This is a genomic window from Escherichia sp. WS1152 (genome assembly GCF_046487665.1).
GTDB classification, from domain to species: domain Bacteria; phylum Pseudomonadota; class Gammaproteobacteria; order Enterobacterales; family Enterobacteriaceae; genus Escherichia; species Escherichia coli.
In genome coordinates this window covers 1-57222 of sequence record NZ_JBJQJA010000017.1, presented here as the reverse complement: position 1 = coordinate 57222, position 57222 = coordinate 1, and the positions used below count along the sequence as shown (strand labels likewise).

At 50.8% G+C, this 57222-nt stretch carries 59 protein-coding genes and 1 pseudogene (1 of these 60 only partly in view); 42 read left to right on the top strand and 18 right to left on the bottom strand.

Annotated features, from left to right (window positions below):
- Positions 1–647, top strand: the end of a protein-coding gene (gene otsA / locus ACJHW7_RS20470; protein ID WP_001295646.1) for an alpha,alpha-trehalose-phosphate synthase. Its footprint begins 778 nt before the window's first position; only the last 647 of its 1425 coding nucleotides appear in the window; the start codon falls outside the window, past its left edge; its stop codon occupies positions 645–647.
- A gap of 6 nt (positions 648–653) precedes the next feature.
- Here otsA and uspC read toward each other — a convergent pair whose 3' ends face one another.
- On the bottom strand, positions 654–1082 hold the full coding sequence (gene uspC, locus ACJHW7_RS20465; protein WP_000122426.1) for a universal stress protein UspC: 429 nt from the start codon (positions 1080–1082) through the stop codon (positions 654–656).
- Between the two features lie 779 nt (positions 1083–1861).
- Here uspC and flhD point away from each other — a divergent pair.
- From flhD to flhe, 15 genes are all read left to right on the top strand, one after another.
- Positions 1862–2212, top strand: coding sequence for a flagellar transcriptional regulator FlhD (flhD, locus tag ACJHW7_RS20460; RefSeq protein WP_001295647.1), 351 nt, complete (start codon positions 1862–1864; stop codon positions 2210–2212).
- A gap of 2 nt (positions 2213–2214) precedes the next feature.
- Positions 2215–2793, top strand: a complete 579-nt coding sequence (gene flhC, locus ACJHW7_RS20455; RefSeq protein WP_001291603.1) for a flagellar transcriptional regulator FlhC — start codon at positions 2215–2217, stop codon at positions 2791–2793.
- A gap of 126 nt (positions 2794–2919) precedes the next feature.
- Entirely contained in the window at positions 2920–3807 is an 888-nt protein-coding gene (gene motA, locus ACJHW7_RS20450) for a flagellar motor stator protein MotA (protein WP_000906336.1), read from the top strand.
- Positions 3804–4730: a flagellar motor protein MotB gene (motB, locus tag ACJHW7_RS20445; RefSeq protein WP_000795630.1), complete on the top strand. Its 927-nt coding sequence runs from the start codon at positions 3804–3806 to the stop codon at positions 4728–4730. The genes motA and motB overlap by 4 nt, the downstream gene beginning before the upstream one ends.
- A gap of 4 nt (positions 4731–4734) precedes the next feature.
- Entirely contained in the window at positions 4735–6699 is a 1965-nt protein-coding gene (gene cheA / locus ACJHW7_RS20440) for a chemotaxis protein CheA (protein WP_001300654.1), read from the top strand.
- A 20-nt stretch (positions 6700–6719) separates the two neighbouring features.
- Entirely contained in the window at positions 6720–7223 is a 504-nt protein-coding gene (cheW, locus tag ACJHW7_RS20435; protein WP_000147302.1) for a chemotaxis protein CheW, read from the top strand.
- A 144-nt stretch (positions 7224–7367) separates the two neighbouring features.
- The gene (tar, locus tag ACJHW7_RS20430) at positions 7368–9029 is read left to right on the top strand and encodes a methyl-accepting chemotaxis protein II (RefSeq protein WP_001297437.1); all 1662 of its coding nucleotides are present in this window, start codon (positions 7368–7370) and stop codon (positions 9027–9029) included.
- Between the two features lie 45 nt (positions 9030–9074).
- Positions 9075–10676 (top strand): methyl-accepting chemotaxis protein IV, encoded by a 1602-nt coding sequence (gene tap / locus ACJHW7_RS20425; RefSeq protein ID WP_000483220.1) that lies wholly within the window; start codon positions 9075–9077, stop codon positions 10674–10676.
- Positions 10677–10694: 18 nt separating this feature from the next.
- On the top strand, positions 10695–11555 hold the full coding sequence (cheR, locus tag ACJHW7_RS20420) for a protein-glutamate O-methyltransferase CheR (RefSeq protein ID WP_000204335.1): 861 nt from the start codon (positions 10695–10697) through the stop codon (positions 11553–11555).
- Between the two features lie 2 nt (positions 11556–11557).
- Positions 11558–12607: a protein-glutamate methylesterase/protein glutamine deamidase gene (gene cheB / locus ACJHW7_RS20415; protein WP_000036378.1), complete on the top strand. Its 1050-nt coding sequence runs from the start codon at positions 11558–11560 to the stop codon at positions 12605–12607.
- A gap of 14 nt (positions 12608–12621) precedes the next feature.
- The gene (gene cheY, locus ACJHW7_RS20410; protein WP_000763867.1) at positions 12622–13011 is read left to right on the top strand and encodes a chemotaxis response regulator CheY; all 390 of its coding nucleotides are present in this window, start codon (positions 12622–12624) and stop codon (positions 13009–13011) included.
- Between the two features lie 10 nt (positions 13012–13021).
- The gene (gene cheZ / locus ACJHW7_RS20405; RefSeq protein ID WP_000983609.1) at positions 13022–13666 is read left to right on the top strand and encodes a protein phosphatase CheZ; all 645 of its coding nucleotides are present in this window, start codon (positions 13022–13024) and stop codon (positions 13664–13666) included.
- A 201-nt stretch (positions 13667–13867) separates the two neighbouring features.
- On the top strand, positions 13868–15016 hold the full coding sequence (gene flhB / locus ACJHW7_RS20400; RefSeq protein ID WP_029402381.1) for a flagellar biosynthesis protein FlhB: 1149 nt from the start codon (positions 13868–13870) through the stop codon (positions 15014–15016).
- Complete coding sequence (flhA, locus tag ACJHW7_RS20395) at positions 15009–17087, top strand: flagellar biosynthesis protein FlhA (RefSeq protein WP_000066983.1); 2079 nt, start codon at positions 15009–15011, stop codon at positions 17085–17087. Before flhB ends, flhA begins: the two co-directional genes overlap by 8 nt.
- The gene (gene flhe / locus ACJHW7_RS20390) at positions 17087–17479 is read left to right on the top strand and encodes a flagellar protein FlhE (RefSeq protein ID WP_001259583.1); all 393 of its coding nucleotides are present in this window, start codon (positions 17087–17089) and stop codon (positions 17477–17479) included. The genes flhA and flhe overlap by 1 nt, the downstream gene beginning before the upstream one ends.
- A gap of 119 nt (positions 17480–17598) precedes the next feature.
- Here the strand turns inward: flhe and ACJHW7_RS20385 are convergent, their stop codons facing one another.
- Entirely contained in the window at positions 17599–18087 is a 489-nt protein-coding gene (locus tag ACJHW7_RS20385) for a lysozyme inhibitor LprI family protein (RefSeq protein ID WP_001315683.1), read from the bottom strand.
- 90 nt (positions 18088–18177) lie between these two features.
- Here ACJHW7_RS20385 and yecV point away from each other — a divergent pair, with 90 nt between their 5' ends.
- A complete protein-coding gene (yecV, locus tag ACJHW7_RS20380; protein ID WP_211180499.1) occupies positions 18178–18222 on the top strand; it encodes a protein YecV in 45 nt (14 codons plus the stop codon).
- A gap of 41 nt (positions 18223–18263) precedes the next feature.
- Here the strand turns inward: yecV and argS are convergent, their stop codons facing one another.
- On the bottom strand, positions 18264–19997 hold the full coding sequence (argS, locus tag ACJHW7_RS20375; RefSeq protein WP_001025326.1) for an arginine--tRNA ligase: 1734 nt from the start codon (positions 19995–19997) through the stop codon (positions 18264–18266).
- A gap of 215 nt (positions 19998–20212) precedes the next feature.
- Here argS and ACJHW7_RS20370 point away from each other — a divergent pair, with 215 nt between their 5' ends.
- From ACJHW7_RS20370 to torZ, 4 genes are all read left to right on the top strand, one after another.
- Complete coding sequence (locus ACJHW7_RS20370) at positions 20213–20779, top strand: VOC family protein (protein ID WP_001326063.1); 567 nt, start codon at positions 20213–20215, stop codon at positions 20777–20779.
- A gap of 13 nt (positions 20780–20792) precedes the next feature.
- Positions 20793–21539, top strand: a complete 747-nt coding sequence (gene cutC / locus ACJHW7_RS20365) for a copper homeostasis protein CutC (protein WP_001185742.1) — start codon at positions 20793–20795, stop codon at positions 21537–21539.
- Positions 21540–21926: 387 nt separating this feature from the next.
- Positions 21927–23027, top strand: a complete 1101-nt coding sequence (locus ACJHW7_RS20360) for a NapC/NirT family cytochrome c (RefSeq protein ID WP_001214298.1) — start codon at positions 21927–21929, stop codon at positions 23025–23027.
- Positions 23028–23051: 24 nt separating this feature from the next.
- Positions 23052–25481: a trimethylamine N-oxide reductase TorZ gene (gene torZ / locus ACJHW7_RS20355; RefSeq protein ID WP_000176849.1), complete on the top strand. Its 2430-nt coding sequence runs from the start codon at positions 23052–23054 to the stop codon at positions 25479–25481.
- Between the two features lie 164 nt (positions 25482–25645).
- Here the strand turns inward: torZ and cmoB are convergent, their stop codons facing one another.
- Genes cmoB through ACJHW7_RS20330 form a run of 5 tightly spaced genes read right to left on the bottom strand, consistent with a single transcriptional unit; the run spans position 25646 to position 29227 of the window.
- The gene (gene cmoB, locus ACJHW7_RS20350; protein ID WP_000564745.1) at positions 25646–26617 is read right to left on the bottom strand and encodes a tRNA 5-methoxyuridine(34)/uridine 5-oxyacetic acid(34) synthase CmoB; all 972 of its coding nucleotides are present in this window, start codon (positions 26615–26617) and stop codon (positions 25646–25648) included.
- Complete coding sequence (cmoA, locus tag ACJHW7_RS20345) at positions 26614–27357, bottom strand: carboxy-S-adenosyl-L-methionine synthase CmoA (RefSeq protein WP_000019588.1); 744 nt, start codon at positions 27355–27357, stop codon at positions 26614–26616. The genes cmoB and cmoA overlap by 4 nt, the downstream gene beginning before the upstream one ends.
- Before the next feature lie 40 nt (positions 27358–27397).
- A complete protein-coding gene (locus ACJHW7_RS20340; protein ID WP_000252979.1) occupies positions 27398–27793 on the bottom strand; it encodes an MAPEG family protein in 396 nt (131 codons plus the stop codon).
- 52 nt (positions 27794–27845) lie between these two features.
- Positions 27846–28664, bottom strand: a complete 819-nt coding sequence (locus ACJHW7_RS20335; RefSeq protein WP_000639275.1) for a DUF72 domain-containing protein — start codon at positions 28662–28664, stop codon at positions 27846–27848.
- Positions 28661–29227 carry a hydrolase gene (locus ACJHW7_RS20330; protein ID WP_000891610.1) on the bottom strand — a complete coding sequence of 189 codons (567 nt, stop codon included), beginning with the start codon at positions 29225–29227 and terminating at the stop codon, positions 28661–28663. Before ACJHW7_RS20330 ends, ACJHW7_RS20335 begins: the two co-directional genes overlap by 4 nt.
- Positions 29228–29536: 309 nt before the next feature.
- Here ACJHW7_RS20330 and aspS point away from each other — a divergent pair, with 309 nt between their 5' ends.
- The 4 genes from aspS to ruvC are packed head-to-tail and all read left to right on the top strand — an operon-like array spanning position 29537 to position 33079.
- Positions 29537–31309, top strand: a complete 1773-nt coding sequence (aspS, locus tag ACJHW7_RS20325) for an aspartate--tRNA ligase (RefSeq protein ID WP_001258662.1) — start codon at positions 29537–29539, stop codon at positions 31307–31309.
- Positions 31302–31754: a dihydroneopterin triphosphate diphosphatase gene (gene nudB, locus ACJHW7_RS20320; RefSeq protein WP_077221229.1), complete on the top strand. Its 453-nt coding sequence runs from the start codon at positions 31302–31304 to the stop codon at positions 31752–31754. The genes aspS and nudB overlap by 8 nt, the downstream gene beginning before the upstream one ends.
- A 28-nt stretch (positions 31755–31782) precedes the next feature.
- A complete protein-coding gene (locus tag ACJHW7_RS20315) occupies positions 31783–32523 on the top strand; it encodes a YebC/PmpR family DNA-binding transcriptional regulator (RefSeq protein WP_000907234.1) in 741 nt (246 codons plus the stop codon).
- Between the two features lie 34 nt (positions 32524–32557).
- Positions 32558–33079, top strand: a complete 522-nt coding sequence (gene ruvC / locus ACJHW7_RS20310; RefSeq protein ID WP_001295503.1) for a crossover junction endodeoxyribonuclease RuvC — start codon at positions 32558–32560, stop codon at positions 33077–33079.
- A gap of 1 nt (position 33080) precedes the next feature.
- Here ruvC and ACJHW7_RS20305 read toward each other — a convergent pair whose 3' ends face one another.
- Positions 33081–33683: a YebB family permuted papain-like enzyme gene (locus ACJHW7_RS20305; RefSeq protein ID WP_001024930.1), complete on the bottom strand. Its 603-nt coding sequence runs from the start codon at positions 33681–33683 to the stop codon at positions 33081–33083.
- Positions 33684–33753: 70 nt separating this feature from the next.
- Between ACJHW7_RS20305 and yobI the strand changes: the two genes are divergently transcribed.
- The 3 genes from yobI to ruvB all read left to right on the top strand — a co-directional run bounded on the left by yobI (position 33754) and on the right by ruvB (position 35588).
- A complete protein-coding gene (gene yobI / locus ACJHW7_RS20300) occupies positions 33754–33819 on the top strand; it encodes a stress response small protein YobI (protein ID WP_001386853.1) in 66 nt (21 codons plus the stop codon).
- Between the two features lie 138 nt (positions 33820–33957).
- Positions 33958–34569 (top strand): Holliday junction branch migration protein RuvA, encoded by a 612-nt coding sequence (gene ruvA, locus ACJHW7_RS20295; protein WP_000580323.1) that lies wholly within the window; start codon positions 33958–33960, stop codon positions 34567–34569.
- A gap of 8 nt (positions 34570–34577) precedes the next feature.
- Positions 34578–35588, top strand: a complete 1011-nt coding sequence (gene ruvB, locus ACJHW7_RS20290) for a Holliday junction branch migration DNA helicase RuvB (protein WP_000568519.1) — start codon at positions 34578–34580, stop codon at positions 35586–35588.
- A 146-nt stretch (positions 35589–35734) separates the two neighbouring features.
- Here the strand turns inward: ruvB and znuB are convergent, their stop codons facing one another.
- Together znuB and znuC are read right to left on the bottom strand one after the other, a co-directional pair.
- Positions 35735–36520, bottom strand: coding sequence for a zinc ABC transporter permease subunit ZnuB (znuB, locus tag ACJHW7_RS20285; RefSeq protein ID WP_000571465.1), 786 nt, complete (start codon positions 36518–36520; stop codon positions 35735–35737).
- A complete protein-coding gene (gene znuC / locus ACJHW7_RS20280; protein WP_000202996.1) occupies positions 36517–37272 on the bottom strand; it encodes a zinc ABC transporter ATP-binding protein ZnuC in 756 nt (251 codons plus the stop codon). Before znuC ends, znuB begins: the two co-directional genes overlap by 4 nt.
- Before the next feature lie 78 nt (positions 37273–37350).
- Between znuC and znuA the strand changes: the two genes are divergently transcribed.
- From znuA to lpxM, 3 genes are all read left to right on the top strand, one after another.
- On the top strand, positions 37351–38283 hold the full coding sequence (gene znuA / locus ACJHW7_RS20275; protein WP_040235277.1) for a zinc ABC transporter substrate-binding protein ZnuA: 933 nt from the start codon (positions 37351–37353) through the stop codon (positions 38281–38283).
- Positions 38284–38298: 15 nt separating this feature from the next.
- Positions 38299–39621 (top strand): murein DD-endopeptidase MepM, encoded by a 1323-nt coding sequence (mepM, locus tag ACJHW7_RS20270; protein WP_001184045.1) that lies wholly within the window; start codon positions 38299–38301, stop codon positions 39619–39621.
- A gap of 119 nt (positions 39622–39740) precedes the next feature.
- Positions 39741–40712 carry a lauroyl-Kdo(2)-lipid IV(A) myristoyltransferase gene (gene lpxM, locus ACJHW7_RS20265; protein ID WP_000448381.1) on the top strand — a complete coding sequence of 324 codons (972 nt, stop codon included), beginning with the start codon at positions 39741–39743 and terminating at the stop codon, positions 40710–40712.
- Between the two features lie 130 nt (positions 40713–40842).
- Here the strand turns inward: lpxM and pyk are convergent, their stop codons facing one another.
- Positions 40843–42285, bottom strand: a complete 1443-nt coding sequence (gene pyk, locus ACJHW7_RS20260) for a pyruvate kinase (protein ID WP_000091148.1) — start codon at positions 42283–42285, stop codon at positions 40843–40845.
- Positions 42286–42412: 127 nt separating this feature from the next.
- Positions 42413–43282: a DNA-binding transcriptional regulator HexR gene (gene hexR, locus ACJHW7_RS20255; RefSeq protein WP_001056706.1), complete on the bottom strand. Its 870-nt coding sequence runs from the start codon at positions 43280–43282 to the stop codon at positions 42413–42415.
- A gap of 337 nt (positions 43283–43619) precedes the next feature.
- On the opposite strand from hexR, the gene zwf reads away from it, so the two are divergent.
- From zwf to kdgA, 3 genes are all read left to right on the top strand, one after another.
- Positions 43620–45095 (top strand): glucose-6-phosphate dehydrogenase, encoded by a 1476-nt coding sequence (zwf, locus tag ACJHW7_RS20250; RefSeq protein ID WP_000301720.1) that lies wholly within the window; start codon positions 43620–43622, stop codon positions 45093–45095.
- 234 nt (positions 45096–45329) lie between these two features.
- Complete coding sequence (gene edd / locus ACJHW7_RS20245) at positions 45330–47141, top strand: phosphogluconate dehydratase (RefSeq protein ID WP_001069467.1); 1812 nt, start codon at positions 45330–45332, stop codon at positions 47139–47141.
- A 36-nt stretch (positions 47142–47177) separates the two neighbouring features.
- Positions 47178–47819, top strand: coding sequence for a bifunctional 4-hydroxy-2-oxoglutarate aldolase/2-dehydro-3-deoxy-phosphogluconate aldolase (kdgA, locus tag ACJHW7_RS20240; protein WP_000800512.1), 642 nt, complete (start codon positions 47178–47180; stop codon positions 47817–47819).
- A gap of 55 nt (positions 47820–47874) precedes the next feature.
- Here kdgA and purT read toward each other — a convergent pair whose 3' ends face one another.
- Positions 47875–49053 carry a formate-dependent phosphoribosylglycinamide formyltransferase gene (gene purT / locus ACJHW7_RS20235; RefSeq protein ID WP_000173480.1) on the bottom strand — a complete coding sequence of 393 codons (1179 nt, stop codon included), beginning with the start codon at positions 49051–49053 and terminating at the stop codon, positions 47875–47877.
- 133 nt (positions 49054–49186) lie between these two features.
- On the opposite strand from purT, the gene yebG reads away from it, so the two are divergent.
- The 4 genes from yebG to ptrB all read left to right on the top strand — a co-directional run bounded on the left by yebG (position 49187) and on the right by ptrB (position 53154).
- On the top strand, positions 49187–49477 hold the full coding sequence (gene yebG / locus ACJHW7_RS20230; protein ID WP_000257738.1) for a DNA damage-inducible protein YebG: 291 nt from the start codon (positions 49187–49189) through the stop codon (positions 49475–49477).
- 66 nt (positions 49478–49543) lie between these two features.
- The gene (gene yebF / locus ACJHW7_RS20225) at positions 49544–49900 is read left to right on the top strand and encodes a protein YebF (RefSeq protein WP_021556897.1); all 357 of its coding nucleotides are present in this window, start codon (positions 49544–49546) and stop codon (positions 49898–49900) included.
- A gap of 325 nt (positions 49901–50225) precedes the next feature.
- Positions 50226–50885, top strand: coding sequence for a tellurite resistance TerB family protein (locus tag ACJHW7_RS20220; protein ID WP_000024746.1), 660 nt, complete (start codon positions 50226–50228; stop codon positions 50883–50885).
- A gap of 208 nt (positions 50886–51093) precedes the next feature.
- Positions 51094–53154, top strand: a complete 2061-nt coding sequence (gene ptrB / locus ACJHW7_RS20215; protein ID WP_001548640.1) for an oligopeptidase B — start codon at positions 51094–51096, stop codon at positions 53152–53154.
- On the opposite strand, the gene exoX is transcribed toward ptrB, so the two are convergent.
- The 3 genes from exoX to holE all read right to left on the bottom strand — a co-directional run bounded on the left by exoX (position 53151) and on the right by holE (position 54825).
- A complete protein-coding gene (gene exoX / locus ACJHW7_RS20210; protein WP_000944256.1) occupies positions 53151–53813 on the bottom strand; it encodes an exodeoxyribonuclease X in 663 nt (220 codons plus the stop codon). The genes ptrB and exoX overlap by 4 nt on opposite strands.
- Before the next feature lie 23 nt (positions 53814–53836).
- Positions 53837–54493 (bottom strand): carbon-nitrogen hydrolase family protein YobB, encoded by a 657-nt coding sequence (gene yobB / locus ACJHW7_RS20205; RefSeq protein WP_000011660.1) that lies wholly within the window; start codon positions 54491–54493, stop codon positions 53837–53839.
- A 101-nt stretch (positions 54494–54594) separates the two neighbouring features.
- Positions 54595–54825, bottom strand: coding sequence for a DNA polymerase III subunit theta (gene holE / locus ACJHW7_RS20200; RefSeq protein ID WP_000916763.1), 231 nt, complete (start codon positions 54823–54825; stop codon positions 54595–54597).
- A gap of 138 nt (positions 54826–54963) precedes the next feature.
- Here holE and yobA point away from each other — a divergent pair, with 138 nt between their 5' ends.
- The 4 genes and pseudogenes from yobA to ACJHW7_RS20180 all read left to right on the top strand — a co-directional run.
- Entirely contained in the window at positions 54964–55338 is a 375-nt protein-coding gene (yobA, locus tag ACJHW7_RS20195) for a CopC domain-containing protein YobA (RefSeq protein WP_021556896.1), read from the top strand.
- A 3-nt stretch (positions 55339–55341) separates the two neighbouring features.
- On the top strand, positions 55342–56214 hold the full coding sequence (gene copD, locus ACJHW7_RS20190) for a copper homeostasis membrane protein CopD (RefSeq protein ID WP_000879298.1): 873 nt from the start codon (positions 55342–55344) through the stop codon (positions 56212–56214).
- Between the two features lie 12 nt (positions 56215–56226).
- The gene (locus ACJHW7_RS20185) at positions 56227–56568 is read left to right on the top strand and encodes a YebY family protein (protein ID WP_000976472.1); all 342 of its coding nucleotides are present in this window, start codon (positions 56227–56229) and stop codon (positions 56566–56568) included.
- A gap of 395 nt (positions 56569–56963) precedes the next feature.
- Positions 56964–57116 (top strand): annotated as a pseudogene (locus ACJHW7_RS20180) (serine/threonine-protein phosphatase); the annotation flags it as partial.
- Positions 57117–57127: 11 nt separating this feature from the next.
- Here the strand turns inward: ACJHW7_RS20180 and ACJHW7_RS20175 are convergent.
- On the bottom strand, positions 57128–57222 hold a 95-nt coding region (locus tag ACJHW7_RS20175; RefSeq protein WP_000306640.1), incomplete at its 5' end, for an IS1 family transposase.

The window sequence follows — 57222 nt, the reverse complement described above, 5'->3', positions numbered from 1 at the left end:
CTGTCGAACGGCTGGATTATTCCAAAGGTTTGCCAGAGCGTTTTCTCGCCTATGAAGCGTTGCTGGAAAAATATCCGCAGCATCATGGTAAAATTCGTTATACCCAGATTGCACCAACGTCGCGTGGTGATGTGCAAGCCTATCAGGATATTCGTCATCAGCTCGAAAATGAAGCTGGACGAATTAATGGTAAATACGGGCAATTAGGCTGGACGCCGCTTTATTATTTGAATCAGCATTTTGACCGTAAATTACTGATGAAAATATTCCGCTACTCTGACGTGGGCTTAGTGACGCCACTGCGTGACGGGATGAACCTGGTAGCAAAAGAGTATGTTGCTGCTCAGGACCCAGCCAATCCGGGCGTTCTTGTTCTTTCGCAATTTGCGGGAGCGGCAAACGAGTTAACGTCGGCGTTAATTGTTAACCCCTACGATCGTGACGAAGTTGCAGCTGCGCTGGATCGTGCATTGACTATGTCGCTGGCGGAACGTATTTCCCGTCATGCAGAAATGCTGGACGTTATCGTGAAAAACGATATTAACCACTGGCAGGAGTGCTTCATTAGCGACCTAAAGCAGATAGTTCCGCGAAGCGCGGAAAGCCAGCAGCGCGATAAAGTTGCTACCTTTCCAAAGCTTGCGTAGGAGCGGTTAATCTCCCGTAAGTGGAACTAACAGCACATCGACCTCACTTGAGGCAATAACTCTTTTCGCCGAGCAGGATGCTCGCGAAAAGAAACTGTGATTGTGATTACCGCAAATCACCAAATCGAAATGATGCTTGTGACATACTTCCAGAATATGTTCGCTTAACTCACCGTAGGCAATAAACGTCTTGTCAACGGGATACCCCGCATCCTGAATTAACTTATCAAGAAAGCTTTGCGTTTCTTCCTGCATCACGCTGCGTAAATCTTCAAGCATCGGCGCAGCTAATTGATTGTACATTTCCGGGTCGGAAGCGAGAGTAATTAAACTGATGTGTCCCTTTACTGGCCTGGCGATAGATACCGCTTTTGCCAGCAGTTGCTGACTTTCCGGTGTAACCGCAACAGCGACAAGAATATTGCTATAGCTCATAACCTGTTCCTTATTCTGTGAACTTCAGGTGACATTAAAGCTTTACTCCTAATGGAGAAACGACGCAATCCCAACTCGGTCAAACTGGTAAATATTAGTCTGATTATTAGTAAAGACAATTAATCAATCACTCCCGGTGATCATATAATTTCAAATGTAATTATAAGAAAATAGTGTACTGATTCTCCGCATTAAACAAGTGGTTAATATATGTAAAACATTTCATTAACATTAAGTTGATTGTTGCCTTTCTTTGTATTTAATTAGTTTGTTGTGCGGTAAGTGTCTGTTTAAAAATAGCTTATCTGGTATTGCATGAAAGTGATTATTTATAGCAGATGATTATTTACGGTGAGTTATTTTGACTGTGCGCAACATCCCATTTCGATTATTCCTGTTTCATTTTTGCTTGCTAGCGTAGCGAAAAACTTTTTAACAGATTGAAATACACCCAAAACAAAAGTATGACTTATACATTTATGTTAAGTAATTGAGTGTTTTGTGTGATCTGCATCACACATTATTGAAAATCGCAGCCCCCCTCCGTTGTATGTGCGTGTAGTGACGAGTACAGTTGCGTCGATTTAGGAAAAATCTTAGATAAGTGTAAAGACTCATTTCTATTTGTAAGGACATATTAAACCAAAAAGGTGGTTCTGCTTATTGCAGCTTATCGCAACTATTCTAATGCTAATTATTTTTTACCGGGGCTTCCCGGCGACATCACGGGGTGCGGTGAAACCGCATAAAAATAAAGTTGGTTATTCTGGGTGGGAATAATGCATACCTCCGAGTTGCTGAAACACATTTATGACATCAACTTGTCATATTTACTACTTGCACAGCGTTTGATTGTTCAGGACAAAGCGTCCGCTATGTTTCGTCTCGGCATAAATGAAGAAATGGCGACAACGTTAGCGGCACTGACTCTTCCGCAAATGGTTAAGCTGGCAGAAACCAATCAACTGGTTTGTCACTTCCGTTTTGACAGCCACCAGACGATTACTCAGTTGACGCAAGATTCCCGCGTTGACGATCTCCAGCAAATTCATACCGGCATCATGCTCTCAACACGCTTGCTGAATGATGTTAATCAGCCTGAAGAAGCGCTGCGCAAGAAAAGGGCCTGATCATGAGTGAAAAAAGCATTGTTCAGGAAGCGCGGGATATTCAGCTGGCAATGGAATTGATCACCCTGGGCGCTCGTTTGCAGATGCTGGAAAGCGAAACACAGTTAAGTCGCGGACGCCTGATAAAACTTTATAAAGAACTGCGCGGAAGCCCACCGCCGAAAGGCATGCTGCCATTCTCAACCGACTGGTTTATGACCTGGGAACAAAACGTTCATGCTTCGATGTTCTGTAATGCATGGCAGTTTTTACTGAAAACCGGTTTGTGTAATGGCGTCGATGCGGTGATCAAAGCCTACCGTTTATACCTTGAACAGTGCCCACAAGCAGAAGAAGGACCACTGCTGGCATTAACCCGTGCCTGGACATTGGTGCGGTTTGTTGAAAGTGGATTACTGCAACTTTCCAGCTGCAACTGCTGCGGCGGCAATTTTATTACCCACGCTCACCAGCCTGTTGGCAGCTTTGCCTGCAGCTTATGTCAACCGCCATCCCGGGCAGTAAAAAGACGTAAACTTTCCCAGAATCCTGCCGATATTATCCCACAACTGCTGGATGAACAGAGAGTACAGGCTGTTTAACTGATACGGTGAGGCGCAACATTCCAGCAGCGGTAACGACGTACCGCTGCTTTTTTTTGCCCCAATCGCGCGTTAACGCCTGACGACTGAACATCCTGTCATGGTCAACAGTGGAAGGATGATGTCGTGCTTATCTTATTAGGTTACCTGGTTGTTCTCGGTACAGTTTTCGGCGGTTATTTGATGACCGGTGGAAGCCTTGGAGCACTCTATCAACCCGCTGAACTGGTGATTATTGCCGGTGCAGGGATTGGGTCGTTTATCGTCGGCAATAATGGCAAAGCGATTAAAGGCACGCTGAAGGCGCTGCCGTTGCTGTTTCGTCGCTCCAAATACACCAAAGCAATGTATATGGATCTGCTGGCTCTGCTTTATCGGTTGATGGCGAAATCGCGGCAGATGGGGATGTTTTCGCTGGAACGTGATATTGAAAATCCCCGTGAGAGCGAGATCTTCGCCAGCTACCCACGCATCCTCGCGGATAGCGTCATGCTTGATTTTATCGTCGATTATCTGCGTCTGATTATCAGCGGTCATATGAACACCTTCGAAATCGAAGCCCTGATGGATGAAGAGATTGAGACGCACGAAAGCGAGGCAGAAGTCCCGGCGAACAGTCTGGCGCTGGTCGGGGACTCACTTCCGGCGTTTGGTATTGTCGCGGCTGTAATGGGGGTCGTTCACGCGTTAGGTTCAGCCGATCGTCCTGCCGCCGAGCTGGGTGCGCTTATCGCACATGCGATGGTGGGGACTTTCCTCGGCATTTTATTGGCTTACGGATTTATTTCCCCATTAGCGAGTGTTTTACGTCAGAAAAGCGCCGAAACCAGCAAAATGATGCAGTGCGTCAAAGTCACTCTGCTTTCTAATCTGAACGGTTACGCACCGCCTATCGCCGTTGAGTTTGGTCGCAAAACGCTCTATTCCAGCGAACGTCCGTCGTTTATTGAACTGGAAGAGCATGTGCGTGCGGTGAAAAATCCGCAACAACAGACGACAACCGAGGAAGCATGAAGAATCAAGCGCATCCGATTATTGTCGTCAAACGACGCAAAGCCAAAAGCCACGGGGCAGCACATGGATCGTGGAAGATTGCTTATGCCGACTTTATGACTGCGATGATGGCCTTTTTTCTGGTGATGTGGCTGATCTCCATCTCCAGCCCAAAAGAGCTGATTCAGATTGCGGAGTACTTCCGGACTCCACTGGCGACTGCGGTTACGGGCGGCGATCGCATTTCTAATAGTGAAAGCCCAATTCCCGGCGGTGGTGATGATTACACCCAAAGCCAGGGGGAAGTGAATAAGCAGCCGAACATCGAAGAGTTGAAAAAACGCATGGAGCAAAGTCGATTGCGGAAATTGCGGGGTGATCTCGACCAGTTGATAGAGTCCGATCCGAAACTGCGGGCGTTGCGTCCACATCTCAAAATCGATCTGGTCCAGGAAGGTCTACGTATTCAGATCATCGATAGCCAGAATCGCCCGATGTTTAGAACCGGCAGTGCCGATGTCGAACCCTATATGCGCGACATTCTGCGCGCCATCGCGCCTGTACTGAACGGTATTCCCAACCGTATTAGCCTTTCAGGTCATACCGATGATTTTCCCTACGCCAGCGGTGAGAAAGGTTACAGCAACTGGGAGCTTTCTGCCGATCGGGCCAATGCATCCCGCCGCGAACTGATGGTCGGCGGGTTGGATAGCGGCAAAGTGTTACGTGTTGTCGGCATGGCGGCAACGATGCGCTTAAGCGATCGCGGACCTGATGATGCCGTCAACCGTCGCATCAGCCTGCTGGTACTGAACAAACAAGCCGAACAGGCCATTTTGCATGAAAACGCCGAAAGCCAGAATGAGCCAGTAAGCGCCCTGGAAAAACCTGAGGTTGCACCACAGGTCAGTGTTCCCACAATGCCATCAGCCGAACCGAGGTGACAGCGTGAGCATGGATATAAGCGATTTTTATCAGACATTTTTTGATGAAGCGGACGAACTGTTGGCTGACATGGAGCAGCATCTGCTGGTTTTGCAGCCGGAAGCGCCAGATGCCGAACAATTGAATGCCATCTTTCGGGCTGCCCACTCGATCAAAGGAGGGGCAGGAACTTTTGGCTTCAGCGTTTTGCAGGAAACCACGCATCTGATGGAAAACCTGCTCGATGAAGCCAGACGAGGTGAGATGCAACTCAACACCGACATTATCAATCTGTTTTTGGAAACGAAGGACATCATGCAAGAACAGCTCGACGCTTATAAACAGTCGCAAGAGCCGGATGCCGCCAGCTTCGATTATATCTGCCAGGCCTTGCGTCAACTGGCATTAGAAGCGAAAGGCGAAACGCCATCCGCAGTGACCCGATTAAGTGTGGTTGCCAAAAGTGAACCGCAAGATGAGCAGAGTCGCAGTCAGTCGCCGCGACGAATTATCCTTTCGCGCCTGAAGGCCGGGGAAGTCGACCTGCTGGAAGAAGAACTGGGACATCTGACAACGTTAACTGACGTGGTGAAAGGGGCGGATTCGCTCTCGGCAATATTACCGGGCGACATTGCCGAAGATGACATCACAGCGGTACTCTGTTTTGTGATTGAAGCCGATCAGATTACTTTTGAAACAGTAGAAGTCTCGCCAAAAATATCCACCCCACCAGTGCTTAAACTGGCAGCCGAACAAGCGCCAACCGGCCGCGTGGAGCGGGAAAAAACGACGCGCAGCAATGAATCCACCAGCATCCGTGTAGCGGTAGAAAAGGTTGATCAATTAATTAACCTCGTCGGCGAGCTGGTTATCACCCAGTCCATGCTTGCCCAGCGTTCCAGCGAACTGGACCCGGTTAATCATGGTGATTTGATAACCAGCATGGGGCAGTTACAACGTAACGCCCGTGATTTGCAGGAATCAGTGATGTCGATTCGCATGATGCCGATGGAATATGTTTTTAGTCGCTATCCCCGGCTGGTGCGTGATCTGGCGGGAAAACTCGGCAAGCAGGTAGAACTGACGCTGGTGGGCAGTTCTACTGAACTCGACAAAAGCCTGATAGAACGCATTATCGACCCGCTGACCCACCTGGTACGCAATAGCCTCGATCACGGTATTGAACTGCCAGAAAAACGGCTCGCCGCAGGTAAAAACAGCGTCGGAAATTTAATTCTGTCTGCCGAACATCAGGGCGGCAACATTTGCATTGAAGTGACCGACGATGGGGCGGGGCTAAACCGTGAGCGAATTCTGGCAAAAGCGGCCTCGCAAGGTTTGACTGTCAGCGAAAACATGAGCGACGACGAAGTTGCAATGCTGATATTTGCACCTGGCTTCTCCACGGCGGAGCAGGTCACCGACGTCTCCGGGCGCGGCGTCGGCATGGACGTCGTTAAACGTAATATCCAGGAGATGGGCGGTCATGTCGAAATCCAGTCGAAGCAGGGTACTGGCACTACGATCCGCATTTTACTGCCGCTGACGTTGGCCATCCTCGACGGCATGTCCGTACGCGTTGCGGATGAAGTTTTCATTCTGCCGCTGAATGCTGTCATGGAATCACTGCAACCCCGTGAAGCCGATCTGCATCCACTGGCCGGCGGCGAGCGGGTGCTGGAAGTGCGGGGTGAATATCTGCCCATCGTCGAACTGTGGAAAGTGTTCAACGTCGCGGGCGCGAAAACCGAAGCCACCCAGGGAATTGTTGTGATCTTACAAAGTGGCGGTCGCCGCTACGCCTTGCTGGTGGATCAATTAATTGGTCAACACCAGGTTGTGGTTAAAAACCTTGAAAGTAACTATCGCAAAGTCCCCGGCATTTCTGCTGCGACCATTCTTGGCGACGGCAGCGTGGCACTGATTGTTGATGTCTCCGCCTTGCAGGCGATAAACCGCGAACAACGTATGGCGAACACCGCCGCCTGAATGAGTAAAAAGGTAACAATATGACCGGTATGACGAATGTAACAAAGCTGGCCAGCGAGCCGTCAGGCCAGGAATTTCTGGTATTTACCCTTGGTGATGAAGAGTACGGTATTGATATCCTGAAAGTGCAGGAGATCCGTGGCTACGATCAGGTAACACGGATTGCGAACACGCCAGCGTTTATCAAAGGCGTCACGAATCTGCGCGGCGTTATTGTGCCGATTGTTGACTTACGAATTAAGTTCAGCCAGGTGGATGTGGACTATAACGACAACACGGTAGTTATCGTCCTGAATCTCGGACAGCGGGTGGTCGGCATCGTGGTTGACGGCGTTTCAGACGTGCTTTCATTGACGGCGGAGCAAATTCGTCCGGCACCAGAGTTTGCCGTGACGCTTTCAACAGAATATCTCACTGGACTGGGCGCACTGGGCGACCGTATGTTGATTCTGGTGAACATCGAAAAACTGCTGAACAGCGAAGAGATGGCGCTGTTAGATAGCGCGGCGTCAGAAGTGGCGTAATTCTCCCGATTTCCTCAATTGAAATGAACCCGATGATCTGCGCATCGGGTTTTTTATTTCAATTTCGCGGCGGGTGGCATCAGCAATAAAGTTTCCCCCCTTCTTGCCGATAACGAGATCAACTTGTTTTCAGGAAGGTGCCTTATGATTAACCGTATCCGCGTAGTCACGCTGTTGGTAATGGTGCTGGGGGTATTCGCACTGTTACAGCTTATTTCCGGCAGTCTGTTTTTTTCTTCCCTTCACCATAGCCAGAAGAGCTTTGTGGTTTCCAATCAATTGCGGGAACAGCAGGGCGAGCTGACGTCAACCTGGGATTTAATGCTGCAAACGCGCATTAACCTGAGTCGTTCAGCGGTGCGGATGATGATGGATTCCTCTAATCAACAAAGTAACGCCAAAGTTGAATTGCTCGATAGCGCCAGGAAAACATTGGCGCAGGCAGCGACGCATTATAAAAAATTCAAAAGCATGGCACCGTTACCTGAAATGGTCGCTACCAGTCGTAATATTGATGAAAAATATAAAAACTATTACACAGCGTTAACTGAACTGATTGATTATCTAGATTATGGCAATACTGGAGCTTATTTCGCTCAGCCAACCCAGGGAATGCAAAATGCAATGGGCGAAGCGTTTGCTCAGTACGCCCTCAGCAGTGAAAAACTGTATCGCGATATCGTCACTGACAACGCAGATGATTACCGATTTGCCCAGTGGCAACTGGCGGTTATCGCGCTGGTGGTGGTATTGATTCTGCTGGTGGCGTGGTACGGCATTCGCCGTATGTTGCTTACTCCGCTGGCAAAAATTATTGCTCACATTCGCGAAATCGCCGGTGGTAACCTGGCGAATACCCTGACCATTGACGGGCGCAGTGAAATGGGCGACCTGGCGCAGAGCGTTTCACATATGCAACGCTCTTTGACTGACACCGTCACTCATGTCCGCGAAGGTTCAGATGCCATCTATGCCGGTACCCGTGAAATTGCGGCGGGCAACACCGATCTTTCCTCCCGTACTGAACAGCAGGCATCCGCGCTGGAAGAAACTGCCGCCAGCATGGAGCAGCTCACCGCGACAGTGAAGCAAAACGCCGATAACGCCCGCCAGGCCTCGCAACTGGCGCAAAGTGCCTCCGACACCGCCCAGCACGGCGGCAAAGTGGTGGATGGCGTAGTGAAAACGATGCATGAGATCGCCGATAGTTCGAAGAAAATTGCCGACATTATCAGCGTTATCGACGGTATTGCCTTCCAGACTAATATCCTCGCGCTGAATGCCGCGGTTGAAGCCGCGCGTGCGGGTGAACAGGGCCGTGGTTTTGCCGTGGTGGCGGGTGAAGTGCGTAATCTTGCCAGTCGCAGCGCCCAGGCGGCAAAAGAGATCAAAGCCCTCATTGAAGACTCCGTCTCACGCGTTGATACCGGTTCGGTGCTGGTCGAAAGCGCCGGGGAAACAATGAACAATATCGTCAATGCTGTCACTCGCGTGACTGACATTATGGGCGAGATTGCATCGGCATCGGATGAACAGAGTCGTGGCATCGATCAAGTCGCATTGGCGGTTTCGGAAATGGATCGCGTCACGCAACAGAACGCATCGCTGGTGCAGGAATCAGCTGCCGCCGCCGCTGCGCTGGAAGAACAGGCGAGTCGTTTAACGCAAGCGGTTTCCGCGTTCCGTCTGGCAGCCAGCCCACTCACCAATAAACCGCAAACACCATCCCGTCCTGCCAGTGAGCAACCACCGGCTCAGCCACGACTGCGAATTGCTGAACAAGATCCAAACTGGGAAACATTTTGACGAGTATTTACTAACGCGGTCATTGCCGCCTGATGGGGAGCGTTGATGTTTAATCGTATTCGAATTTCGACCACGCTGTTTTTAATTTTGATTCTCTGCGGGATCTTGCAGATTGGCAGTAACGGCATGTCTTTTTGGGCATTTCGCGACGATTTGCAACGACTGAATCAGGTCGAGCAGAGCAATCAGCAACGTGCGGCATTAGCGCAAACTCGGGCGGTAATGTTACAGGCCAGTACCGCGCTGAACAAAGCGGGCACTCTGACGGCACTTAGCTATCCGGCGGATGACATTAAAACGTTGATGACGACGGCGCGCGCCAGTCTGACGCAATCCACCACGCTGTTTAAAAGTTTTATGGCGATGACTGCGGGCAACGAGCACGTCAGGGCATTGCAAAAAGAGACGGAGAAAAGTTTTGCCCGCTGGCACAACGATCTCGAACATCAGGCGACCTGGCTTGAAAGTAATCAACTTTCGGATTTCCTCACTGCGCCGGTGCAGGGATCACAGAATGCGTTTGACGTTAACTTTGAGGCCTGGCAGCTGGAGATCAACCATGTGCTGGAAGCCGCCAGTGCGCAAAGCCAGCGTAACTATCAGATTTCGGCACTGGTGTTTATCAGCATGATTATTGTTGCGGCAATCTACATCAGCAGTGCGCTGTGGTGGACGCGCAAGATGATTGTTCAACCACTGGCCATTATCGGTAGCCATTTTGACAGCATTGCTGCGGGTAATCTGGCGCGTCCGATTGCGGTATATGGTCGTAATGAGATCACCGCCATTTTTGCCAGTCTGAAGACCATGCAGCAGGCTTTGCGTGGGACGGTAAGTGATGTGCGTAAGGGAAGCCAGGAGATGCACATTGGTATCGCGGAGATTGTCGCAGGCAATAACGATCTCTCAAGTCGTACCGAACAGCAGGCGGCATCGCTGGCACAAACGGCCGCCAGTATGGAGCAATTAACCGCCACGGTAGGGCAAAACGCCGATAACGCACGACAGGCGTCGGAACTGGCAAAAAATGCCGCGACAACGGCGCAGGCGGGCGGTGTTCAGGTCAGTACCATGACTCACACCATGCAGGAGATCGCCACCAGCTCGCAAAAAATTGGCGACATTATCAGCGTTATCGACGGAATTGCTTTCCAGACCAATATTCTGGCCCTGAATGCGGCAGTGGAAGCGGCTCGCGCCGGAGAGCAGGGGCGTGGTTTTGCGGTAGTGGCAGGTGAAGTGCGCAATCTTGCCAGCCGTAGCGCGCAGGCAGCAAAAGAGATCAAAGGGCTGATCGAAGAGTCAGTCAATCGTGTCCAGCAGGGTTCGAAACTGGTGAATAACGCCGCCGCGACCATGATCGATATTGTCAGTTCGGTGACCCGCGTGAACGACATTATGGGAGAAATTGCCTCTGCGTCGGAAGAACAACAGCGGGGGATTGAGCAGGTTGCACAGGCTGTCAGCCAGATGGATCAGGTGACTCAGCAGAACGCCTCGCTGGTAGAAGAAGCGGCGGTGGCAACGGAACAACTGGCGAATCAGGCCGACCATCTTTCGTCGCGTGTGGCGGTATTTACCCTTGAAGAACATGAAGTAGCACGACATGAGTCGGCGCAGTTACAAATTGCGCCAGTGGTATCCTGAAGTGATTGAGAAGGCGCTATGACTTCATCTCTGCCCTGTGGGCAAACGTCTTTATTGTTACAGATGACCGAGCGCCTGGCGCTTTCCGACGCGCATTTTCGGCGGATAAGTCAATTGATCTATCAACGAGCCGGGATCGTTCTGGCTGACCATAAACGCGACATGGTTTACAACCGACTGGTTCGTCGTTTGCGTTCGCTGGGACTGACGGATTTCGGTCATTATCTGAACTTGCTGGAATCTAATCAGCACAGCGGTGAGTGGCAGGCGTTTATCAATTCGCTGACCACGAATCTGACGGCATTTTTCCGTGAGGCACACCATTTCCCTCTGCTCGCGGATCACGCACGTCGCCGTTCTGGCGAGTATCGCGTATGGAGCGCGGCGGCTTCGACCGGCGAAGAGCCGTACAGCATTGCGATGACGCTGGCTGACACATTGGGCACCGCGCCCGGACGCTGGAAAGTGTTTGCCAGTGATATCGACACCGAAGTGCTGGAAAAAGCCAGAAGCGGTATTTATCGCCATGAAGAGTTGAAAAACCTGACGCCGCAGCAACTGCAACGGTATTTCATGCGAGGGACGGGACCGCATGAAGGGCTGGTACGCGTGCGTCAGGAGCTGGCGAACTATGTTGATTTTGCCCCGCTGAATCTACTGGCGAAACAGTACACCGTGCCGGGGCCGTTTGATGCGATCTTCTGTCGTAACGTCATGATCTACTTCGATCAAAATACCCAGCAGGAGATTTTGCGCCGCTTTGTTCCGCTCCTTAAACCCGACGGATTGCTGTTTGCGGGTCACTCTGAAAACTTTAGCCACCTTGAGCGCCGCTTCACGCTGCGTGGTCAGACGGTGTATGCGCTAAGTAAGGATTAAAGATGAGCAAAATCAGGGTGTTATCTGTCGATGATTCGGCACTGATGCGCCAGATCATGACAGAAATCATCAACAGCCATAGCGACATGGAAATGGTGGCGACCGCGCCTGATCCGCTGGTCGCGCGTGACTTGATTAAGAAATTCAATCCCGATGTGCTGACGCTGGATGTTGAAATGCCGCGGATGGACGGACTGGATTTCCTCGAAAAATTAATGCGTTTGCGTCCAATGCCCGTAGTGATGGTTTCTTCCCTGACTGGCAAAGGGTCAGAAGTCACGCTGCGCGCGCTGGAGCTGGGGGCGATAGATTTTGTCACCAAACCGCAACTGGGTATTCGCGAAGGAATGCTGGCGTATAGCGAAATGATTGCTGAAAAGGTGCGTACAGCAGCAAAGGCGAGCCTTGCAGCACATAAGCCATTGTCAGCACCGACAACGCTGAAGGCGGGTCCGTTGTTGAGTTCTGAAAAACTGATTGCGATTGGTGCTTCAACGGGTGGAACTGAGGCAATTCGTCACGTACTGCAACCGTTGCCGCTTTCCAGCCCGGCATTGTTAATTACCCAACATATGCCGCCCGGTTTCACCCGCTCTTTTGCCGACAGACTTAATAAGCTTTGCCAGATCGGGGTTAAAGAAGCCGAAGACGGAGAACGTGTCTTGCCGGGGCATGCCTATATTGCGCCGGGCGATCGGCATATGGAGCTGTCGCGTAGTGGCGCAAATTACCAAATCAAAATTCACGATGGCCCGGCGGTTAACCGTCATCGGCCTTCGGTAGATGTGTTGTTCCATTCTGTCGCCAAACAGGCGGGGCGTAATGCGGTTGGGGTGATCCTGACCGGTATGGGCAACGACGGCGCGGCGGGAATGTTGGCGATGCGTCAGGCGGGGGCATGGACCCTTGCGCAAAACGAAGCAAGTTGCGTGGTGTTCGGCATGCCGCGCGAGGCCATCAATATGGGTGGTGTCTGCGAAGTGGTCGATCTTAGCCAGGTAAGCCAGCAAATGTTGGCAAAAATTAGTGCCGGACAGGCGATACGTATTTAAATCAGGAGTGTGAAATGGCGGATAAAGAACTTAAATTTTTGGTTGTGGATGACTTTTCCACCATGCGACGCATAGTGCGTAACCTGCTGAAAGAGCTGGGATTCAATAATGTTGAGGAAGCGGAAGATGGCGTCGACGCTCTCAATAAGTTGCAGGCAGGCGGTTATGGATTTGTTATCTCCGACTGGAACATGCCCAATATGGATGGCCTGGAATTGCTGAAAACAATTCGTGCGGATGGCGCGATGTCGGCATTGCCAGTGTTAATGGTGACTGCAGAAGCGAAGAAAGAGAACATCATTGCTGCGGCGCAAGCGGGGGCCAGTGGCTATGTGGTGAAGCCATTTACCGCCGCGACGCTGGAGGAAAAACTCAACAAAATCTTTGAGAAACTGGGCATGTGAGGATGCGACTATGATGCAACCATCAATCAAACCTGCTGACGAGCATTCAGCTGGCGATATCATTGCGCGCATCGGCAGCCTGACGCGTATGCTGCGCGACAGTTTGCGGGAACTGGGGCTGGATCAGGCCATTGCCGAAGCGGCGGAAGCCATCCCCGATGCGCGCGATCGTTTGTACTATGTTGTGCAGATGACCGCCCAGGCTGCGGAGCGGGCGCTGAACAGTGTTGAGGCGTCACAACCGCATCAGGATCAAATGGAGAAATCAGCAAAAGCGTTAACCCAACGTTGGGATGACTGGTTTGCCGATCCGATTGACCTTGCCGACGCCCGTGAACTGGTAACAGATACACGACAATTTCTGGCAGATGTACCCGCGCATACCAGCTTTACTAACGCGCAACTGCTGGAAATCATGATGGCGCAGGATTTTCAGGATCTCACCGGGCAGGTCATTAAGCGGATGATGGATGTCATTCAGGAGATCGAACGCCAGTTGCTGATGGTGCTGTTGGAAAACATCCCGGAACAGGAGTCGCGTCCAAAACGTGAAAACCAGAGTTTGCTTAATGGACCTCAGGTCGATACCAGCAAAGCCGGTGTGGTAGCCAGTCAGGATCAGGTGGACGATTTGTTGGATAGTCTTGGATTTTGATTTGTATTGCCTGATGTGGCGTGACCACGTCATATCAGGCGGTCTGATAAGGCGATGACGCCGCATCCGACAAACGCACACTATGCTTGATGTGTGGCAGCAAAAGCCCTAAATCCCGCCTGTTTTGCCCCTTACTCAAACCATTGAACGCTTTGCGCTCTGGCATCATTCACGCTTAATACTCTTTCCAGGATTGGCGACGTGTCTGACGAGAGCGACGACAAAACAGAAGCCCCCACACCTCACCGACTAGAAAAAGCGCGGGAAGAGGGGCAAATCCCGCGTTCCCGTGAACTGACCTCACTGCTGATTTTGCTGGTGGGCGTTAGTGTTATCTGGTTTGGCGGTGTGTCGCTGGCCCGTCGATTGTCGGGCATGCTCTCCGCTGGGCTGCATTTTGATCACAGTATTATCAATGACCCGAATCTGATCCTCGGGCAGATTATTCTGCTGATCAGAGAAGCCATGCTGGCGCTGCTGCCGCTGATTAGCGGCGTGGTGCTGGTGGCGCTCATTTCTCCGGTCATGCTGGGAGGGCTGGTATTTAGCGGCAAATCCTTGCAGCCGAAGTTTTCCAAACTCAACCCGCTACCGGGCATTAAACGGATGTTCTCGGCTCAGACTGGCGCGGAGTTGCTTAAAGCAATTTTGAAAACCATCCTGGTTGGCAGCGTGACGGGGTTTTTTCTCTGGCATCACTGGCCGCAGATGATGCGCTTGATGGCCGAGTCTCCGATTACCGCCATGGGTAATGCGATGGATTTGGTAGGGCTATGCGCACTGCTGGTGGTGCTTGGTGTCAATCCAATGGTGGGATTTGACGTCTTTTTCCAAATATTCAGCCACCTGAAAAAGCTGCGTATGTCACGGCAGGATATTCGTGATGAGTTCAAACAAAGCGAAGGTGACCCTCATGTTAAAGGGCGGATCCGTCAGATGCAGCGAGCTGCTGCACGGCGTCGGATGATGGCCGATGTGCCGAAAGCGGATGTCATTGTCAATAACCCGACCCACTATTCGGTAGCGTTGCAGTATGACGAAAACAAAATGAGCGCACCGAAAGTGGTCGCTAAAGGTGCAGGGCTGGTCGCGCTGCGCATTCGTGAAATTGGCGCTGAAAATAACGTCCCGACGCTTGAAGCGCCGCCGCTGGCGCGAGCGCTGTATCGACATGCGGAGATTGGTCAACAAATCCCGGGTCAACTGTACGCCGCGGTGGCGGAAGTGCTGGCCTGGGTCTGGCAACTGAAACGCTGGCGTCTGGCTGGTGGACAGCGCCCTGTACAACCTACTCATCTTCCGGTGCCGGAAGCCCTGGATTTTATTAACGAGAAACCGACCCATGAGTAATCTGGCCGCGATGCTGCGCCTGCCCGCAAACCTGAAATCGACACAATGGCAGATCCTTGCCGGACCGATTTTGATCCTGTTGATCTTGTCGATGATGGTGCTGCCACTGCCCGCATTCATACTCGACCTGTTGTTTACCTTCAATATTGCCTTGTCGATCATGGTGTTGCTGGTGGCGATGTTTACCCAGCGCACGCTTGAGTTTGCTGCGTTTCCGACCATTCTGTTGTTTACTACGTTGTTGCGTCTGGCACTTAACGTGGCTTCAACCCGTATCATTTTGATGGAAGGGCATACCGGCGCGGCGGCGGCTGGGAAGGTGGTCGAAGCATTCGGTCACTTCCTCGTTGGTGGCAATTTCGCTATCGGTATCGTGGTGTTTGTCATTCTCGTGATCATCAACTTTATGGTCATTACCAAAGGTGCCGGGCGTATCGCAGAAGTGGGTGCGCGCTTTGTTCTCGATGGTATGCCGGGTAAGCAGATGGCGATTGACGCCGACCTTAACGCTGGATTGATTGGTGAAGATGAGGCGAAAAAACGCCGCTCCGAAGTGACTCAGGAAGCCGATTTTTACGGCTCAATGGACGGGGCAAGTAAGTTTGTTCGCGGCGATGCCATCGCCGGGATCCTCATCATGGTCATTAACGTTGTCGGCGGGTTGCTGGTCGGCGTGCTGCAACATGGCATGAGCATGGGACACGCGGCGGAAAGTTATACGCTATTGACCATTGGCGACGGTCTGGTGGCACAAATTCCAGCGCTGGTGATTTCTACCGCCGCGGGGGTCATCGTTACGCGTGTCAGCACCGATCAGGATGTTGGCGAGCAGATGGTGAATCAGCTTTTCAGTAACCCAAGCGTTATGTTGTTAAGCGCCGCCGTGCTCGGTTTACTCGGCCTGGTGCCTGGAATGCCGAACCTGGTATTTTTGCTGTTCACTGCCGGATTGCTGGGGCTGGCCTGGTGGATACGCGGACGCGAACAAAAAGCGCCTGCCGAACCCAAACCGGTAAAAATGGCAGAGAATAATACCGTTGTCGAAGCGACGTGGAACGATGTACAACTGGAAGATTCTCTGGGAATGGAAGTGGGTTATCGACTGATCCCGATGGTCGATTTCCAGCAGGATGGTGAGTTGTTGGGCCGTATACGCAGTATCCGCAAGAAATTTGCCCAGGAGATGGGATTTCTGCCGCCAGTGGTGCACATTCGCGACAATATGGATCTGCAACCTGCCCGCTATCGCATTTTGATGAAAGGCGTGGAGATTGGCAGTGGTGATGCTTATCCGGGGCGCTGGCTGGCGATTAACCCTGGAACCGCTGCCGGGACGTTACCTGGTGAGGCGACCGTCGATCCGGCATTTGGCCTGAATGCTATCTGGATTGAAAGTGCGCTAAAAGAACAGGCGCAGATTCAGGGGTACACAGTGGTTGAGGCCAGCACGGTGGTAGCAACGCATCTTAACCACCTCATTAGCCAGCATGCCGCAGAGCTGTTTGGTCGTCAGGAGGCGCAACAGCTGTTGGATCGCGTCGCCCAGGAGATGCCAAAGCTGACGGAAGATCTCGTTCCTGGCGTCGTCACGCTCACCACACTGCATAAAGTGCTGCAAAATCTCCTCGATGAAAAAGTACCGATTCGCGATATGCGCACCATTCTCGAAACGCTGGCGGAACATGCGCCCATCCAAAGCGATCCACATGAATTAACCGCCGTCGTGCGCGTGGCGTTGGGACGGGCGATTACCCAGCAGTGGTTTCCTGGCAAAGATGAAGTCCATGTTATTGGCCTCGATACACCGCTGGAACGTTTGTTACTACAGGCGCTGCAGGGCGGGGGAGGACTGGAGCCAGGGCTGGCGGATCGTTTACTGGCGCAAACTCAGGAAGCGCTATCCCGTCAGGAGATGCTGGGTGCGCCGCCAGTATTGTTGGTGAACCACGCGCTGCGACCATTATTGTCTCGCTTCCTGCGCCGCAGCTTGCCGCAGTTAGTGGTCCTGTCGAATCTGGAACTGTCTGATAACCGACATATCCGCATGACGGCGACAATTGGCGGCAAATAATGAGAACCTTATTAGCAATATTATTGTTTCCGCTGCTGGTGCAAGCCGCCGGGGAGGGGATGTGGCAGGCAAGTAGTGTAGGAATTACGCTAAATCATCGCGGTGAGTCGATGTCGTCTGCGCCTCTTTCTACGCGACAACCTGCTTCAGGATTGATGACGCTGGTAGCGTGGCGTTATCAGCTTATCGGCCCGACACCTTCAGGACTGCGGGTTCGCTTGTGTTCGCAATCTCGTTGTGTCGAATTAGAGGGGCAGAGCGGAACCACCGTGGCCTTTTCCGGTATAGCGGCAGCAGAACCGTTGCGATTTATCTGGGAAGTGCCAGGCGGTGGGCGGTTAATTCCACCGCTAAAGGTACAACGTAATGAAGTGATTGTGAATTATCGCTGAAGGACAAAAAAATTACGCGCTCGCGAGTATGTTTAATAACTCAGTGAAAAAGGCTCGATGTCTTGTTGCAATTATTTATCAGGAATAGCTTGCAACAAAACATGCCAAAAAGATGTGAATTATCCTCTTGTCAAAGGGCTTGGATAAAAATCTTCAGAGTTATGGTATAGCTGCAACTGGCGAGTTCGCGTATTGGTCTGTATGATCATACATGAGAGCCATTCTGATTCAGAATAAGGGTCACTTAAATCCTGAACGTCCTCATTTGAAAGGATTAATTCACATTCTTTGTCCCTAAAATCCAGCCAGGCTCGCTGTGATTTTTTAAGCAAGTTAAGTTGTTCGGTATCAGGTTTTTTTACACCTGTGCGTGGCACTTGTTCTATATAACGATAAGCTTCACCATAGGCTTTATTTAATTGCGCATCGACGAGATTGTATTCTTGTCGCAGGCATGATTTGATCACGTTAATGTCAGTATCATCATCTGAATTTTTTTGCCAACAATCTTTGATGGCTGAAATGTCATGGTCGTTTACTATAACCGTATCTTCTGCGTAAGCCTGGCAAGAGATAATGCCTAATGTTAATACAAGAAATTTAAACACTGCGGTATTCCTTAAATTCAACCGTTATCGTTTCCCTGGGGCCGGATATTACGCTTCTGGCCTCTTATCCAACAGTCAGAAAACAATGGCATGTCCATTTTCAGAATACATTTAGATGGCAATAAAAAAGCCTGATCAGGTAACCCTGATCAGGCTTTACTCTCACGAAAAATCGATTACATACGCTCTACTGTCTCAATACCCAGCGTATCCAGACCCAGCTTTAGCGTCTTCGCTGTCAGTTGTGCCAGTTTCAGACGGCTGTTACGCACTTCTTCGTTTTCTGCGCTGAGGATCGGGCAGTGCTCGTAGAAGCCAGAGAACAGACCAGCCAGATCGTACAGGTAAGCACACATCACATGCGGCGTGCCTTCACGGGCAACCACGGTGAGGGTTTCTTCAAACTGCAGCAGGCGAGCTGCCAGTTGCGCTTCACGATCTTCACGGATGATTACCGGAGCTGCAGCCAGTTGCTCTTCGTTAATTTCTGCCTTACGGAACACGGACAATACACGCGTGTAAGCATACTGCATGTATGGCGCGGTATTACCCTCAAACGCCAGCATGTTGTCCCAGTCGAAGATGTAGTCTGTGGTGCGGTTTTTGGAGAGATCCGCATATTTCACCGCACCAATACCAACCGCGTTAGCCAGTTTTTCCAGCTCGTCAGCTGGCATATCCGGGTTCTTTTCTGCCACCAGACGGCGTGCACGTTCCAGGGCTTCATCCAGCAGATCGGCCAGTTTCACTGTACCACCCGCGCGGGTTTTGAACGGTTTGCCGTCTTTACCCAGCATCATGCCGAACATGTGGTGTTCCAGCGGTACGGATTCCGGTACATAGCCTGCTTTACGGACGATCGCCCATGCCTGCATCAGGTGTTGATGCTGACGGGAGTCGATGTAATATAGCACGCGATCGGCATGCAGTGTTTCATAACGATATTTCGCACAGGCGATATCAGTGGTGGTGTAGAGATAGCCGCCATCTTTCTTCTGAATGATCACGCCCATCGGTTCGCCTTCCTTGTTTTTAAACTCATCAAGGAATACGACGGTCGCCCCTTCGCTTTCTACTGCCAGACCTTTGGCTTTGAGATCCGCCACAATTCCTGGCAGCATCGGGTTGTAGAGGCTTTCGCCCATCACGTCATCACGGGTCAGCGTCACGTTGAGACGATCGTAGGTGATCTGGTTCTGCGTCATGGTGATGTCGACCAGTTTGCGCCACATCTCGCGGAAATATTCGTCACCGCTTTGCAGTTTTACCACGTAGTTACGTGCACGCTCGGCAAACTCTTCATCTTCGTCGTAATGCTTTTTCGCATCGCGGTAGAAACCTTCAAGGTCAGCCAGCTCCATTTCACCGGCGTTTTCCTGCTGCTGCTTTTCCAGCCATGCAATCAGCATACCGAACTGAGTGCCCCAGTCGCCGACGTGGTTTGCGCGAATCACTTTGTGACCGAGGAACTCCAGAGTACGCACTGCTGCGTCACCAATAATGGTAGAGCGCAGGTGACCGACGTGCATCTCTTTCGCCACGTTTGGCGCAGAGTAGTCAACCACAATGGTCTGTTTTTCTGGCGTAGCAACACCGAGACGATCGGACGCCAGCGCCTGCTGAACATGTTCAGCCAGGAATGCCGGATCAAGGAAAATGTTGATAAAGCCTGGACCGGCGATCTCAACTTTGCTGGCGATACCGTTAAGATCCAGATGAGTCAGCACCTGCTCTGCTAATTGTCGCGGTGCCATACCCAGTTTTTTAGCAACTGCCATCATGCCGTTAGCCTGATAGTCGCCGAACTGAACTTTTGCTGACTGACGAACCTGCGGTTCGCAATCCGCAGGCGCGCCTGCCGCAATCATGGCCTGACGGACTTTTTCTGAGAGAAGAGCCTGAATATTCACCGGAATACCTTACATTGATGAAGCGAGCAAAAATTGCCCGCACCAGTTAAAGAAATTAGGGCGGGAGTATACTGCAAATGGCTGTTTTCGTCAGCAACGTGCGCGTGGCGTATTGCCGTTTTCACTATTGCATCAGAAGCGGCGTGAAATCAGCGGTTGGTTGACACAGGGCAACAGGGTAAATTAACGCTTTTACTGAAAGACGAAGAGTGATTATGGCGAACTGGCAATCTATCGATGAGCTGCAGGATATTGCATCGGATTTACCGCGATTTACCCACGCATTAGATGAACTTTCCCGCCGTCTGGGGTTGAATATCACTCCGCTGACTGCCGATCACATTTCTTTGCGTTGCCATCAAAACGTCACCGCTGAGCGCTGGCGTCGCGGGTTTGAACAGTGTGGCGAGCTTTTGTCAGAAAATATGATCAATGGCAGACCGATTTGTCTGTTTAAATTGCATGAACCGGTACAGGTTGCGCACTGGCAGTTTTCTATTGTGGAGCTACCGTGGCCCGGGGAAAAACGTTACCCACACGAAGGTTGGGAACATATTGAAATCGTTCTGCCGGGTGATCCAGAAACGCTGAATGCCCGTGCGCTGGCTTTGCTTTCTGATGAAGGACTCAGCCTACCGGGGATCTCAGTTAAAACCAGTTCACCAAAAGGTGAGCATGAGCGATTACCGAATCCGACGCTGGCGGTCACCGATGGCAAAACAACTATTAAGTTTCATCCGTGGTCCATTGAAGAGATCGTTGCCAGCGAGCAGTCAGCGTAATTAAGGAGCAAAAATGGCATTACTGGAAATTTGCTGTTACAGCATGGAATGTGCACTAACGGCGCAGCAAAACGGCGCAGACAGAGTTGAATTATGCGCAGCCCCAAAAGAGGGGGGCTTAACGCCGTCGTTGGGGGTACTGAAATCCGTGCGCCAGCGGGTGACGATCCCTGTGCATCCGATAATTCGCCCACGCGGTGGTGATTTTTGCTACAGCGACGGTGAGTTTGCCGCCATTCTTGAGGATGTGCGCACGGTCCGCGAATTAGGTTTTCCTGGACTGGTGACGGGCGTTCTCGATGTTGACGGGAATGTCGATATGCCACGAATGGAAAAAATAATGGCTGCTGCCGGTCCGCTGGCAGTGACTTTTCATCGCGCCTTCGATATGTGCGCTAACCCTTTATATACACTCAATAATCTTGCGGAATTGGGCATTGCCCGGGTACTGACATCAGGGCAAAAATCAGACTCACTGCAAGGTTTATCAAAAATTATGGAACTTATTGCCCATCGTGATGCTCCAATCATTATGGCCGGAGCAGGAGTCCGTGCAGAAAACCTGCACCACTTCCTCGATGCCGGAGTGCTGGAAGTCCATAGCTCCGCGGGAGCGTGGCAAGCCTCACCGATGCGTTATCGTAATCAAGGATTGTCCATGTCATCAGATGAACACGCGGACGAGTATTCGCGTTATATCGTAGACGGGGCGGCGGTTGCTGAAATGAAAGGAATCATTGAACGCCATCAGGCCAAATGATTTTTACCGTTGCATCATGTCGCCCAATATGATGCTTGCTCGTACCAGGCCCCTGCAATTTCAACAGGGGCCTTTTTTTATCCCTGAGCAGTATAAAAAACGAACGATAACCGTGATCTGTTGAGCGGGTGACAGTGAACATAGCGTTGTGCTAATAATATTTTTTATATTCACATTGATTATGGGATTTAAATTGCTAAAACTGATAAATATATATTCTAAATAGCAACTGGGTTATTCCTTAGCAATTAATGATTACATTGTAATAAATCATATTCTTTATCGATTATTTCAGGCAGTGTTGTGCCGAGTTATGCAAGTGGTTAATTCGTTGTGTATTTAATTATACAATGATTTCGGTGTTCTGGAATTTATTTAGAGGAATCTATGCGAGGGAAAAAACGCATTGGGTTATTGTTTTTGCTGATAGCGGTTGTGGTTGGTGGCGGCGGGTTATTGCTGGCGCAAAAAGCCTTACATAAAACGTCGGATACAGCATTTTGCCTTTCCTGCCACTCGATGAGTAAACCTTTTGAGGAATATCAGGGAACTGTCCACTTTTCGAACCAGAAAGGGATACGTGCGGAATGTGCCGATTGCCATATTCCAAAGTCAGGGATGGATTATTTATTTGCTAAATTAAAAGCATCTAAAGATATTTATCATGAATTTGTTAGCGGCAAAATAGACAGTGACGATAAGTTCGAAACTCATCGCCAGGAAATGGCCGAAACAGTATGGAAAGAATTAAAAGCAACTGACTCTGCAACGTGCCGTAGTTGCCATTCTTTTGATGCCATGGATATTGCCTCGCAAAGTGAATCTGCGCAGAAAATGCATAACAAAGCACAAAAGGGCGGCGAAACCTGTATCGATTGTCATAAAGGCATTGCCCATTTTCCGCCAGAAATAAAAATGGATGACAACGCGGCGCATGAGCTGGAAAGTCAGGCCGCTACTTCAGTGACTAATGGCGCACATATTTATCCTTTCAAAACTTCTCGCATAGGCGAGCTGGCTACCGTGAATCCTGGTGCCGATCTCACCGTCGTTGATGCCAGTGGCAAACAGCCGATCGTTCTGTTGCAGGGTTATCAAATGCAGGGCAGTGAAAACACGCTCTACCTGGCGGCAGGTCAACGGCTGGCGCTAGCCACATTAAGTGAAGAAGGTATCAAGGCGCTCACGGTAAACGGGGAATGGCAGGCTGACGAATACGGCAATCAATGGCGTCAGGCGTCTTTACAGGGTGCGCTTACCGATCCCGCATTAGCGGACCGTAAACCGCTATGGCAATACGCTGAAAAACTTGACGATACCTATTGCGCTGGTTGCCATGCGCCTATTGCCGCTGACCATTACACCGTCAATGCATGGCCGTCCATTGCCAAAGGAATGGGTGCGCGAACCAGCATGAGCGAAAACGAACTGGACATTTTGACGCGGTACTTCCAGTACAACGCCAAAGATATTACCGAGAAACAGTGATCCTCGTTGATCAGGGAGGAAGTTATGACATTAACAAGACGTGAATTTATTAAACACAGCGGTATTGCCGCTGGGGCGCTGGTGGTGACATCGGCAGCACCGCTACCCGCATGGGCAGAAGAGAAGGGCGGTAAAATCCTCACCGCGGGCCGTTGGGGAGCGATGAGCGTAGAAGTGAAGGACGGCAAGATTGTTTCTTCGACAGGCGCGCTGGCGAAAACCATACCGAACTCCTTACAGTCTACGGCGGCGGATCAGGTACACACCACGGCACGTATTCAGCATCCGATGGTAAGAAAAAGCTATCTCGATAATCCACTGCAACCGGCGAAAGGTCGTGGCGAAGATACTTATGTACAGGTGAGCTGGGAGCAAGCATTAAAACTGATTCATGAGCAACACGATCGCATTCGCAAAGCTAACGGACCATCGGCTATTTTTGCCGGATCATACGGCTGGCGCTCTTCTGGCGTGTTGCATAAAGCGCAAACCTTACTGCAACGTTATATGAACCTGGCGGGCGGTTATTCCGGGCATAGCGGCGATTATTCAACCGGGGCAGCACAGGTGATCATGCCGCATGTGGTCGGTTCTGTAGAGGTGTATGAACAGCAGACCTCCTGGCCGCTGATTCTGGAAAACAGCCAGGCTGTGGTGCTGTGGGGGATGAACCCGCTGAATACCTTAAAAATTGCCTGGAGCAGTACCGATGAGCAAGGGCTGGAATACTTCCATCAGCTGAAAAAATCTGGCAAACCAGTGATTGCCATTGATCCTATCCGCTCCGAAACCATCGAGTTCTTTGGTGATAATGCCACCTGGATCGCGCCGAATATGGGCACCGACGTGGCACTGATGTTAGGGATTGCGCATACCCTGATGACACAAGGTAAACACGATAAAGTGTTCCTTGAAAAATACACCACCGGGTATCCGCAGTTTGAAGAGTATCTGACAGGTAAGAGCGATAATACTCCGAAGAGCGCGGCCTGGGCGGCGGAAATTACTGGCGTACCGGAAGCGCAGATAGTCAAACTCGCTGAACTGATGGCGGCGAATCGCACAATGCTGATGGCTGGCTGGGGAATTCAGCGCCAGCAATATGGTGAACAGAAACACTGGATGCTGGTGACGCTGGCGGCGATGTTAGGGCAGATTGGTACACCGGGCGGCGGTTTTGGTTTCTCTTATCATTACTCCAACGGTGGCAATCCGACGCGTGTTGGCGGCGTGCTGCCGGAAATGTCTGCGGCGATTGCCGGACAGGCCAGCGAGGCCGCTGATGATGGCGGAATGACGGCGATTCCTGTTGCCCGTATCGTCGATGCGCTGGAAAATCCTGGTGGCAAATATCAGCATAACGGTAAAGAACAAACGTATCCGAATATCAAAATGATCTGGTGGGCGGGTGGCGGTAACTTTACCCATCACCAGGATACTAATCGTCTGATCAAAGCATGGCAGAAACCGGAGATGATCGTCGTTTCTGAATGCTACTGGACCGCAGCTGCTAAACATGCAGATATCGTATTACCGATCACCACATCGTTTGAGCGCAATGACTTGACGATGACCGGTGATTACAGCAACCAGCATATTGTGCCGATGAAGCAGGCTGTTGCTCCGCAATTTGAAGCGCGTAACGATTTTGACGTATTTGCCGATCTTGCTGAATTACTGAAACCTGGCGGAAAAGAGATCTATACCGAAGGTAAAGATGAAATGGCGTGGCTGAAATTTTTCTATGATGCCGCTCAGAAAGGTGCTCGTGCGCAACGCGTGACTATGCCGATGTTTAATGCCTTCTGGCAGCAAAATAAACTGATCGAAATGCGCCGCAGCGAGAAGAACGAACAGTACGTTCGTTATGCTGATTTCCGCGCCGATCCGGTGAAAAATGCGCTGGGTACGCCAAGCGGCAAAATTGAGATTTACTCCAAAACGCTGGAAAAATTTGGCTATAAGGATTGCCCGGCACACCCAACCTGGCTTGCGCCTGATGAGTGGAAGGGTACCGCCGACGAGAAGCAGTTGCAGCTTCTGACCGCACATCCGGCACACCGTTTACATAGTCAGCTTAACTATGCGGAACTGCGTAAAAAATATGCGGTTGCAGATCGTGAACCAATCACTATTCACACCGAAGATGCTGCTCGCTTTGGTATTGCGAATGGTGATCTGGTGCGTGTGTGGAACAAACGTGGTCAGATTCTGACAGGCGCGGTGGTGACTGACGGGATCAAAAAAGGCGTGGTATGCGTGCATGAAGGTGCATGGCCAGATCTGGAAAATGGCTTGTGTAAAAACGGCAGTGCGAACGTGTTAACGGCGGATATCCCCAGCTCGCAGCTGGCAAATGCCTGTGCCGGTAACTCTGCGCTGGTGTATATCGAAAAATATACGGGCAATGCGCCGAAGTTAACGGCGTTTGATCAGCCAGCTATTCAGGCATAAGAAGTGAATAGCGCCCGGAAACGGGCGCTGAGGTTATGCAAACGTAAAACTGCCTGATGCGCTATGCTTATCAGGCCTACATAGTCCCTGCAATAGATTGAATTAGCAAGGGTTTGTAGGCCGGATAAGGCATTCAAGCCGCATCCGGCAGTAATACCAGACCTTTACGGCTTGCGCGCAATCAGCACCGCGCGTTTAGGCGCAGGATAACCTTCAACTGTCTTACTCGGATCATGTGGGTCGAGGAAATCGGACAGAGATTCGGTAACCATCCATTCAGTGCGTCGCTGCTCTTCAGTAGTGGTAACGCACACATCCACAATGCGGATATCTACAAAACCACACTTCTTCAGCCAGTTTTTCAGCGCCAGCGCGGAAGGGATGAAATAGACATTACGCATTTGCGCGTAACGATCGCCTGGTACCAGCACCGTGTTCTCATCGCCATCAATAACCAGCGTTTCCAGCACCAGTTCACCCTCATTCACCAGTTGATCTTTCAACTGCCAGAGATGCTCCAGCGGCGAACGGCGATGGTAAAGCACGCCCATCGAAAAGACGGTATCAAAGGCTTTCAGTGCCGGAAGCTGTTCAATACCTAACGGTAACAAATGTGCGCGCTGATCGTTACCCAGTAGTTTACGCACCGCTTCAAACTGGCACAGAAACAGTTGCGTAGGGTCGATCCCCACCGCGAGGTGCGCGCCTGCGCCAATCATGCGCCACATGTGATAACCGCTGCCGCAGCCGACATCCAGAATGGTGCGTCCGGTTAAATCAGAAAGATGGGGCAGAACACGATCCCATTTCCAGTCGGAACGCCATTCGGTATCGATGTTGACGCCATACAGTGAGAACGGCCCTTTGCGCCATGGCATCAGGTTCCGCATAAGCGTTTCAATGCGTTTAATTTGCCCGGTGCTCAGTGGCTCTTCGCTTTCGGCGGTTACGCTATGCAATAAATCCAGACGATACGGTTTAATTTCAGGCAGAAATTCCACCGCGTTGGACCACTGCTTAAACAGCCCGTGCTGCTGCTCGCGCTGCCAGTTAGCAATCTGCGCGGGCAGCGTTTCGAGCCAGTGTGAAAGATGATTTTTGGCAATCAGAGAATAAAAGTTACCAAAGTCGATCATGCAGCGTCCTCTGCTTTTAATGCCACCAGTGAACCAAAGTTAAAGCACTGGAACCACAGCTCGCTATGCTCAAAACCGGCTTTATGCAGGCGTGCTTTATGGGTTTCCACGGAATCGGTCAGCATCACGTTTTCCAGCATGCTGCGCTTCTGGCTGATCTCCAGTTCGCTGTAACCGTTGGCACGTTTAAAGTCGTGGTGCATGTTGAACAACAGTTCACCAACTTTGGCATCTTCGAAACTGAATTTTTCCGAAAGCACCAGCGCGCCGCCCGGGTTCAGTCCTTGATAAATTTTATCCAGTAATGCCTGGCGCTCGGAAGGTTCCAGGAATTGCAGGGTAAAATTCAGCACCACCATCGATGCGTTTTCAATGGCGATATCGCGAATATCACCTTCAATGACGTCTACTGGCGTAGGGGCTTTATAGGCGTCAATATGACGACGGCAGCGTTCAATCATCGCCGGGGAGTTGTCGATGGCAATAATTTTGCAATTATCATGATGAATGTTGCGACGCACCGAGAGCGTCGCCGCGCCCAGAGAACAACCCAGATCGTAAACCTGCGTACCAGGTTGAACGAAGCGCTCGGCTAACATACCAATCATGGAAATAATATTGGAATAGCCGGGAACGGAACGCTGGATCATATCCGGGAAGACTTCAGCTACCCGTTCATCAAAGGTCCAGTCGCCCAGTCTGGCGATAGGGGCAGAAAATAGCGTGTCGCGGTGAGACATAACGTAAAAATCCGGGAAAAAGAAAGTGGCGTATTGTGCGCTAACGCAGGGAGAAAACCAACTCCCAGGGCATATACCAAAGATTCGCCAGCACCATCAGCAACAGCGCACACCAGGTGGCGCTCATGCCGGAACGTCGCCAGCGGAACAGACGGTGATGAAAACCGTAATAATGCATCAGACGACCAGCAAGCAAAACGATGCCGCAAATATGCACCATCCAGGTTTCTGCGCCATTCATTTCCATAAACAGCATCAGCACAATCGCGATGGGAATATATTCCACCGCGTTACCATGAATGCGAATAGCGCTTTGCAGTTCGCTAAAACCACCGTCACCATAGGCAACGCGGTACTGCAAACGCAAGCGAACGACATCAAAAGAGAACTTCATTAATAACAACGCACTTAAAACGGCATACAGCGCGCTTACCATACAAACTCCCTTTAAAATGGCCGATGGCACCTGTCTATGATAGGTGGCAAATTCAGAAAAGAGAAGATTGCTGTGGAATAGCCGGAACTGCTCCGATCTCTGGAAGCGTTTTACGTAAGTCTTCCCACAGGGTATGTACCAGTTCCGGGGCCTGGGCAATGTCTGGCGTATGTAAAAAAAGATAAGGCGTAGTGGTCTGATGCCACTGCACTAATTTTTGTAACCAGACCTGAAATAATTCCCGGTTTTGCGTCATATCATCACTACCGATAAAACGGATCAGCGGATTTGTCGCCGTCAGTACAGCATGTACCGGAACTTTAGGTTTTTTTCGTTGAGCGTCGCGAATAGCTTCACTGTGTGGACGTGCTGCATGAACCGGGCGGCTGTCTAAAATCACCCGATTAACGCCGCGCTGATGTAAACCGCGATTAAGCGTTTGTTCCTCTTCCCCTTTGGCGAAAAACTGTGGATGGCGGACTTCCACACCATAATTAAATTCGCCAGGGAGAGAATCGAGAAAATGCCAAAGCGCAGGCAGCTCCCGTGGGCCGAATGTGGCAGGCAGTTGCAGCCAGTATTGCCCAATGCGCGGAGCCAACGGTGACATGCGGGTCAAAAATTCAGTCACTAAATCATCGCAATGTCGTAATGCTGCCTGATGCGAAATGGTCGCCGGAAACTTAAAACAGAAGCGGAAGTCATCTGTGGTCTGTTCACGCCAGCGCAGGACAACCTCGGGTTTCGGCAGGGCGTAAAGCGTGGTGTTGCCCTCCACGCAGTTAAAGTGGCGGGCATACTCTTCAAGGCTGGTGATTCCCAACCGCACCCATTTAGGATGCGACCATTGCGGTAGACCGATGTAAATCATAACGCGTGAAGGATCTCTTCCACGCTACGCACACGGGCGATGCGTGGGTAGATATGGTTGATGCTGTTATTGTGCTGCTCGGCGCTGGCGGCACTACAGGCGTCTTCGGCAATCACCAGATTAAAGCCAAGTTCCCAGGCATTGCGGGCGGTGGATTCAACACCGATATTGGTCGAGATCCCACATAACACTATTGTATCGATACCTCGGCGGCGCAGTTGCAACTCCAGATCCGTACCGTAAAACGCACCCCACTGACGTTTGATGATTTCGATATCACTGTCAGTTGCACCTAATGCAGCTGGATGTTGCCACCAGTTTTCGGGCAACACTTTAGCGGGGGAGGGGGCATCAACCGGCTGTTTTAATGCTTCGGCGTGATCGGCAGACCAGCCAACGCGCACCAGAAACACGGGCTGACCGCTGGCGCGAAATTTCGCCGCCAGCTTCCCGGCGCGATTAACTACCTCATCGGCAGTATGTGGACCACCGGCAAAAGGTAAGATGCCTTCTTGTAAATCGATCACCACCAACGCAGTGGTTTTAGCATTAAGTTCAAGCATGCTGACTCCTGAAAAAACAAAATCGTGCCTCACACCTTAATGCGATTAGCCGATGGCGGAACGACAAATTTTGTTAATTTTTATGAGTTCGGGCAACACCTTTATAGCAAACTGGCGTAGAGTCTGATTTCAGGCCCGATATAAAGTGGTAACGAGGCGTTCCAGCGCGGGCCAGGCTCTTACGGTGCGGCAGAATTTCCAGTATAATAGCCGCCTTTTTTCATTCAGTTGTGACATACAGCTAACGCTGCGACTTGGTCACCTGCGCAGCAGGGGGCATCCGCCGGCAGCTAAGTTAAGGGATATCTCATGCGTACAGAATATTGTGGACAGCTCCGTTTGTCCCACGTGGGGCAGCAGGTGACTCTGTGTGGTTGGGTCAACCGTCGTCGTGATCTTGGTAGCCTGATCTTCATCGATATGCGCGACCGCGAAGGTATCGTGCAGGTATTTTTCGATCCGGATCGTGCGGACGCGTTAAAGCTGGCCTCTGAACTGCGTAATGAGTTCTGCATTCAGGTTACGGGCACCGTACGTGCGCGTGACGAAAAAAATATTAACCGCGATATGGCGACCGGCGAAATTGAAGTGCTGGCGTCCTCGCTGACTATCATCAACCGCGCAGATGTTCTGCCGCTTGACTCTAACCACGTCAACACCGAAGAAGCGCGTCTGAAATACCGCTACCTCGACCTGCGTCGCCCGGAAATGGCGCAGCGCCTGAAAACCCGCGCTAAAATCACCAGCCTGGTGCGCCGTTTTATGGATGACCACGGCTTCCTCGACATCGAAACTCCGATGCTGACCAAAGCCACGCCGGAAGGCGCGCGTGACTACCTGGTGCCTTCTCGTGTGCACAAAGGTAAATTCTACGCACTGCCGCAATCCCCACAGTTGTTCAAACAGCTGCTGATGATGTCCGGTTTTGACCGTTACTATCAGATCGTTAAATGCTTCCGTGACGAAGACCTGCGCGCTGATCGTCAGCCTGAATTTACTCAGATCGATGTGGAAACTTCTTTCATGACCGCGCCGCAAGTGCGTGAAGTGATGGAAGCGCTGGTGCGTCATTTGTGGCTGGAAGTGAAGGGCGTGGATCTGGGCGATTTCCCGGTAATGACCTTTGCGGAAGCAGAACGCCGTTATGGTTCTGATAAACCGGATCTGCGTAACCCGATGGAACTGACCGACGTTGCTGATCTGCTGAAATCTGTTGAGTTTGCAGTATTTGCAGGTCCGGCGAACGATCCGAAAGGTCGCGTTGCCGCTCTGCGCGTTCCGGGCGGCGCATCGCTGACCCGTAAGCAGATCGACGAATACGGTAACTTCGTTAAAATCTACGGCGCGAAAGGTCTGGCTTACATCAAAGTTAACGAACGCGCGAAAGGTCTGGAAGGTATCAACAGCCCGGTAGCGAAGTTCCTTAATGCAGAAATCATCGAAGCCATCCTGGATCGTACTGCCGCGCAAGATGGCGATATGATTTTCTTCGGTGCCGACAACAAGAAAATTGTTGCCGACGCGATGGGCGCACTGCGCCTGAAAGTGGGTAAAGACCTTGGTCTGACCGACGAAAGCAAATGGGCACCGCTGTGGGTTATCGACTTCCCGATGTTTGAAGACGACGGTGAAGGCGGCCTGACGGCAATGCACCATCCGTTCACCTCACCGAAAGACATGACTGCTGCAGAACTGAAAGCTGCACCGGAAAATGCGGTGGCGAACGCTTACGATATGGTCATCAATGGTTACGAAGTGGGCGGTGGTTCAGTACGTATCCATAATGGTGATATGCAGCAGACGGTGTTTGGTATTCTGGGTATCAACGAAGAGGAACAGCGCGAGAAATTCGGCTTCCTGCTCGACGCTCTGAAATACGGTACTCCGCCGCACGCAGGTCTGGCATTCGGTCTTGACCGTCTGACCATGCTGCTGACCGGCACCGACAATATCCGTGACGTTATTGCCTTCCCGAAAACCACGGCGGCAGCGTGTCTGATGACTGAAGCACCGAGCTTTGCTAACCCGACTGCACTGGCTGAGCTGAGCATTCAGGTTGTGAAGAAGGCTGAGAATAACTGATATGGCTTATAAGCGTCCCGTTTCGATCTTAGTGGTCATCTACGCACAAGATACGAAACGGGTGCTGATGTTGCAGCGGCGTGACGATCCCGATTTCTGGCAGTCGGTAACCGGCAGCGTGGAAGAGGGGGAAACCGCGCCGCAAGCTGCCGTGCGCGAAGTAAAGGAAGAGGTCACCATTGATGTTGTCGCTGAACAACTGACCTTAATTGACTGTCAGCGCACGGTAGAGTTTGAAATTTTTTCACATTTACGTCATCGCTATGCGCCGGGCGTGACGCGTAATACGGAATCATGGTTCTGTCTTGCGCTCCCACACGAGCGGCAGATCGTTTTCACTGAACATCTGGCTTACAAGTGGCTTGATGCGCCTGCTGCGGCGGCGCTCACTAAGTCCTGGAGCAACCGGCAGGCGATTGAACAGTTTGTAATTAACGCTGCCTGAACAGGCAGGGCTATCTGGAGATATTTTTATGGCAGGTCATAGTAAATGGGCCAACACCAGACATCGTAAAGCTGCGCAGGATGCAAAGCGCGGTAAAATCTTCACTAAAATCATTCGTGAGCTGGTAACCGCGGCTAAGCTGGGCGGTGGCGATCCGGACGCTAACCCGCGTCTGCGTGCAGCAATTGATAAAGCACTGTCTAACAACATGACCCGCGACACACTGAACCGCGCAATTGCACGTGGTGTGGGCGGTGATGATGATGCAAACATGGAAACCATCATCTACGAAGGTTACGGTCCTGGCGGCACGGCAATCATGATTGAATGTCTGTCTGACAACCGCAACCGTACCGTTGCTGAAGTGCGTCATGCATTCAGCAAATGTGGCGGTAACCTCGGTACAGATGGTTCCGTAGCCTATCTGTTCAGCAAAAAAGGCGTGATCTCCTTCGAGAAAGGCGATGAAGACACCATCATGGAAGCAGCTCTGGAAGCAGGTGCTGAAGACGTTGTGACCTATGATGACGGCGCGATTGATGTCTACACTGCATGGGAAGAAATGGGTAAAGTGCGCGACGCTCTGGAAGCGGCAGGTCTGAAAGCAGACAGCGCGGAAGTTTCCATGATCCCGTCCACCAAAGCTGATATGGATGCAGAAACCGCACCGAAACTGATGCGTCTGATCGATATGCTGGAAGATTGCGACGACGTGCAGGAAGTTTACCATAACGGTGAAATCTCTGATGAGGTCGCAGCGACTCTCTGATGAGGCCTGCTAAACAGCAAAACGGAGACGCGTGATGGCTATTATTCTCGGCATTGATCCGGGTTCGCGCGTGACCGGCTATGGCGTAATTCGCCAGGTAGGCAGGCAACTGTCCTACCTGGGTAGCGGATGCATACGCACCAAAGTGGATGATTTACCGTCTCGTCTGAAGCTCATCTATGCGGGCGTGACGGAAATCATCACCCAGTTCCAGCCTGATTATTTCGCCATTGAACAAGTCTTTATGGCGAAGAACGCTGACTCAGCCCTGAAACTGGGCCAGGCGCGCGGCGTGGCGATTGTTGCGGCGGTGAATCAGGAATTGCCGGTATTTGAATACGCGGCACGTCAGGTAAAGCAAACGGTGGTAGGTATTGGTAGTGCCGAAAAAAGCCAGGTGCAGCATATGGTCCGCACCTTGCTGAAACTGCCCGCTAATCCACAGGCGGATGCCGCCGATGCGTTAGCTATCGCGATTACCCATTGTCACGTCAGTCAGAATGCGATGCAGATGAGCGAATCGCGGCTGAACCTGGCGAGAGGGCGACTGCGTTAAGTTATACCGCCTCGGTCAGTTCAGGCTGAGGCGTTTCAACTCCCTCCGCGTGAATCAACACCAAACCCGGATGATGCCACAAACTGGCTGGCGTGACGGTTTTACGCTCCCACGGAATAGAACCTAAGAACCAGAATTTCCAGAAAGTGAGTTTTGCATTCGGATTGCTATTTAACAGTTGTCCAAACGTCTCTATTTCACCCACCGGAATACATAGCGCCTCTTTATAAATATCAAAGACAAATTTTGAACAGAACTGGCGGGAAGATTCGTATTTAAAACCCGTGTGGTAAAGTTTGCGTAGCCGGGAAGGAACCTGTTCAACAATTCGTTGTTTTTGTTGTTCTGTCAGCCCAGCGTCTAATCGCTTTATAGCATAGCGTTGATTAGACGAACGTTTAATAAAACGAGATAGCGTGGTGATGGTTGAAAGGGGAACCCGGCTTTCTGCAACCAGGAAGTCTTCACCGTTATGACCGATAATGATCCCGACGTGATTACTCCAGCAATTTGATGCAGCTGATATTTGACCAAATAAGGCAGCACCTATACATGTAAAGACGATATCTCCAATTTCATATTCAGCAGGGTAATTAATATTCACGTTGTCATTCCATTGAAATCGATACGAATATACGTAATAGCATAAAAAATTTATTTTTTCAGGAGTCGCAATGTATATTTTTATTACGCATTTCTTCACTGAATATGTAATATTCAAATATTTGCTTCCAATATAACCTGTTGAATAAATTATACTCTGCCATTTTTCAGATCATCGGGACACCTCGCAAGTTTTCTTCATCCTTCGCTGGATATCTATCCAGCATTTTTTTATCATACAGCATTATCTTTGATTCATTACGCAGGAGCGTCATGTGATAGGCAGACTCAGAGGCATCATCATTGAAAAACAACCCCCGCTGGTGTTAATTGAAGTGGGCGGCGTAGGCTATGAAGTGCATATGCCGATGACCTGTTTTTATGAACTCCCTGAAGCGGGTCAGGAAGCGATCGTTTTCACCCACTTTGTGGTGCGTGAAGACGCGCAACTGCTGTACGGTTTTAACAATAAACAAGAGCGCACATTGTTCAAAGAGTTGATCAAAACCAACGGCGTCGGCCCGAAGTTGGCGCTGGCGATCCTCTCCGGAATGTCAGCGCAGCAGTTCGTTAATGCCGTTGAGCGTGAAGAAGTGGGGGCGCTGGTGAAACTGCCGGGTATTGGCAAAAAAACCGCCGAACGCTTGATTGTTGAAATGAAAGACCGATTTAAAGGTTTGCATGGCGATCTCTTTACGCCAGCCGCCGACCTGGTACTCACATCACCTGCCAGCCCGGCGACCGACGATGCTGAACAAGAAGCAGTTGCCGCGCTGGTGGCGCTGGGCTATAAACCACAAGAGGCAAGCCGCATGGTGAGCAAAATCGCTCGCCCTGACGCCAGCAGTGAAACATTAATTCGCGAAGCCCTACGCGCCGCGTTATGAGGTAAAGGATGATTGAAGCAGACCGTCTGATTTCTGCCGGTACCACTTTGCCGGAAGATGTGGCAGATCGCGCCATTCGCCCTAAATTACTGGAAGAGTATGTTGGTCAGCCGCAGGTTCGTTCACAGATGGAGATTTTCATCAAAGCAGCGAAACTGCGCGGCGATGCCCTCGATCATCTGTTGATTTTCGGTCCTCCGGGGTTGGGTAAAACTACGCTTGCCAACATCGTCGCCAATGAAATGGGCGTTAATTTACGCACGACTTCTGGTCCGGTGCTGGAAAAGGCGGGCGATCTGGCAGCGATGCTCACTAACCTTGAACCGCATGACGTGTTGTTTATTGATGAGATCCACCGTCTTTCGCCAGTGGTGGAAGAGGTGTTGTATCCGGCAATGGAAGACTACCAACTGGATATCATGATTGGTGAAGGTCCGGCGGCACGCTCCATTAAAATTGATTTGCCGCCGTTTACCCTGATTGGTGCAACCACGCGCGCAGGTTCGCTGACATCACCGTTGCGCGATCGTTTTGGTATTGTGCAGCGTCTGGAGTTTTATCAGGTGCCGGATCTGCAATATATCGTCAGTCGCAGCGCACGCTTTATGGGGCTTGAGATGAGTGATGACGGCGCGCTGGAAGTTGCTCGTCGAGCTCGCGGTACGCCGCGCATTGCCAACCGTCTGCTGCGTCGAGTGCGTGATTTCGCCGAAGTGAAGCACGATGGCACCATCTCGGCAGATATCGCTGCTCAGGCGTTGGATATGTTGAATGTCGATGCTGAAGGTTTCGATTATATGGACCGCAAGTTATTGCTGGCGGTAATCGATAAGTTCTTTGGTGGGCCGGTAGGTCTGGATAACCTTGCGGCAGCCATTGGCGAAGAACGTGAAACCATTGAGGATGTGCTGGAACCTTATTTGATTCAGCAAGGCTTTTTGCAGCGTACACCGCGTGGGCGTATGGCGACGACGCGGGCGTGGAATCACTTTGGCATAACGCCGCCAGAAATGCCGTAAGTCGGATTGGTCGCTCGCGCCGCATCCGACACTGGCAGTGTGTCTGATGCGACACTGTTCGCGTCTTATCAGGCCAGCCAGAGATAGCGAACCGTAGGTCGGATAAGGCGCTCGCGCCGCATCCGACAAATGTGTTCAGCGATAGATTAGCTGGCCTGCTTTTTCATCATACTGAGAATAAATAACAGTGCCGCACATAGCACCACCGACGGACCCGCCGGCGTATCGTAAAACGCGGAAAAGGTTAAACCGCCAGTTACTGCCACCATCCCCACCAAAACAGCGACACCAGCCATCTGTTCCGGCGTACGGGCAAAGCGACGCGCAGTAGCTGCAGGAATAATCAGCAGTGAAGTAATAATCAACGCGCCAACAAATTTCATCGCTACACCAATCGTCAATGCCGTCACCAGCATCAACAACAATTTCACGCGCTGTAATTTCACACCATCAACAAACGCCAGATCCGGGCTAATCGTCATCGACAGCAAATTGCGCCATTGCCAGAACAAAATAGCCACCACGATGACCACGCCAATCGCAATAGCGATGAGATCTTCTGGCGTCACTGCCAGCAAATCACCGAACAGGTAAGCCATCAAATCAACACGAATGTTAGACATCAGACTAACGACCACCAGGCCCAGCGACAGGGCACTGTGCGCCATAATCCCTAATAACGTGTCAATCGCCAGCTGTGGACGCTTCTCCAGCCATACCAGACCGCCCGCCAGGAGCAGCGTAACGGCAATTACCGCATAGAATGGATTCACGTCCAGCAACAAACCAAACGCGACGCCAAGTAATGAGGCATGAGCCAGCGTATCACCGAAATAAGACATACGACGCCAGACTACAAACGAACCCAGCGGACCCGCGGCACAGGCGAGCATGATCCCGGCTAACCAACCGGGAAATAATAATTCAATCATGAGCGATCATTTCCCCGACGCAAAACAATTCGTCCCTGTAAATCGTGACGATGATTATGATGATGGCGATAGATACCCAGTTGTTCAGCACCACGAGGACCAAACATAGAAATAAACTCCGGATGTAGGGAAACAACTTCCGGTGTGCCGGAACAACAAATGTGGTGATTCAGACACAGCACTTCATCGGTTTTTGCCATTACCAGATGCAGATCGTGAGAGACCATTAAAACGCCACAATCCAGTTCGCGACGCAGTTGGTCAATAAGGTCATATAACGCCACCTGGCCATTTACATCCACGCCTTGAGTGGGTTCATCCAGCACTAATAATTGCGGGCGATTTAACAATGCTCGCGCTAACAGTACACGCTGCGTTTCGCCACCAGAGAGCTTTTGCATCGGTGCGTTAATCAGGTGCCCGGCCTGGACACGTTTCAGTGCAGGCAAAATATCTTCTTTATGTGTACCAGGGCGTAAGCGTAAAAAACGGTTTACGGTCAGTGGCAACGTGGTGTCGAGATACAGCTTCTGCGGTACATAGCCGATGCGCAGTTTTCCGTTGCGCTTGATAACCCCTTCATCGGGTGTTACCAGCCCGAGCACTACCCGTACCAGTGTCGACTTACCTGCGCCATTTGGCCCAAGTAAAGTCAAAATTTTTCCAGGTTTAAGTTCCAGCGACACATCAGAGAGGACGCGGCGTTGGCCAAAAGAAACCGAGACATTTTCCAGGGAAACCAGACTTGTCATGTTAATTTTAGTCTTGCAGTAGTCATGAAATGTTATAATATCACACTTCTCATATTCATTACGATGATTGGTCGCATTATGTTACATAAAAAAACGCTTCTTTTCGCAGCATTATCCGCCGCTCTCTGGGGAGGTGCAACACAGGCCGCAGATGCCGCCGTTGTCGCTTCGCTTAAACCCGTTGGGTTCATCGCTTCTGCCATTGCTGATGGGGTAACAGAAACGGAGGTTTTACTTCCTGACGGCGCTTCAGAACATGATTATTCACTGCGTCCATCGGATGTAAAACGCTTACAGAACGCGGACTTAGTCGTTTGGGTTGGACCGGATATGGAAGCGTTTATGCAAAAACCGGTAAGCAAATTACCAGAAGCGAAGCAGGTAACGATTGCGCAGCTAGAAGATGTGAAACCGCTACTGATGAAAAGTATTCACGGCGATGATGATGATCACGACCACGCGGAAAAAAGTGACGAAGATCACCATCACGGCGATTTCAACATGCATCTTTGGCTTTCCCCAGAGATAGCGCGGGCTACAGCGGTTGCAATCCATGGAAAATTAGTGGAACTTATGCCGCAAAGTCGAGCCAAACTTGACGCCAACCTGAAGGATTTTGAGGCACAATTAGCTTCAACCGAAACGCAGGTTGGTAACGAGCTCGCGCCGCTCAAGGGGAAAGGTTATTTCGTTTTTCACGATGCTTACGGCTATTTCGAAAAACAGTTCGGACTGACACCGCTTGGTCATTTTACCGTTAACCCTGAGATTCAACCTGGCGCGCAGCGTTTACATGAAATAAGAACACAGTTGGTTGAGCAAAAAGCAACCTGCGTTTTTGCTGAGCCACAGTTCAGGCCAGCGGTCGTTGAGAGCGTCGCACGAGGGACATCCGTTCGTATGGGAACGTTGGATCCCCTGGGGACGAATATCAAACTGGGTAAAACAAGCTATTCAGAATTCCTGAGTCAATTAGCCAACCAGTATGCGAGCTGCCTGAAAGGAGATTAATGAGGAAGTGATTACGTGCAACAGATAGCCCGCTCTGTCGCCCTGGCGTTTAATAATTTACCGCGACCACACCGCGTTATGTTGGGGTCGCTCACCGTTCTTACTCTGGCCGTCGCTGTCTGGCGGCCCTATGTTTATCACCGCGATGCCACGCCAATTGTCAAAACCATTGAGCTGGAACAGAACGAAATTCGTTCGCTCTTACCTGAAGCCAGTGAGCCGATTGATCAAGCTGCACAAGAAGATGAAGCCATTCCCCAGGACGAACTGGATGACAAAATCGCCGGTGAAGCGGGCGTGCATGAATATGTTGTTTCCACTGGCGATACGCTAAGTAGCATTCTCAATCAGTATGGTATTGATATGGGTGATATCACCCAACTGGCTGCTGCCGACAAAGAATTGCGTAACCTGAAAATCGGTCAACAACTCTCCTGGACATTAACCGCGGACGGAGAACTGCAGCGCCTCACCTGGGAAGTGTCTCGTCGTGAAACCCGAACCTATGACCGTACTGCCGCTAACGGTTTTAAAATGACCAGCGAAATGCAGCAAGGAGAGTGGGTTAACAATCTGCTGAAAGGTACCGTCGGGGGGAGCTTTGTTGCCAGCGCCAGAAACGCCGGTTTAACCAGCGCCGAAGTGAGCGCAGTGATTAAAGCCATGCAGTGGCAAATGGATTTCCGCAAACTGAAAAAAGGCGATGAATTTGCGGTATTAATGTCTCGAGAAATGCTTGATGGTAAACGTGAGCAAAGCCAGCTGCTGGGCGTACGTTTGCGTTCAGAAGGTAAAGATTATTACGCTATCCGCGCTGAAGATGGCAAATTCTACGATCGTAACGGTACTGGTCTGGCGAAAGGATTCTTGCGATTCCCGACGGCGAAACAGTTCCGTATCTCGTCTAACTTTAACCCGCGTCGTACTAATCCGGTGACCGGTCGCGTTGCACCACACAGAGGTGTTGATTTCGCCATGCCGCAGGGTACGCCAGTGCTTTCAGTGGGTGACGGTGAAGTGGTGGTTGCCAAACGCAGTGGCGCAGCAGGTTATTATGTGGCTATTCGTCATGGTCGCAGCTACACCACGCGTTATATGCACTTGCGCAAGATTCTGGTGAAACCGGGACAGAAGGTGAAACGTGGCGACCGTATCGCGCTTTCCGGTAATACCGGACGTTCAACCGGGCCACATCTGCACTATGAAGTATGGATAAACCAGCAGGCCGTAAACCCGCTGACGGCAAAACTGCCGCGTACCGAAGGGCTGACCGGCTCCGATCGTCGCGAATTCCTGGCGCAGGCCAAAGAGATTGTGCCGCAGCTACGGTTTGATTAATTAACATCCATTCGCAGCCGGTACGCAGTCAGTACCGGCTTTTTTTATTTGGTGCGGGGCAAGTTGCGCCGCTACACTATCACCAGATTGATTTTTGCCTTATCCGAAACTGGAAAAGCATGGAAACGAAAAAAAATAATAGCGAATACATTCCTGAGTTTGATAAATCCTTTCGCCACCCGCGCTACTGGGGAGCATGGCTGGGCGTAGCAGCGATGGCGGGTATCGCTTTAACGCCGCCAAAGTTCCGTGATCCCATTCTGGCACGGCTGGGACGTTTTGCCGGACGACTGGGAAAAAGCTCACGCCGTCGTGCGTTAATCAATCTGTCGCTCTGCTTTCCAGAACGTAGTGAAGCTGAACGCGAAGCGATTGTTGATGAGATGTTTGCCACCGCGCCGCAAGCGATGGCAATGATGGCTGAGTTGGCAATACGCGGGCCGGAGAAAATTCAGCCGCGCGTTGACTGGCAAGGGCTGGAGATCATTGAAGAGATGCGGCGTAATAACGAGAAAGTTATCTTTCTGGTGCCGCACGGTTGGGCCGTCGATATTCCTGCCATGCTGATGGCCTCGCAAGGGCAGAAAATGGCAGCGATGTTCCATAATCAGGGCAACCCGGTTTTTGATTATGTCTGGAACACGGTGCGTCGTCGTTTTGGCGGTCGTCTGCATGCGAGAAATGATGGTATTAAACCATTCATCCAGTCGGTACGTCAGGGCTACTGGGGATATTATTTACCCGATCAGGATCATGGCCCTGAGCACAGCGAATTTGTTGATTTCTTTGCCACCTATAAAGCGACGTTGCCCGCGATTGGTCGTTTGATGAAAGTGTGCCGTGCGCGCGTTGTTCCGCTGTTTCCGATTTATGATGGCAAGACGCACCGTCTGACGATTCAGGTGCGCCCACCGATGGATGATCTGTTAGAGGCGGATGATCATACGATTGCGCGGCGGATGAATGAAGAAGTCGAGATTTTTGTTGGTCCGCGACCAGAACAATACACCTGGATACTAAAATTGCTGAAAACTCGCAAACCGGGCGAAATCCAGCCGTATAAGCGCAAAGATCTTTATCCCATCAAATAAAAAAGCCTCTCGCGAGGAGAGGCCTTCGCCTGATGATAAGTTCAAGTTTGCTTCAGAATATTCGAAATCTGTTGAACTATCATTGAACTGTAGGCCGGATGTGGCGTTTTCGCCGCATCCGGCAACGTACTTACTCTACCGTTAAAATACGCGTGGTATTAGTAGAACCCACGGTACTCATCACGTCGCCCTGGGTGACAATCACCAGGTCACCAGACATCAAGTAACCTTTATCGCGCAGCAGATTAACCGCTTCGCTGGCAGCTGCTACGCCGTCATTAGCGCTATCAAAGTGCACCGGCGTAACGCCACGATAGAGAGCAGTCAGGTTCAGCGTACGTTCATGGCGCGACATGGCGAAAATTGGTAGACCAGAGCTGATACGGGAGGTCATCAGCGCGGTACGACCCGATTCGGTCATGGTAATGATCGCCGTAACGCCTTTCAGGTGGTTAGCTGCGTACATTGCTGACATGGCAATAGCTTCTTCCACATTGTCGAACTGAACGTCCAGACGGTGTTTAGAAACGTTGATGCTCGGGATTTTTTCCGCACCCAGGCAAACGCGCGCCATGGCTGCAACAGTTTCTGACGGATACTGCCCAGCGGCAGTTTCTGCAGACAGCATCACAGCGTCAGTACCATCCAGAACGGCGTTTGCTACGTCCATGACTTCTGCACGCGTCGGCATCGGGTTAGTAATCATTGACTCCATCATCTGGGTCGCCGTGATTACCGCTCGGTTTAGCTGACGCGCACGACGGATTAACGCTTTCTGAATGCCGACCAGTTCCGGGTCGCCAATTTCCACACCGAGGTCGCCACGTGCAACCATTACCACGTCAGAGGCGAGGATGATGTCATCCATTGCATCCTGGCTGCAAACGGCTTCCGCACGTTCAACCTTGGCAACAATTTTCGCATCACATCCTGCATCGCGTGCCAGCCGACGGGCATAGTTCAGATCTTCGCCACAGCGTGGGAAGGAGACAGCCAGGTAATCTACGCCAATCAACGCCGCAGTCTTAATGTCTGCTTTGTCTTTTTCGGTCAGCGCTTCAGCCGACAAACCGCCGCCAAGTTTGTTGATACCTTTATTGTTGGAGAGGGGACCACCGACGGTGACTTCGGTGAACACTTTCATGCCCTGAACTTCCAGTACTTTTAACTGGACGCGACCATCGTCCAGCAGCAGGATGTCACCAGGCACGACGTCAGCAGGCAGGCCTTTGTAGTCGATACCGACTTTTTCTTTGTCGCCTTCACCTTTACCCAGGTTGGCGTCGAGCAGGAATTTATCCCCAATATTGAGGAAAACTTTGCCTTCTTTAAAGGTGGATACACGGATTTTGGGCCCCTGGAGGTCACCCAGAATAGCCACATGACGCCCCAGTTTTGCGGCAATCTCACGAACTTTATCCGCGCGCATTTTGTGATCTTCAGGCGAGCCGTGAGAAAAGTTCATACGTACAACGTTGGCACCCGCCGCGATAACTTTTTCAAGATTATTATCGCGATCTGTTGCTGGGCCTAACGTGGTAACGATTTTTGTTCTGCGAAGCCTTCTGGACATGTAATACTCCGTTGACTGAAACAACCAGGTGTTGCTTGAACATGAAATCCGAATGAAATAACGCCGCGATGGCGATAAATTAATCTCATTCGGATGTCGTATAAGATTAGGACAGTGACAGTCGTTTTTAGCGATCGTCACTTAAATTAAGTAACTGCTTATCAAAACGCGATTCCTTCAGCGCTTCCTTGACCCGCTTCAAGTTATCTCTGAATTTTGCACCGCGTCGCAAAGTAAATCCTGTCGCCAGCACATCTATCACGGTCAGCTGTGCAAGTCGAGAAACCATGGGCATATAAATGTCAGTATCTTCCGGTACGTCGAGGGTAATTGCCAGCGTTGCTTCCCGGGCGAGCGGGGTACCCGCAGAGGTGAGGGCAATCACCATTGCGTCGTTTTCGCGAGCCAGCTGCGCCAGCTCGACCAGATTTTTTGTTCTTCCAGTGTGAGAAATCAGCACCACCACGTCTCCGTCGCTACAATTCATACAACTCATGCGTTGCAGCACAATATCATCGGAGTACACCACCGGAACATTAAAACGAAAGAACTTATTCATCGCATCGTGGGCAACGGCGGCTGAAGAGCCTAATCCGAAAAAGGCGATTTTTTTTGCCTGAGTGAGCAAGTCGACGGCGCGGTTGATGGCAGATTTATCCAGTGAATGACGGACATGATCGAGCGTTGCCATTGCGGACTCAAATATTTTCCCTGTGTATGATTCAACGCTGTCATCTTCATTGACGTTGCGATTAACATAGGGAGTGCCATTCGCCAGACTCTGTGCCAGATGAAGTTTAAAATCAGGAAAACCGCGCGTGTCCATGCTGCGACAGAAACGATTCACCGTCGGTTCGCTAACATTGGCTTCCAGTGCCATAGCAGCAATACTCGAATGGATCGCGTTATCGGGCGAAGCCAGAATGACCTCGGCAACTTTGCGCTCTGATTTGCTCAAATGTTCCAGCTGAGACTGGATTTTTTCCAGCATATTCATGATGTAAAGAGACTCACGGGTAATGACGATTTCCGCACTGAAAGAAATCGAAATGCAGTTTTGTCAGATATTACGCCTGTGTGCCGTGTTAATGACAAAAGCAGATAAAAAAGTTGTTATTTTTTTTCATAACATGATCAGTGTCAGATTTTTACCGAATGGAAAACGATGATTTTTTTATCAGTTTTGCCGCACTTTGCGCGCTTTTCCCGTAATCGCACGGGTGGATAAGCGTTTACAGTTTTCGCAAGCTCGTAAAAGCAGTACAGTGCACCGTAAGAAAATTACAAGTATACCCTGGCTTAAGTACCGGGTTAGTTAACTTAAGGAGAATGACATGGCGGTAACGCAAACAGCCCAGGCCTGTGACCTGGTCATTTTCGGCGCGAAAGGCGACCTTGCGCGTCGTAAATTGCTGCCTTCCCTGTATCAACTGGAAAAAGCCGGTCAGCTCAACCCGGACACCCGGATTATCGGCGTAGGGCGTGCTGACTGGGATAAAGCGGCATATACCAAAGTTGTCCGCGAGGCGCTCGAAACTTTCATGAAAGAAACCATTGATGAAGGTTTATGGGACACCCTGAGTGCACGTCTGGATTTTTGTAATCTCGATGTCAATGACACTGCTGCATTCAACCGTCTCGGCGCGATGCTGGATCAAAAAAATCGTATCACCATTAACTACTTTGCCATGCCGCCCAGCACTTTTGGCGCAATTTGCAAAGGGCTTGGCGAGGCAAAACTGAATGCTAAACCGGCACGCGTAGTCATGGAGAAACCGCTGGGGACGTCGCTGGCGACCTCGCAGGAAATCAATGATCAGGTTGGCGAATACTTCGAGGAGTGCCAGGTTTACCGTATCGACCACTATCTTGGTAAAGAAACGGTGCTGAACCTGTTGGCGCTGCGTTTTGCTAACTCCCTGTTTGTGAATAACTGGGACAATCGCACCATTGATCATGTTGAGATTACCGTGGCAGAAGAAGTGGGGATCGAAGGGCGCTGGGGCTATTTTGATAAAGCCGGTCAGATGCGCGACATGATCCAGAACCACCTGCTGCAAATTCTTTGCATGATTGCGATGTCTCCGCCGTCTGACCTGAGCGCAGACAGCATCCGCGATGAAAAAGTGAAAGTACTGAAGTCTCTGCGCCGCATCGACCGCTCCAACGTACGCGAAAAAACCGTACGCGGGCAATATACTGCGGGCTTCGCCCAGGGCAAAAAAGTGCCGGGATATCTGGAAGAAGAGGGCGCGAACAAGAGCAGCAATACAGAAACCTTCGTGGCGATCCGCGTCGACATTGATAACTGGCGCTGGGCCGGTGTGCCATTCTACCTGCGTACTGGTAAACGTCTGCCGACCAAATGTTCTGAAGTCGTGGTCTATTTCAAAACACCTGAACTGAATCTGTTTAAAGAGTCGTGGCAGGATCTGCCGCAGAATAAACTGACTATCCGTCTGCAACCTGATGAAGGCGTGGATATCCAGGTACTGAATAAAGTTCCTGGCCTTGACCACAAACATAACCTGCAAATCACCAAGCTGGATCTGAGCTATTCAGAAACCTTTAATCAGACGCATCTGGCGGATGCCTATGAACGTTTGCTGCTGGAAACCATGCGTGGTATTCAGGCACTGTTTGTACGTCGCGACGAAGTGGAAGAAGCCTGGAAATGGGTAGACTCCATTACTGAGGCGTGGGCGATGGACAATGATGCGCCGAAACCGTATCAGGCCGGAACCTGGGGACCCGTTGCCTCGGTGGCGATGATTACCCGTGATGGTCGTTCCTGGAATGAGTTTGAGTAATATCTGCGCTTATCCTTTATGGTTATTTTACCGGTAACATGATCTTGCACAGATTGTAGAACAATTTTTACACTTTTAGGCCTCGTGCGGATTCACCCACGAGGCTTTTTTTATTACACTGACTGAAACGTTTTTGCCCTATGAGCTCCGGTTACAGGCGTTTCACTCATAAATCCTCTGAATGAAACGCATTGTGAATCATCCTGCTCTGACAACTCAATTTCAGGAGCCTTTATGAATCCACAATTGTTACGCGTAACAAATCGAATCATTGAACGTTCGCGCGAGACTCGCTCTGCTTATCTCGCCCGGATAGAACAAGCGAAAACGTCGACCGTTCATCGTTCGCAGTTGGCATGCGGTAACCTGGCACACGGTTTCGCTGCCTGCCAGCCAGAAGACAAAGCCTCTTTGAAAAGCATGTTGCGTAACAATATCGCCATCATCACCTCCTATAACGACATGCTCTCCGCGCACCAGCCTTATGAACACTATCCAGAAATCATTCGTAAAGCCCTGCATGAAGCGAATGCGGTTGGTCAGGTTGCGGGTGGTGTTCCGGCGATGTGTGATGGTGTCACCCAGGGGCAGGATGGAATGGAATTGTCGCTGCTAAGCCGCGAAGTGATAGCGATGTCTGCGGCGGTCGGGCTGTCCCATAACATGTTTGATGGTGCTCTGTTCCTCGGGGTGTGCGACAAGATTGTCCCGGGTCTGACGATGGCAGCCCTGTCGTTTGGTCATTTGCCTGCGGTGTTTGTGCCGTCTGGACCGATGGCAAGCGGTTTGCCAAATAAAGAAAAAGTGCGTATTCGCCAGCTTTATGCCGAAGGTAAAGTGGACCGCATGGCCTTACTGGAGTCAGAAGCCGCGTCTTACCATGCGCCGGGAACATGTACTTTCTACGGTACTGCCAACACCAACCAGATGGTGGTGGAGTTTATGGGGATGCAGTTGCCTGGCTCTTCTTTTGTTCATCCGGATTCTCCGCTGCGCGATGCTTTGACCGCTGCCGCTGCGCGTCAGGTTACACGCATGACCGGTAATGGTAATGAATGGATGCCGATCGGTAAGATGATCGATGAGAAAGTGGTGGTGAACGGTATCGTTGCACTGCTGGCGACCGGTGGTTCCACTAACCACACCATGCACCTGGTGGCGATGGCGCGCGCGGCCGGTATTCAGATTAACTGGGATGACTTCTCTGACCTTTCTGATGTTGTACCGCTGATGGCACGTCTCTACCCGAACGGTCCGGCCGATATTAACCACTTCCAGGCGGCAGGTGGCGTACCGGTTCTGGTGCGTGAACTGCTCAAAGCAGGCCTGCTGCATGAAGATGTCAATACGGTGGCAGGCTTTGGTCTGTCTCGTTATACCCTTGAACCATGGCTGAATAATGGTGAACTGGACTGGCGGGAAGGGGCGGAAAAATCACTCGACAGCAATGTGATCGCTTCCTTCGAACAACCTTTCTCTCATCATGGTGGGACAAAAGTGTTAAGCGGTAACCTGGGCCGTGCGGTTATGAAAACCTCTGCCGTGCCGGTTGAGAACCAGGTGATTGAAGCGCCAGCGGTTGTTTTTGAAAGCCAGCATGACGTTATGCCGGCCTTTGAAGCGGGTTTGCTGGACCGCGATTGTGTCGTTGTTGTCCGTCATCAGGGGCCAAAAGCGAACGGAATGCCAGAATTACATAAACTCATGCCGCCACTTGGTGTATTATTGGACCGGTGTTTCAAAATTGCGTTAGTTACCGATGGACGACTCTCCGGCGCTTCAGGTAAAGTGCCGTCAGCTATCCACGTAACACCAGAAGCCTACGATGGCGGGCTGCTGGCAAAAGTGCGCGACGGGGACATCATTCGTGTGAATGGACAGACAGGCGAACTGACGCTGCTGGTAGACGAAGCGGAACTGGCTGCTCGCGAACCGCACATTCCTGACCTGAGCGCGTCACGCGTGGGAACAGGACGTGAATTATTCAGCGCCTTGCGTGAAAAACTGTCCGGTGCCGAACAGGGCGCAACCTGTATCACTTTTTAAGACGACAAATTTGTAATCAGGCGAGAGAAAACTCTGATGAAAAACTGGAAAACAAGTGCAGAATCAATCCTCACCACCGGCCCGGTTGTACCGGTTATCGTGGTAAAAAAACTGGAACACGCGGTGCCGATGGCAAAAGCGTTGGTTGCTGGTGGGGTGCGCGTTCTGGAAGTGACTCTGCGTACCGAGTGTGCAGTTGACGCTATCCGTGCTATCGCCAAAGAAGTGCCTGAAGCGATTGTGGGTGCCGGTACGGTGCTGAATCCACAGCAGCTGGCAGAAGTCACTGAAGCGGGTGCACAGTTCGCAATTAGCCCGGGTCTGACCGAGCCGCTGCTGAAAGCTGCTACCGAAGGGACTATTCCTCTGATTCCGGGGATCAGCACTGTTTCCGAACTGATGCTGGGTATGGACTACGGTTTGAAAGAGTTCAAATTTTTCCCGGCTGAAGCTAACGGCGGCGTGAAAGCCCTGCAGGCGATCGCGGGTCCGTTCTCCCAGGTCCGTTTCTGCCCGACGGGTGGTATTTCTCCGGCTAACTACCGTGACTACCTGGCGCTGAAAAGCGTGCTGTGCATCGGTGGTTCCTGGCTGGTTCCGGCAGATGCGCTGGAAGCGGGCGATTACGACCGCATTACTAAGCTGGCGCGTGAAGCTGTAGAAGGCGCTAAGCTGTAAAAGTCAAAATGCCCGATCGAGGATCGGGCATTTTTGTAGCGTTTTTTTGCCGGGTTTAACCCTGTACTTTTACCTGTCCGGCGGCGTGCTTCGCGCGTTCAATGGCGTCAACAACACTCTCTGCAGTAGCCAGTGCCACCCCCAGACGACGGCTGCCATCAATTTCCGGCTTACCAAATAAACGAATCTGCAAATCTGCGCCTACGGCATTCTGCACATTATCAAACGTGACATTCTGACTGGTCAGTTGTGGCAGAATAACGGCAGAAGCTGCAGGACCATACTGACGGATCCCGCCAACCGGAAGTCCGAGGAAGGCACGTACATGCAGGGCAAACTCTGAGAGATCTTGAGAAATTAACGTCACCATCCCGGTATCATGTGGACGAGGGGAGACCTCACTGAAAATCACCTCATCACCACAGACAAACAGCTCGACACCAAACAGACCATAACCGCCCAGTGCCAGCACCACTTTACGGGCAATCTCCTGCGCACGTTCAAGGGCAAGCGGGCTCATTTGCTGTGGTTGCCAGGATTCACGGTAGTCGCCATCTTCCTGGCGATGACCTACTGGTGCACAGAAATGGACGCCATCCACCGCGCTGACGGTTAGCAGGGTAATTTCGAAGTCAAACTTAACGACGCCTTCAACAATTACGCGGCCCGCTCCAGCGCGACCGCCTTGCTGAGCGTATTCCCATGCCTGAGCAAGTTGCTCTGGAGAACGAATAAACGTCTGCCCCTTGCCGGAAGAGCTCATCACCGGTTTTACAATGCAGGGATAGCCAATGGCGGCAACCGCCTCGCGGAAAAGGCTTTCGCTATCGGCAAAACGATAAGTGGAAGTGGGCAGCTGCAGCTCTTCTGCCGCCAGGCGACGGATACCCTCGCGATTCATCGTTAATTTCGTTGCGCGAGCGCAGGGGACAACATTCAGTCCTTCCTCTTCAAGTTGGATCAGCATATCGGTGGCAATAGCTTCGATCTCCGGCACGATATAATGTGGTTTTTCCAGTTCAACCACACGGCGTAATGCATCACCATCAAGCATATTAATGACATGGGAGCGATGCGCGACATGCATGGCTGGTGCGTCGGCATAGCGATCGACGGCAATCACCTCTACGCCGAGACGCTGACACTCGATTGCCACTTCTTTACCCAGTTCACCGGAGCCTAATAACATCACGCGAGTTGCTGCCGGACGCAGCGCAGTGCCTAATAACGTCATAACGAATATCCCCTGATTAATTCCGCGCGCAGTATAAACGAAAACGTTTGCGTGTGTCTTTATTGCTGGTGTTGATTTCTCAACCGAAAAGAAATATACTGTATAAAATCACAGTTATTATGAGAGGCTGCAAATGGCGGTTGAAGTTAAATACGTAGTCATTCGTGAGGGCGAAGAGAAAATGTCGTTTACCAGCAAAAAGGAAGCAGATGCTTATGACAAAATGCTTGATACGGCGGATCTGCTTGACACCTGGCTGACAAATTCTCCAGTGCAAATGGAAGACGAGCAACGTGAAGCCCTTTCGCTATGGCTGGCAGAACAAAAAGATGTGCTGAGCACCATTCTGAAAACCGGCAAATTACCGTCCCCACAGGTCGTCGGTGCTGAATCCGAAGAGGAAGATGCCTCACACGCGGCCTGAAGCAACTTGCGCTCCTGACAATTTGTACCATGCTTTCTCCTGAATCATTGTGCTATGGAGAAAAACATGAAAAAAAGAGGGGCGTTTTTAGGGCTGTTGTTGGTTTCTGCCTGCGCATCAGTTTTCGCTGCCAATAATGAAACCAGCAAGTCGGTCACTTTCCCAAAGTGTGAAGGTCTGGATGCTGCCGGAATTGCCGCGAGCGTAAAACGTGATTATCAACAAAATCGCGTGGCGCGCTGGGCAGATGATCAAAAAATTGTCGGTCAGGCCGATCCCGTGGTATGGGTCAGTTTGCAGGACATTCAGGGTAAAGATGATAAATGGTCAGTACCGCTAACCGTACGTGGTAAAAGTGCCGATATTCATTACCAGGTCAGCGTGGACTGCAAAGCGGGAATGGCGGAATATCAGCGGCGTTAATGGCTTCTGATAATTCGATTGACCGTTGGCGGATGCGGCGCGAGTGCCTTGTCCGCCCACAACACACCACAATCGTAGGCCTGAGAAGACGCAACAGCGTAGCATCGGGCAATCAGCATCATACAGTGCCACTCAAAACGTCAAACTACTTTCACCTAAAATACCCTTATCACCTGATATACAGTAAACACCTTACCTGGCGCGAATTTCTTTGAATAACGGCCAACCGCCCCGCTTATTTGCGCATCTTTTGTCTCGATATACATTTTCTGACATCCTCATCCGCTATGCTACAGGCACTAAAAATGGTTATTGAGGAGCAAATATGGCTAACTGGTTAAATCAACTGCAATCCCTGCTTGGGCAAAGCAGTTCTTCTACCTCCTCGTCTGCGGATCAGGGATTGGGCAAACTGTTAGTGCCAGGCGCATTAGGCGGACTGGCTGGGCTGCTGGTCGCAAATAAATCAGCACGTAAACTTCTTACGAAATATGGCACCAACGCGTTACTGGTTGGCGGCGGAGCGGTAGCGGGTACGGTGCTGTGGAATAAATACAAAGATAAAATTCGCGCGGCGCATCAGGACGAACCGCAGTTTGGCGCGCAAAGTACGCCGCTCGATGAGCGTACGGAACGTTTGATCCTTGCGCTGGTCTTTGCCGCTAAAAGTGATGGTCATATTGATGCCAAAGAACGTGCGGCAATCGACCAGCAATTGCGTGAAGCCGGCGTGGAAGAGCAGGGGCGGGTACTCATTGAGCAGGCAATCGAACAACCGCTGGATCCACAACGCCTGGCTACCGGGGTCCGCAATGAAGAAGAGGCGCTGGAAATCTATTTCCTGAGCTGCGCGGCTATTGATATTGACCATTTTATGGAACGCAGTTACCTGAATGCACTGGGTGACGCGCTGAAAATCCCCCAGGATGTTCGTGAAGGCATTGAACGCGATCTCGAACAGCAAAAACGCACTTTGGCGGAATAATCCCGCTCTCTGGATAGCCTGAAGTTGACTATTTCGGGCTATCCAGAACCGCACAGCCATTTGAACAGGCTGATTTTCTCTGTCTGCATAACATTCGATATTCGCGCCATTACCTGTCATCATCTAAGCAATGACTGCCCTGTTTCGCTTGCATCCCCGGTGAGTTTTGCCACCCTTATAAGATGTTTCAACCAGAAAGAACAATAACATGCTACCAAAAGCCGCCCGCATTCCCCACGCCATGACGCTTCATGGCGATACGCGCATCGATAATTACTACTGGCTGCGGGACGATACGCGTTCTCAGCCGGAAGTCCTGGACTACCTGCAACAAGAAAATAGTTACGGTCATCGGGTGATGGCCTCACAACAAGCCTTGCAGGATCGCATCTTAAAGGAAATCATCGACCGCATTCCGCAAAGAGAAGTTTCTGCGCCCTACATCAAAAATGGCTACCGCTATCGGCATATTTATGAACCAGGCTGTGAATATGCTATCTACCAGCGTCAATCGGCGTTCAGTGAAGAGTGGGACGAGTGGGAAATATTGCTCGATGCCAACAAGCGCGCGGCTCATAGTGAGTTTTATTCGATGGGCGGAATGGCGATTACGCCCGATAACACCATTATGGCGCTGGCAGAAGATTTTCTTTCCCGACGCCAGTACGGCATTCGTTTTCGTAATCTGGAAACAGGTAACTGGTACCCGGAACTGCTGGATAACGTTGAACCCAGCTTTGTCTGGGCAAATGACTCCTGGACTTTCTACTATGTTCGCAAGCATCCGGTGACGCTGCTGCCTTATCAGGTCTGGCGTCACGCCATCGGTACGCCAGCATCGCAAGATAAACTGATTTACGAAGAAAAAGACGATACCTATTACGTCAGCCTGCATAAAACGACCTCGAAGCACTATGTAGTCATTCATTTGGCCAGCGCCACCACCAGTGAAGTTCGCCTGCTGGACGCGGAAATGGCCGATGCCGAGCCGTTTGTTTTTCTGCCGCGCCGCAAAGATCACGAATACAGCCTTGATCACTACCAGCATCGTTTTTATCTGCGTTCCAACCGCAACGGCAAAAACTTTGGCTTATACCGTACCCGTATGCGTGATGAGCAACAGTGGGAAGAGTTAATTCCGCCACGCGAAAACATCATGCTGGAAGGGTTTACGCTGTTTACCGACTGGCTGGTGGTTGAAGAGCGTCAGCGCGGGTTAACCAGTTTGCGCCAAATTAACCGCAAGACCCGGGAAGTCATTGGTATTGCCTTTGATGATCCGGCCTATGTGACCTGGATTGCCTACAATCCAGAACCTGAAACCGCGCGATTGCGTTATGGTTATTCTTCCATGACCACACCAGACACTTTGTTTGAACTGGATATGGATACCGGTGAGCGTCGTGTATTAAAACAAACGGAAGTTCCTGGTTTTGATGCGGCGAATTACCGCAGTGAACACCTGTGGATAGTCGCCCGTGATGGCGTCGAAGTTCCGGTTTCGTTGGTCTACCATCGCAAACATTTTCGCAAAGGGCACAACCCGTTGCTGGTGTATGGCTATGGTTCTTACGGCGCAAGTATTGATGCCGATTTCAGTTTTAGCCGCTTGAGTTTGTTAGATCGTGGTTTTGTCTACGCCATTGTCCATGTTCGCGGCGGCGGTGAGCTGGGGCAACAATGGTACGAAGACGGTAAATTTCTGAAGAAGAAAAATACGTTTAATGATTATCTTGATGCCTGCGATGCATTGTTAAAACTGGGCTATGGCTCTCCTTCGCTTTGTTATGCGATGGGCGGGAGTGCGGGGGGCATGTTGATGGGCGTTGCAATTAATCAACGCCCGGAATTATTCCACGGCGTTATCGCCCAGGTACCGTTTGTTGATGTTGTAACAACGATGCTTGATGAATCAATTCCTCTTACCACTGGTGAGTTTGAAGAGTGGGGGAATCCGCAGGATCCGCAATATTACGAGTATATGAAAAGCTACAGCCCATATGACAACGTCACCGCACAGGCTTATCCGCATTTACTGGTAACGACCGGTTTGCACGATTCTCAGGTGCAATATTGGGAACCGGCAAAATGGGTCGCTAAATTGCGCGAGCTGAAAACCGATAACCATCTTTTATTGCTCTGTACCGACATGGACTCAGGCCATGGCGGTAAATCTGGCCGCTTTAAATCGTACGAAGGCGTAGCGATGGAATATGCTTTTCTGGTCGCGCTGGCGCAGGGAACATTACCCGCTACGCCTGCGGATTAGGTATTTTCCAGATAATGTTTCAGTGTTAAACGCAGCTCCGGGCTCATGCTGTCCAGGTTATTAAATAACCAGCGCAGATAGCCCGGATCGCGTTCGGCAACGTCGGAAACCGCTTTGCCACGGTATTTGCCAAAGGTGAAGGTCGTCATCAACGACGGACGTCCGGTGATATCGGCCATCTGTTCTGCCGTCCAGCCGGAGGTGTTCATAATATCGATAAGCAACGCGGCGGTGATATAACAGTCATACAACGCGCGGTGATGATGCAGGCCCGGCGGCGTCTGTACATTGAGCTTCCGTGTTTTATATAACGCCATATTGCTGTACTTGATCCCTGGCCACAAACGACGGGCCAGTTTCATAGTGCAAATCCACTCACCGGGCATCTCAGGCAGTACGCGGCGGTCAAAGCTGGCGTTATGCGCGACATACCATTCACTACCGTAATAGTGTGGGATCACATCTTCAATCCACGGTTTATCGGCGACCATGGCTTCGGTGATGCGATGAATCGCCATCGCTTGTGGACTAATAGGACGATCGGGGCGCACCAGGTGGCTCATGGGGTTGACGATTTTTCCGTCAATGACATCAACAGAGGCAATCTCAACGATCCCTCCCTGCAAACCGCAGGTTTCTGTATCGATAATGCGCAACATGGCATGCTCCAGGCCGAAAAAGCCTAGCGTAATGGAATGATATCGCCTTGCCAACCCTGTGATGAACGCTGACCGACTAACAATAATGAACCACGATCGGCGCGAACGATGAGACGACCATGTTCATCCCATAGTGCACTGTTACCACGGGCATTTGCCATCAGCACGGCAATGGAGTACTGATGTGAAAAAAATTGTAAGCGGCGGGTAGATGCCAGTAGGTCGGGTTCCCCCAGACATTGCCCTGTCGTAAACAGTGAACAGGTCGGGTCCATATCCATACCTTGCGGTTGTTCATCGACCACCGTGATGGTTCTGGAACGACGGCCCAGACATGCACCATGACTCTGATGGTAGATCCCAGGCGTTTTTCGCCACGGTGCGAACACCGCAATTCCACGAATAAAGCGATCGTTATATTCAACGGGAAGGCCGGCAATGATGGTCATTCGCCAGGTCGTTGCGGCATAACAAAGCGGGTCTAACAGTGAGAGATCGGGTGGGGCAGGAAGGGCACGTCGCGAATAATCACACCCCAGTAAAGAAAGCGATGGAAAAACTAACAGCTGACATTGTTGCCTGGCGGCGGCCCTCACAAACTCCAGATGATGAGCTACCTGTTCGGTGAGTGAGGTTTTACGAGGCTCATATTGCGCTGCTGCAACTTTCCAGAACGACATAATGACTTCCTTTTCAAAATGACTGCAAATTATGGGTGCGGTTTAGAAAATACTCATAATTTAGCAGGCGTTATGTAAGAAAGTGTAACTCTGTATAAGTTTTATTTAAGTTTGGGCTCGTAAGGTAAACGTGACAGATTGACCGAAGCCAAACGGTGGGCAATAAGCCGCTCGCGAAACCAGCTGCGCAAATGTTCAGGCTGTTCACGTTCAACCGCTTCAGCGATCACCGGCATATTGTAGCGTTCTTTAAATGCCACCCCGGCCGCCGCCAAATCGACATTCACTTTATCCATTTCTGTTTGATCCAGTTTAGCCAGATTCTTCAGCATTCTTAATCTCCTCATCATTCGCGGGCAAAAGTTACTAAGAGTGAGCCTGGATGGCAAGCCGGAATTGATGATCCTCGACTCAGACATTAGACAAGGTTATGCTCTGTAAAAAAGTTATTACAAAAAGGAATAGATAATATGGCTTCTACTGCACGCTCCCTTCGCTACGCGCTGGCAATCCTGACCACTTCGTTGGTGACACCTTCCGTCTGGGCACATGCGCATTTAATGCATCAGTATCCTGCGGCAAACGCGCAAGTGACAGCATCTCCGCAGGCAATCACTTTAAACTTCTCGGAAGGCGTTGAAACAGGATTCAGTGGTGCAAAAATCACGGGGCCAAAAAACGAAAATATTAAAACATTACCGGCGAAGCGAAATGAGCAGGACCCAGAGCAACTAATTGTTCCACTGGCCGATTCGCTGAAACCCGGAACCTACACCGTTGACTGGCATGTTGTTTCGGTGGACGGGCATAAAACGAAAGGACACTACACCTTTAGCGTGAAATAAATCATGCTGGCGTTTACCTGGATCGCGCTGCGATTTATCCATTTCACCTCGCTGATGCTGGTTTTTGGCTTCGCAATGTACGGTGCCTGGCTGGCCCCCTTAACGATTCGTCGCTTGCTGGCGAAGCGTTTTCTGCGTTTACAACAGCACGCTGCCGTCTGGAGTTTGATCAGTGCCACTGCAATGCTCGCCGTTCAGGGCGGGTTGATGGGAACGGGATGGACAGATGTATTTTCGCCAAACATTTGGCAGGCTGTTTTGCAAACGCAGTTTGGTGGCGTCTGGTTATGGCAAATTGTTCTCGCCCTCGTAACGTTGATCGTCGCCCTTATGCAACCGCGGAATATGCCACGTTTGCTGTTTATGCTCACTACCGCGCAATTTATTCTGCTGGCGGGAGTGGGGCATGCGACGCTGAATGAAGGGGTAACGGCGAAAATCCATCAGACTAATCACGCGATTCACCTGATTTGTGCGGCGGCGTGGTTTGGGGGATTACTGCCGGTGCTCTGGTGTATGCAACTCATCAAAGGCCGTTGGCGACACCAGGCTATTCAGGCGCTGATGCGTTTTTCCTGGTGCGGGCATTTTGCGGTGATCGGCGTACTGGCAAGCGGCGTGCTTAATGCATTGTTGATTACCGGATTTCCCCCCACGCTTACGACTTACTGGGGCCAACTCTTATTGCTCAAAGCCATCCTGGTGATGATTATGGTGGTCATTGCGCTGGCTAATCGTTATGTTCTTGTACCGCGCATGAGGCAGGATGAAGATCGTGCGGCACCCTGGTTTGTGTGGATGACTAAACTCGAATGGGCGATAGGTGCGGTAGTGCTGGTGATCATCAGCCTGCTTGCGACTCTCGAACCTTTTTGATGGATTACGAAAATGATGAAAAAAAGTATTCTGGCGTTTCTGTTACTCACCAGTTCTGCAGCGGCGCTGGCTGCACCGCAGGTGATTACCGTCAGCCGTTTTGAAGTGGGTAAAGACAAATGGGCGTTTAATCGCGAAGAGGTGATGCTGACTTGCAGACCGGGTAATGCTTTGTATGTCATTAACCCAAGTACCCTCGTGCAGTATCCTTTAAACGATATCGCACAGAAGGAAGTTGCCAGTGGGAAGACTAAAGCCCAACCCATTTCGGTGATTCAGATTGATGATCCCAACAATCCCGGCGAAAAAATGAGTCTGGCACCGTTTATAGAACGGGCTGAAAAACTCTGTTAATTACCTAAAATAGCCTTTTGATTTCCAATAAAAAAACCGCCTCAGTTCTTTCACCAGAACGGGCGGTTTTTAACATTTAAGCTGATGACCACCGCGCTTTTTATTGACCATTTTGCACGCAAACTGGAAAACCTGGCGTCGTCATCTATTCTTAAAGGGCAAGGCAACTAAGCCTGCATTAATGCCAACTTTTAGCGCACGGCTCTCTCCCAAGAGCCATTTCCCTGGACCGAATACAGGAATCGTGTTCGGTCTCTTTTTATCTGTTAAAAGCCAGAAGCATTTCCTTCGCTGACTTTATAGTCAACCATAACACACACTCTACTGTCTGAGTCCAGCGTTTTTTAACATTCTTGTTAAGATTATGTGATCTTTAGCGCGGGAGGAAAATATTGATGAAACAGCCTGCGCCCGTTTATCAGAGAATTGCGGGTCATCAATGGCGACATATCTGGCTTTCTGGCGATATACACGGTTGTCTTGAGCAGTTGCGCCGCAAATTATGGCATTGTCGTTTTGATCCGTGGCGAGATTTACTTATCTCGGTAATGACTCCAACTTATTGATAGTGTTTTATGTTCAGATAATGCCCGATGACTTTGTCATGCAGCTCCACCGATTTTGAGAACGACAGCGACTTCCGTCCCAGCCGTG

Bases quoted from the DNA above. Each gene is read 5' to 3' on its own strand.
- uspC (WP_000122426.1), bottom strand. From the start codon at position 1,082: ATGAGCTATAGCAATATTCTTGTCGCTGTTGCGGTTACACCGGAAAGT.
- flhD (WP_001295647.1), top strand. From the start codon at position 1,862: ATGCATACCTCCGAGTTGCTGAAACACATTTATGACATCAACTTGTCA.
- flhC (WP_001291603.1), top strand. From the start codon at position 2,215: ATGAGTGAAAAAAGCATTGTTCAGGAAGCGCGGGATATTCAGCTGGCA.
- motB (WP_000795630.1), top strand. From the start codon at position 3,804: ATGAAGAATCAAGCGCATCCGATTATTGTCGTCAAACGACGCAAAGCC.
- cheW (WP_000147302.1), top strand. From the start codon at position 6,720: ATGACCGGTATGACGAATGTAACAAAGCTGGCCAGCGAGCCGTCAGGC.
- tar (WP_001297437.1), top strand. From the start codon at position 7,368: ATGATTAACCGTATCCGCGTAGTCACGCTGTTGGTAATGGTGCTGGGG.
- tap (WP_000483220.1), top strand. From the start codon at position 9,075: ATGTTTAATCGTATTCGAATTTCGACCACGCTGTTTTTAATTTTGATT.
- cheR (WP_000204335.1), top strand. From the start codon at position 10,695: ATGACTTCATCTCTGCCCTGTGGGCAAACGTCTTTATTGTTACAGATG.
- cheB (WP_000036378.1), top strand. From the start codon at position 11,558: ATGAGCAAAATCAGGGTGTTATCTGTCGATGATTCGGCACTGATGCGC.
- cheY (WP_000763867.1), top strand. From the start codon at position 12,622: ATGGCGGATAAAGAACTTAAATTTTTGGTTGTGGATGACTTTTCCACC.
- cheZ (WP_000983609.1), top strand. From the start codon at position 13,022: ATGATGCAACCATCAATCAAACCTGCTGACGAGCATTCAGCTGGCGAT.
- flhA (WP_000066983.1), top strand. From the start codon at position 15,009: ATGAGTAATCTGGCCGCGATGCTGCGCCTGCCCGCAAACCTGAAATCG.
- flhe (WP_001259583.1), top strand. From the start codon at position 17,087: ATGAGAACCTTATTAGCAATATTATTGTTTCCGCTGCTGGTGCAAGCC.
- ACJHW7_RS20370 (WP_001326063.1), top strand. From the start codon at position 20,213: ATGGCGAACTGGCAATCTATCGATGAGCTGCAGGATATTGCATCGGAT.
- cutC (WP_001185742.1), top strand. From the start codon at position 20,793: ATGGCATTACTGGAAATTTGCTGTTACAGCATGGAATGTGCACTAACG.
- ACJHW7_RS20360 (WP_001214298.1), top strand. From the start codon at position 21,927: ATGCGAGGGAAAAAACGCATTGGGTTATTGTTTTTGCTGATAGCGGTT.
- torZ (WP_000176849.1), top strand. From the start codon at position 23,052: ATGACATTAACAAGACGTGAATTTATTAAACACAGCGGTATTGCCGCT.
- cmoB (WP_000564745.1), bottom strand. From the start codon at position 26,617: ATGATCGACTTTGGTAACTTTTATTCTCTGATTGCCAAAAATCATCTT.
- cmoA (WP_000019588.1), bottom strand. From the start codon at position 27,357: ATGTCTCACCGCGACACGCTATTTTCTGCCCCTATCGCCAGACTGGGC.
- ACJHW7_RS20340 (WP_000252979.1), bottom strand. From the start codon at position 27,793: ATGGTAAGCGCGCTGTATGCCGTTTTAAGTGCGTTGTTATTAATGAAG.
- ACJHW7_RS20335 (WP_000639275.1), bottom strand. From the start codon at position 28,664: ATGATTTACATCGGTCTACCGCAATGGTCGCATCCTAAATGGGTGCGG.
- ACJHW7_RS20330 (WP_000891610.1), bottom strand. From the start codon at position 29,227: ATGCTTGAACTTAATGCTAAAACCACTGCGTTGGTGGTGATCGATTTA.
- aspS (WP_001258662.1), top strand. From the start codon at position 29,537: ATGCGTACAGAATATTGTGGACAGCTCCGTTTGTCCCACGTGGGGCAG.
- ACJHW7_RS20315 (WP_000907234.1), top strand. From the start codon at position 31,783: ATGGCAGGTCATAGTAAATGGGCCAACACCAGACATCGTAAAGCTGCG.
- ruvC (WP_001295503.1), top strand. From the start codon at position 32,558: ATGGCTATTATTCTCGGCATTGATCCGGGTTCGCGCGTGACCGGCTAT.
- ruvB (WP_000568519.1), top strand. From the start codon at position 34,578: ATGATTGAAGCAGACCGTCTGATTTCTGCCGGTACCACTTTGCCGGAA.
- znuB (WP_000571465.1), bottom strand. From the start codon at position 36,520: ATGATTGAATTATTATTTCCCGGTTGGTTAGCCGGGATCATGCTCGCC.
- znuC (WP_000202996.1), bottom strand. From the start codon at position 37,272: ATGACAAGTCTGGTTTCCCTGGAAAATGTCTCGGTTTCTTTTGGCCAA.
- znuA (WP_040235277.1), top strand. From the start codon at position 37,351: ATGTTACATAAAAAAACGCTTCTTTTCGCAGCATTATCCGCCGCTCTC.
- lpxM (WP_000448381.1), top strand. From the start codon at position 39,741: ATGGAAACGAAAAAAAATAATAGCGAATACATTCCTGAGTTTGATAAA.
- pyk (WP_000091148.1), bottom strand. From the start codon at position 42,285: ATGTCCAGAAGGCTTCGCAGAACAAAAATCGTTACCACGTTAGGCCCA.
- hexR (WP_001056706.1), bottom strand. From the start codon at position 43,282: ATGAATATGCTGGAAAAAATCCAGTCTCAGCTGGAACATTTGAGCAAA.
- zwf (WP_000301720.1), top strand. From the start codon at position 43,620: ATGGCGGTAACGCAAACAGCCCAGGCCTGTGACCTGGTCATTTTCGGC.
- edd (WP_001069467.1), top strand. From the start codon at position 45,330: ATGAATCCACAATTGTTACGCGTAACAAATCGAATCATTGAACGTTCG.
- kdgA (WP_000800512.1), top strand. From the start codon at position 47,178: ATGAAAAACTGGAAAACAAGTGCAGAATCAATCCTCACCACCGGCCCG.
- purT (WP_000173480.1), bottom strand. From the start codon at position 49,053: ATGACGTTATTAGGCACTGCGCTGCGTCCGGCAGCAACTCGCGTGATG.
- yebG (WP_000257738.1), top strand. From the start codon at position 49,187: ATGGCGGTTGAAGTTAAATACGTAGTCATTCGTGAGGGCGAAGAGAAA.
- yebF (WP_021556897.1), top strand. From the start codon at position 49,544: ATGAAAAAAAGAGGGGCGTTTTTAGGGCTGTTGTTGGTTTCTGCCTGC.
- ACJHW7_RS20220 (WP_000024746.1), top strand. From the start codon at position 50,226: ATGGCTAACTGGTTAAATCAACTGCAATCCCTGCTTGGGCAAAGCAGT.
- ptrB (WP_001548640.1), top strand. From the start codon at position 51,094: ATGCTACCAAAAGCCGCCCGCATTCCCCACGCCATGACGCTTCATGGC.
- exoX (WP_000944256.1), bottom strand. From the start codon at position 53,813: ATGTTGCGCATTATCGATACAGAAACCTGCGGTTTGCAGGGAGGGATC.
- yobB (WP_000011660.1), bottom strand. From the start codon at position 54,493: ATGTCGTTCTGGAAAGTTGCAGCAGCGCAATATGAGCCTCGTAAAACC.
- holE (WP_000916763.1), bottom strand. From the start codon at position 54,825: ATGCTGAAGAATCTGGCTAAACTGGATCAAACAGAAATGGATAAAGTG.
- yobA (WP_021556896.1), top strand. From the start codon at position 54,964: ATGGCTTCTACTGCACGCTCCCTTCGCTACGCGCTGGCAATCCTGACC.
- copD (WP_000879298.1), top strand. From the start codon at position 55,342: ATGCTGGCGTTTACCTGGATCGCGCTGCGATTTATCCATTTCACCTCG.
- ACJHW7_RS20185 (WP_000976472.1), top strand. From the start codon at position 56,227: ATGATGAAAAAAAGTATTCTGGCGTTTCTGTTACTCACCAGTTCTGCA.